The sequence below is a fragment of the Candidatus Poriferisodalis sp. genome, from assembly GCF_965215815.1.
Lineage (GTDB): Bacteria > Actinomycetota > Acidimicrobiia > Acidimicrobiales > Poriferisodalaceae > Poriferisodalis.
The window spans coordinates 1,665,741-1,722,951 of sequence record NZ_CBDCEO010000012.1 but is presented as its reverse complement, the minus strand read 5'-3'; the positions used below and the strand labels follow the sequence as shown (position 1 = coordinate 1,722,951).

Annotated in this window: 54 protein-coding genes (2 of these 54 only partly in view); 37 read left to right on the top strand and 17 right to left on the bottom strand. The window is 64.9% G+C overall.

Annotated elements, in window-relative coordinates; genetic code table 11:
- The 4 genes from ACOOHB_RS09580 to ACOOHB_RS09565 all read left to right on the top strand — a co-directional run.
- On the top strand, window positions 1–152 hold the 3' end of the coding sequence (locus ACOOHB_RS09580) for a magnesium transporter (RefSeq protein ID WP_420444557.1). It extends 1,078 nt beyond the left edge of the window; the window shows 152 of its 1,230 coding nt (coding positions 1,079–1,230); its start codon lies off the left edge, out of view; its stop codon occupies window positions 150–152.
- A 180-nt stretch (window positions 153–332) separates the two neighbouring features.
- Window positions 333–1,556, top strand: a complete 1,224-nt coding sequence (locus tag ACOOHB_RS09575) for a potassium channel family protein (protein WP_420444556.1) — start codon at window positions 333–335, stop codon at window positions 1,554–1,556.
- Between the two features lie 74 nt (window positions 1,557–1,630).
- Window positions 1,631–2,485: a PIG-L family deacetylase gene (locus tag ACOOHB_RS09570; protein ID WP_420444555.1), complete on the top strand. Its 855-nt coding sequence runs from the start codon at window positions 1,631–1,633 to the stop codon at window positions 2,483–2,485.
- Window positions 2,485–2,838 carry an SCP2 sterol-binding domain-containing protein gene (locus tag ACOOHB_RS09565; RefSeq protein WP_420444554.1) on the top strand — a complete coding sequence of 118 codons (354 nt, stop codon included), beginning with the start codon at window positions 2,485–2,487 and terminating at the stop codon, window positions 2,836–2,838. Before ACOOHB_RS09570 ends, ACOOHB_RS09565 begins: the two co-directional genes overlap by 1 nt.
- 46 nt (window positions 2,839–2,884) lie before the next feature.
- On the opposite strand, the gene ACOOHB_RS09560 is transcribed toward ACOOHB_RS09565, so the two are convergent.
- From ACOOHB_RS09560 to ACOOHB_RS09545, 4 genes are all read right to left on the bottom strand, one after another.
- Window positions 2,885–3,730 (bottom strand): ChbG/HpnK family deacetylase, encoded by an 846-nt coding sequence (locus ACOOHB_RS09560; protein ID WP_420444553.1) that lies wholly within the window; start codon window positions 3,728–3,730, stop codon window positions 2,885–2,887.
- 9 nt (window positions 3,731–3,739) lie between these two features.
- The gene (locus tag ACOOHB_RS09555; protein ID WP_420444552.1) at window positions 3,740–4,156 is read right to left on the bottom strand and encodes a thermonuclease family protein; all 417 of its coding nucleotides are present in this window, start codon (window positions 4,154–4,156) and stop codon (window positions 3,740–3,742) included.
- Window positions 4,157–4,509: 353 nt separating this feature from the next.
- Window positions 4,510–5,703, bottom strand: coding sequence for a steroid 3-ketoacyl-CoA thiolase (locus ACOOHB_RS09550; protein ID WP_420444551.1), 1,194 nt, complete (start codon window positions 5,701–5,703; stop codon window positions 4,510–4,512).
- A gap of 73 nt (window positions 5,704–5,776) precedes the next feature.
- Window positions 5,777–5,947, bottom strand: coding sequence for a hypothetical protein (locus tag ACOOHB_RS09545; protein ID WP_420444550.1), 171 nt, complete (start codon window positions 5,945–5,947; stop codon window positions 5,777–5,779).
- Window positions 5,948–6,154: 207 nt separating this feature from the next.
- On the opposite strand from ACOOHB_RS09545, the gene ACOOHB_RS09540 reads away from it, so the two are divergent.
- A complete protein-coding gene (locus ACOOHB_RS09540) occupies window positions 6,155–6,790 on the top strand; it encodes an HAD family hydrolase (RefSeq protein WP_420444549.1) in 636 nt (211 codons plus the stop codon).
- A gap of 178 nt (window positions 6,791–6,968) precedes the next feature.
- On the opposite strand, the gene ACOOHB_RS09535 is transcribed toward ACOOHB_RS09540, so the two are convergent.
- The gene (locus ACOOHB_RS09535; RefSeq protein WP_420444548.1) at window positions 6,969–7,163 is read right to left on the bottom strand and encodes a hypothetical protein; all 195 of its coding nucleotides are present in this window, start codon (window positions 7,161–7,163) and stop codon (window positions 6,969–6,971) included.
- Between ACOOHB_RS09535 and ACOOHB_RS09530 the strand changes: the two genes are divergently transcribed.
- The 7 genes from ACOOHB_RS09530 (at window position 7,162) to ACOOHB_RS09500 (ending at window position 15,152) form a co-directional block, all read left to right on the top strand.
- Window positions 7,162–9,153: an HNH endonuclease gene (locus ACOOHB_RS09530; RefSeq protein ID WP_420444547.1), complete on the top strand. Its 1,992-nt coding sequence runs from the start codon at window positions 7,162–7,164 to the stop codon at window positions 9,151–9,153. The two genes, ACOOHB_RS09535 and ACOOHB_RS09530, sit on opposite strands and share 2 nt — an antisense overlap.
- A gap of 89 nt (window positions 9,154–9,242) precedes the next feature.
- Window positions 9,243–10,229: an LLM class F420-dependent oxidoreductase gene (locus ACOOHB_RS09525; RefSeq protein WP_420444546.1), complete on the top strand. Its 987-nt coding sequence runs from the start codon at window positions 9,243–9,245 to the stop codon at window positions 10,227–10,229.
- Between the two features lie 66 nt (window positions 10,230–10,295).
- A complete protein-coding gene (locus ACOOHB_RS09520; protein WP_420444545.1) occupies window positions 10,296–11,084 on the top strand; it encodes an enoyl-CoA hydratase/isomerase family protein in 789 nt (262 codons plus the stop codon).
- A gap of 162 nt (window positions 11,085–11,246) precedes the next feature.
- Window positions 11,247–12,371 carry a RidA family protein gene (locus ACOOHB_RS09515; protein WP_420444544.1) on the top strand — a complete coding sequence of 375 codons (1,125 nt, stop codon included), beginning with the start codon at window positions 11,247–11,249 and terminating at the stop codon, window positions 12,369–12,371.
- Between the two features lie 20 nt (window positions 12,372–12,391).
- Window positions 12,392–13,345, top strand: a complete 954-nt coding sequence (locus ACOOHB_RS09510) for a hypothetical protein (protein ID WP_420444543.1) — start codon at window positions 12,392–12,394, stop codon at window positions 13,343–13,345.
- Window positions 13,346–13,476: 131 nt separating this feature from the next.
- Window positions 13,477–14,643, top strand: coding sequence for an acyl-CoA dehydrogenase family protein (locus ACOOHB_RS09505; protein WP_420444542.1), 1,167 nt, complete (start codon window positions 13,477–13,479; stop codon window positions 14,641–14,643).
- On the top strand, window positions 14,640–15,152 hold the full coding sequence (locus ACOOHB_RS09500) for a CoA transferase (protein ID WP_420444541.1): 513 nt from the start codon (window positions 14,640–14,642) through the stop codon (window positions 15,150–15,152). The genes ACOOHB_RS09505 and ACOOHB_RS09500 overlap by 4 nt, the downstream gene beginning before the upstream one ends.
- 167 nt (window positions 15,153–15,319) lie before the next feature.
- Here the strand turns inward: ACOOHB_RS09500 and ACOOHB_RS09495 are convergent, their stop codons facing one another.
- The 4 genes from ACOOHB_RS09495 to ACOOHB_RS09480 form a co-directional block, all read right to left on the bottom strand.
- Window positions 15,320–15,655 carry a DUF7508 domain-containing protein gene (locus tag ACOOHB_RS09495; protein WP_420444540.1) on the bottom strand — a complete coding sequence of 112 codons (336 nt, stop codon included), beginning with the start codon at window positions 15,653–15,655 and terminating at the stop codon, window positions 15,320–15,322.
- Between the two features lie 36 nt (window positions 15,656–15,691).
- Window positions 15,692–16,882: an amidohydrolase family protein gene (locus ACOOHB_RS09490; protein ID WP_420444539.1), complete on the bottom strand. Its 1,191-nt coding sequence runs from the start codon at window positions 16,880–16,882 to the stop codon at window positions 15,692–15,694.
- A 175-nt stretch (window positions 16,883–17,057) separates the two neighbouring features.
- A complete protein-coding gene (locus tag ACOOHB_RS09485; protein ID WP_420444538.1) occupies window positions 17,058–18,257 on the bottom strand; it encodes a Fic family protein in 1,200 nt (399 codons plus the stop codon).
- A gap of 141 nt (window positions 18,258–18,398) precedes the next feature.
- Window positions 18,399–19,316: a DapH/DapD/GlmU-related protein gene (locus tag ACOOHB_RS09480; RefSeq protein WP_420444537.1), complete on the bottom strand. Its 918-nt coding sequence runs from the start codon at window positions 19,314–19,316 to the stop codon at window positions 18,399–18,401.
- Between the two features lie 84 nt (window positions 19,317–19,400).
- Between ACOOHB_RS09480 and ACOOHB_RS09475 the strand changes: the two genes are divergently transcribed.
- From ACOOHB_RS09475 to ACOOHB_RS09465, 3 genes are read left to right on the top strand one after another with little or no spacing between them, the layout of a single operon-like run.
- Window positions 19,401–21,209 carry a hypothetical protein gene (locus tag ACOOHB_RS09475; protein ID WP_420444536.1) on the top strand — a complete coding sequence of 603 codons (1,809 nt, stop codon included), beginning with the start codon at window positions 19,401–19,403 and terminating at the stop codon, window positions 21,207–21,209.
- Window positions 21,210–21,269: 60 nt separating this feature from the next.
- Window positions 21,270–21,491: an antitoxin MazE family protein gene (locus ACOOHB_RS09470; protein WP_420444535.1), complete on the top strand. Its 222-nt coding sequence runs from the start codon at window positions 21,270–21,272 to the stop codon at window positions 21,489–21,491.
- The gene (locus ACOOHB_RS09465) at window positions 21,488–21,814 is read left to right on the top strand and encodes a type II toxin-antitoxin system PemK/MazF family toxin (RefSeq protein WP_420444534.1); all 327 of its coding nucleotides are present in this window, start codon (window positions 21,488–21,490) and stop codon (window positions 21,812–21,814) included. The genes ACOOHB_RS09470 and ACOOHB_RS09465 overlap by 4 nt, the downstream gene beginning before the upstream one ends.
- 21 nt (window positions 21,815–21,835) lie before the next feature.
- Here the strand turns inward: ACOOHB_RS09465 and ACOOHB_RS09460 are convergent, their stop codons facing one another.
- Entirely contained in the window at window positions 21,836–24,778 is a 2,943-nt protein-coding gene (locus ACOOHB_RS09460) for a M16 family metallopeptidase (protein ID WP_420444533.1), read from the bottom strand.
- Window positions 24,779–24,886: 108 nt separating this feature from the next.
- Between ACOOHB_RS09460 and ACOOHB_RS09455 the strand changes: the two genes are divergently transcribed.
- On the top strand, window positions 24,887–26,023 hold the full coding sequence (locus ACOOHB_RS09455) for a nitronate monooxygenase (protein WP_420444532.1): 1,137 nt from the start codon (window positions 24,887–24,889) through the stop codon (window positions 26,021–26,023).
- 84 nt (window positions 26,024–26,107) lie between these two features.
- The gene (locus ACOOHB_RS09450) at window positions 26,108–26,992 is read left to right on the top strand and encodes an SDR family NAD(P)-dependent oxidoreductase (RefSeq protein ID WP_420444531.1); all 885 of its coding nucleotides are present in this window, start codon (window positions 26,108–26,110) and stop codon (window positions 26,990–26,992) included.
- A gap of 18 nt (window positions 26,993–27,010) precedes the next feature.
- Here ACOOHB_RS09450 and ACOOHB_RS09445 read toward each other — a convergent pair whose 3' ends face one another.
- Together ACOOHB_RS09445 and ACOOHB_RS09440 are read right to left on the bottom strand one after the other, a co-directional pair.
- Window positions 27,011–27,922, bottom strand: coding sequence for a metal ABC transporter permease (locus tag ACOOHB_RS09445; RefSeq protein WP_420444530.1), 912 nt, complete (start codon window positions 27,920–27,922; stop codon window positions 27,011–27,013).
- 1 nt (window position 27,923) lies between these two features.
- Window positions 27,924–29,063 (bottom strand): metal ABC transporter substrate-binding protein, encoded by a 1,140-nt coding sequence (locus tag ACOOHB_RS09440; protein WP_420444529.1) that lies wholly within the window; start codon window positions 29,061–29,063, stop codon window positions 27,924–27,926.
- Window positions 29,064–29,142: 79 nt separating this feature from the next.
- Between ACOOHB_RS09440 and ACOOHB_RS09435 the strand changes: the two genes are divergently transcribed.
- The 3 genes from ACOOHB_RS09435 to ACOOHB_RS09425 all read left to right on the top strand — a co-directional run bounded on the left by ACOOHB_RS09435 (window position 29,143) and on the right by ACOOHB_RS09425 (window position 31,595).
- On the top strand, window positions 29,143–29,991 hold the full coding sequence (locus tag ACOOHB_RS09435) for a metal ABC transporter ATP-binding protein (protein ID WP_420444528.1): 849 nt from the start codon (window positions 29,143–29,145) through the stop codon (window positions 29,989–29,991).
- A 77-nt stretch (window positions 29,992–30,068) separates the two neighbouring features.
- Window positions 30,069–30,578, top strand: coding sequence for a Fur family transcriptional regulator (locus ACOOHB_RS09430; protein WP_420444527.1), 510 nt, complete (start codon window positions 30,069–30,071; stop codon window positions 30,576–30,578).
- 108 nt (window positions 30,579–30,686) lie between these two features.
- Window positions 30,687–31,595, top strand: coding sequence for a cation diffusion facilitator family transporter (locus ACOOHB_RS09425; RefSeq protein WP_420444695.1), 909 nt, complete (start codon window positions 30,687–30,689; stop codon window positions 31,593–31,595).
- A gap of 33 nt (window positions 31,596–31,628) precedes the next feature.
- Here ACOOHB_RS09425 and ACOOHB_RS09420 read toward each other — a convergent pair whose 3' ends face one another.
- From ACOOHB_RS09420 to ACOOHB_RS09410, 3 genes are all read right to left on the bottom strand, one after another.
- Complete coding sequence (locus ACOOHB_RS09420; protein WP_420444526.1) at window positions 31,629–32,795, bottom strand: MFS transporter; 1,167 nt, start codon at window positions 32,793–32,795, stop codon at window positions 31,629–31,631.
- Window positions 32,796–32,878: 83 nt separating this feature from the next.
- Window positions 32,879–33,349, bottom strand: a complete 471-nt coding sequence (locus ACOOHB_RS09415; protein WP_420444694.1) for a phosphoribosyltransferase — start codon at window positions 33,347–33,349, stop codon at window positions 32,879–32,881.
- A gap of 321 nt (window positions 33,350–33,670) precedes the next feature.
- Window positions 33,671–35,065 carry an RNA-binding domain-containing protein gene (locus tag ACOOHB_RS09410; protein ID WP_420444525.1) on the bottom strand — a complete coding sequence of 465 codons (1,395 nt, stop codon included), beginning with the start codon at window positions 35,063–35,065 and terminating at the stop codon, window positions 33,671–33,673.
- Window positions 35,066–35,401: 336 nt separating this feature from the next.
- Here ACOOHB_RS09410 and ACOOHB_RS09405 point away from each other — a divergent pair, with 336 nt between their 5' ends.
- From ACOOHB_RS09405 to ACOOHB_RS09325, 17 genes are all read left to right on the top strand, one after another.
- The gene (locus ACOOHB_RS09405) at window positions 35,402–35,839 is read left to right on the top strand and encodes a nucleotidyltransferase family protein (RefSeq protein WP_420444524.1); all 438 of its coding nucleotides are present in this window, start codon (window positions 35,402–35,404) and stop codon (window positions 35,837–35,839) included.
- A gap of 100 nt (window positions 35,840–35,939) precedes the next feature.
- On the top strand, window positions 35,940–37,301 hold the full coding sequence (locus ACOOHB_RS09400; RefSeq protein WP_420444523.1) for a hypothetical protein: 1,362 nt from the start codon (window positions 35,940–35,942) through the stop codon (window positions 37,299–37,301).
- 152 nt (window positions 37,302–37,453) lie between these two features.
- On the top strand, window positions 37,454–38,632 hold the full coding sequence (locus ACOOHB_RS09395; RefSeq protein ID WP_420444522.1) for a cysteine desulfurase family protein: 1,179 nt from the start codon (window positions 37,454–37,456) through the stop codon (window positions 38,630–38,632).
- Between the two features lies 1 nt (window position 38,633).
- The gene (locus tag ACOOHB_RS09390; RefSeq protein ID WP_420444521.1) at window positions 38,634–39,710 is read left to right on the top strand and encodes a DUF4007 family protein; all 1,077 of its coding nucleotides are present in this window, start codon (window positions 38,634–38,636) and stop codon (window positions 39,708–39,710) included.
- On the top strand, window positions 39,707–43,291 hold the full coding sequence (locus ACOOHB_RS09385; protein ID WP_420444520.1) for a hypothetical protein: 3,585 nt from the start codon (window positions 39,707–39,709) through the stop codon (window positions 43,289–43,291). The genes ACOOHB_RS09390 and ACOOHB_RS09385 overlap by 4 nt, the downstream gene beginning before the upstream one ends.
- Window positions 43,284–44,132 (top strand): phosphoadenosine phosphosulfate reductase family protein, encoded by an 849-nt coding sequence (locus tag ACOOHB_RS09380; protein WP_420444519.1) that lies wholly within the window; start codon window positions 43,284–43,286, stop codon window positions 44,130–44,132. Before ACOOHB_RS09385 ends, ACOOHB_RS09380 begins: the two co-directional genes overlap by 8 nt.
- A gap of 42 nt (window positions 44,133–44,174) precedes the next feature.
- Entirely contained in the window at window positions 44,175–46,427 is a 2,253-nt protein-coding gene (locus ACOOHB_RS09375; protein ID WP_420444518.1) for a sigma factor-like helix-turn-helix DNA-binding protein, read from the top strand.
- Window positions 46,424–48,598: a DEAD/DEAH box helicase family protein gene (locus ACOOHB_RS09370; protein WP_420444517.1), complete on the top strand. Its 2,175-nt coding sequence runs from the start codon at window positions 46,424–46,426 to the stop codon at window positions 48,596–48,598. The genes ACOOHB_RS09375 and ACOOHB_RS09370 overlap by 4 nt, the downstream gene beginning before the upstream one ends.
- Window positions 48,591–48,812: a hypothetical protein gene (locus ACOOHB_RS09365; RefSeq protein WP_420444516.1), complete on the top strand. Its 222-nt coding sequence runs from the start codon at window positions 48,591–48,593 to the stop codon at window positions 48,810–48,812. Before ACOOHB_RS09370 ends, ACOOHB_RS09365 begins: the two co-directional genes overlap by 8 nt.
- Complete coding sequence (locus tag ACOOHB_RS09360; RefSeq protein WP_420444515.1) at window positions 48,809–50,956, top strand: AAA family ATPase; 2,148 nt, start codon at window positions 48,809–48,811, stop codon at window positions 50,954–50,956. Before ACOOHB_RS09365 ends, ACOOHB_RS09360 begins: the two co-directional genes overlap by 4 nt.
- Window positions 50,953–51,381 (top strand): hypothetical protein, encoded by a 429-nt coding sequence (locus ACOOHB_RS09355; protein WP_420444514.1) that lies wholly within the window; start codon window positions 50,953–50,955, stop codon window positions 51,379–51,381. Before ACOOHB_RS09360 ends, ACOOHB_RS09355 begins: the two co-directional genes overlap by 4 nt.
- 677 nt (window positions 51,382–52,058) lie before the next feature.
- Complete coding sequence (locus tag ACOOHB_RS09350) at window positions 52,059–52,700, top strand: nitroreductase family protein (RefSeq protein ID WP_420444513.1); 642 nt, start codon at window positions 52,059–52,061, stop codon at window positions 52,698–52,700.
- Window positions 52,701–52,744: 44 nt separating this feature from the next.
- A complete protein-coding gene (locus ACOOHB_RS09345; protein ID WP_420444512.1) occupies window positions 52,745–52,966 on the top strand; it encodes a CopG family transcriptional regulator in 222 nt (73 codons plus the stop codon).
- Window positions 52,963–53,394, top strand: coding sequence for a TA system VapC family ribonuclease toxin (locus ACOOHB_RS09340; RefSeq protein WP_420444511.1), 432 nt, complete (start codon window positions 52,963–52,965; stop codon window positions 53,392–53,394). Before ACOOHB_RS09345 ends, ACOOHB_RS09340 begins: the two co-directional genes overlap by 4 nt.
- Window positions 53,395–53,487: 93 nt before the next feature.
- Window positions 53,488–53,751, top strand: a complete 264-nt coding sequence (locus tag ACOOHB_RS09335) for an AbrB/MazE/SpoVT family DNA-binding domain-containing protein (protein ID WP_420444510.1) — start codon at window positions 53,488–53,490, stop codon at window positions 53,749–53,751.
- Window positions 53,748–54,140: a PIN domain-containing protein gene (locus ACOOHB_RS09330; protein ID WP_420444509.1), complete on the top strand. Its 393-nt coding sequence runs from the start codon at window positions 53,748–53,750 to the stop codon at window positions 54,138–54,140. The genes ACOOHB_RS09335 and ACOOHB_RS09330 overlap by 4 nt, the downstream gene beginning before the upstream one ends.
- Window positions 54,141–54,270: 130 nt before the next feature.
- Window positions 54,271–55,077 (top strand): 2-keto-4-pentenoate hydratase, encoded by an 807-nt coding sequence (locus ACOOHB_RS09325; protein WP_420444508.1) that lies wholly within the window; start codon window positions 54,271–54,273, stop codon window positions 55,075–55,077.
- A 76-nt stretch (window positions 55,078–55,153) separates the two neighbouring features.
- On the opposite strand, the gene ACOOHB_RS09320 is transcribed toward ACOOHB_RS09325, so the two are convergent.
- Together ACOOHB_RS09320 and ACOOHB_RS09315 are read right to left on the bottom strand one after the other, a co-directional pair.
- Window positions 55,154–56,608 (bottom strand): AAA family ATPase, encoded by a 1,455-nt coding sequence (locus ACOOHB_RS09320; RefSeq protein WP_420444507.1) that lies wholly within the window; start codon window positions 56,606–56,608, stop codon window positions 55,154–55,156.
- A gap of 240 nt (window positions 56,609–56,848) precedes the next feature.
- A protein-coding gene (locus ACOOHB_RS09315; protein ID WP_420444506.1) for a RidA family protein crosses the window boundary here: on the bottom strand, window positions 56,849–57,211 show its 3' portion. 24 nt of this gene lie beyond the right edge of the window; 363 of the gene's 387 nt are visible here — the last part of the coding sequence; the start codon falls outside the window, past its right edge; its stop codon occupies window positions 56,849–56,851.

Below are 57,211 nucleotides of genomic sequence, written 5' to 3'. Positions count from 1 at the left end.
TGGCGGGTGCAATCGCCTACTACGGCACGGTCCTTGCCACGCGCATCGGCGTGGACCCAGACACCTACGGCATCCCGCTCGTGAACAGCACGGTCGACCTGGCCGGTGCCGCAGCACTTGTGCTGGCCGTCAGTTGGGTCGGCCTGTCGTGACAGGCGAGATGCGAGCGGCTGTCGGCTGTCGTGACCGCCTTCCGCGCCCCCATGCCGCTGTGCCTACGCTGTGGGCAGCGGCGCAATCGTGTCCCCAAGTTGAACGGAGCTCGTCGCGCTGCCTGCTGACGATCTGAAATGCGATCAGACCCTGAAGAAAAACCTCGAAATCTGAAGTCCATGCTCTCGGAGGCCAAGGACGCCTCCGAACTCATGGTCGATCTGGCATACGCCGCGCTCTACTTCGACGACGAAGGCATGGCCGATGCCGTGCTGGGCCTCGAAGAAAATATGTCCAACCTCGTACACGAGATGCGGTCGCTGGCGATGTTGGCCGTCCGGCATCCGCGCGAAGTGGACGGCATGAGCTCGGTGCTGCAGGTGGTGTCGTCCATGGAGCAGATCGCGAACGCTGCCGTCGACATCTCCAAGATCGTGCTGCACCACTTGGGCATTCCCCGGGGGCTCATCGTGGACTTGGCGCAGGCCGCCGAGGTCTCGCACCGGCTCGTGGTGGCCGAGGGCAGCCACCTGGCGAACCGGCCGCTGCGCGACATGGAGCTGCCCGTGGCGGTCGGCATGCGCGTGGTTGCCATCCAGCGCGGGCGCCGCTGGCTGACCGATGTGGGCGGCGACAGCATCATCGAACCGGGGGATGTGCTGTTCATGCGCGGCGATCCGGCGGGCATCGTGCGTTTGCGCGAGCTGGCGGCCATGGAGCGTTGGAACCCGCCCGAGCCTGACGCGGCGCCGGTGCTCAGCGATCTCGACCGGGCCGTGGACACGCTCGTCGAGATGAAGAACCTGTCCGAAGCGGCCATCGGGCTGGCCTATTCCGCGCTCGTGCTGGATGACCTGTCTCTCGCCCGCGAGGTGCGATCCATGCAAGAGCGACTCGATGGCATGAAGGTCTCCATGCAGACCTGGGTGCTGCGCGCAGCTGCGGACATAGCCCACCCCGCAGAGACCGATCCTGCGGGACTGCGCGGCCTGCTGCACGTCGCCGAGGCTGCCGAGGACATCGGCGATCAGGCCCGCAACATCGTGTCGCTCGTGCTCGAAGACGAGGACATACACCCGGTGCTGGCGCTCGCGCTCGGCGACACCGACGATGTCGTGGTCCAGGTGCCGGTGGCACCCGGTTCAGAGGCAGACGACTCGACGCTTGGGTCGCTCGGGCTGGCGGTGGACCCCGGCTATCACGTCTTGGCCATCCGCCGCGCCGCCAGCTATATCTACAACCCGCCCCGCACGGTGCGGCTGTGGGTCGGTGACGAGCTGATCGCGTCAGGTCCCGAGGAGGGGCGAGACCGTCTTGCTGCGATCTTCGGCTACTCCATAGCCATCGATGAGGAAACCGGCCACGTGGAGCTGACCCTGGTAGGTCTTCCGCCGAGATCTTGACGGGCGGCATCCGACGGAGGGTCGGAACGGAGCTGACCCCGATAAGTTGACCGACCCCGATAAGTTGACCGCCGATGTCGCAGGACACTGGACTGTCAATTCTCGCGGTGCACGCCCACCCTGACGACGAAGCGTCGAAGGGGGCGGGCACCGTCCGCCGCTACGCCGATGAGGGCATCCGCACGACGCTCGTCTGCTGCACTGGCGGCGAGGAGGGCGAAATCCTCAACTCGGCCATGGACCGGCCCGAAGTCACAGAGAATCTGGCCGAGATCCGGCGTGCCGAGCTGGATGCCTCTGCGATGGAGATCGGTTACGACGAGGTGGTCATGCTCGGCTACCGCGACTCAGGTATGCCCGACACAGAACCCAACGCTCACCCTGACGCATTCGCCAATGCCGACCTCGACGAGGCGGTCGCCAGGCTGGTGACGGTGATCCGGCGGGTTCGCCCGCAGGTCATCCTGACCTACCCGCTGGTGCAGTCCCGCTACCCGCACCCCGATCACCTGCAGGTCACGGCCATCTGTATTCCGGCGTTCGCGCACGCCGGCGAGCCTGCCTGGCGCCCCGAGTGCGGCCCGGCCTTCACGCCAATGAAGATGTATGCGCCGGTGTGGTCCCACAAGCGCATGCGCCTCATCCACCAGGCCTTCTTGGACTTGAACCTTGAGTCGCCCTTCGACAAGAAGTGGCTGGGGCGGCCAAGCCGCGACGACCGCATCAACGCAGTCGTCGAGGTCAACAACGCCGTGCGGCGCAAGGCGCTGCTGGCCCATGCCACCCAGGTCGATCCCAACTCGCCGTTCTGGTTCGGCCTGCCCGACGACGTGGCCGACTCCATCCATCCATATGAGGAATACATGCTGCTCGAGTCGCGCATCTCGACCGAGCCCATGGAGAACGACCTGTTCGCCGGGCTGCGCTAGTGAGCTTCCTCGACGAAGAGTTCCTGACGAACTGGGCCACAGCCGGCCACAAGCCGCTCGGCGGCGTGTCGGGCACCGTGGTGATGAAGACCGCCGGCGGTCCCGACGGCAAGGTGAGCGCCAGCTTGACCTTCGAATCCGGCGTCCTGAAAGCTGCAGCTCCCGGTACTACCCGGGGCGCCGATCTGACACTCGAGGCGCCCTGGCAGCTCGCCGCCGACGTCGTCTGCGGAGAGGCCGACCCCGCGCAGCACTACATGGCGGGCGATCTCAAGGTCTCCGGCGACATGGCGCTCTGGCTGGAGCTGCTGCCGGCCTGGCGTGCGGCCGGCTCGCTCGGAGCACCCCGCTGACTCAGGCTGGGCTGATTCAGGCTGGGCTGATTCAGGCTGGGCTGATTCAGGCTGGGCCGGATCGCTGTAGCCGTCGAAGCGCCCGGTAACCCACCAGCCGGATCCCGCTGCGCTCGATGTGGGTGCGCAGCTCGGCGTTGTCTCGCAGGTGCAGCAGGTCCTCCACTCGAGATCCCCAGTCGGCGGTCAGCGACCGCAGCTCCGGCAAGTCCGCCGCGGGCTGAACCTGCAGTTCGGTCAAACCAGGTTCGAGCGAGTCCAGCAGCGCCTCGATGCGCCGGTACCGCCCCATTGTCCCGGGCGCGATGCGCATGACCCGATCCGGGGTCACAACCCCCTCAGACGCGATCAGGTCCTCCACGGGAAAGCCCAGTTGCCGCCGAGCCTCCGAAGAGATCAGCCGCACAGGCAGCCCGAAATCGACCGCCAGCTCCAGGTACACGTCGAAGAACTCGGGGCGCACGCTCAATACATCGAGGTGGCTGTCGAGGTGCGTGACGTCGAAGCCCCACAGGATCGCCCGTTCGATCTGTGCCCGGCATTCCCGCCGGACCTCGTCCAGGTCGGCGTGGTCCCACACATCGCCCACCGTGCTCGGCATCCCGCCGTTGCCGTCGAGCAGCGACGGGGCGTAAGTGATCGGCCCCCACCGGTACAACTCGAACTCCGAGTTCAGCGTGAGCGCAACGCCGATGTCCTCGCCCCGGAACCTCGCTGCCGCCTCGCGAGACCACGGGCACGGCACCAGCAGAGTCCCCGTGGTTGCCAGGCCGTCCCGCAGGGCCGCGTACACGCCTTCGTTCATCGCATGGCAGCCGCCGAGTCCGGCCGCGCTGATGATCAGCAGTCTGTCGTCGGGGCCGTATCCGAGCCGCTGGGACAGCGGTGCCACGCCGACACGCTAACTGGCGCCCTCGAGTCGCTGGTTCGGACCGCCGCAGTCGGCCCAGATTCCTCGACCGGCGGCGCGGGCTTCGGCCTCGGCGGTGTCGAGCACGGCCCGGTGTTGTGTGTTGGGCTCGAAGTGCATGGTGCCGGCGTATCCGTCGAGCACGAGGTAACGATTCACGAACAGCCCGTCAGAGGCCCGGTAGATGTAGGCCAGCAGCCGGTCGTACCGGTCGTAGAGCTCCTGGTCGCGCTGCAGGTGCACTTCGGTGCCAGGCGGAAGCAGCTCGGACGTTCGCAGGGTGGCGGCATCGCCGCCGCATTCGGCCGGCAGGTAGCCGCCGGTCTTCTCAGGCGTGTCGATGCCGATGAACCGCACCGCCACTCGGCGCCCGCCGAGATCGACGTCCATCGTGTCGCCATCGATCACTGCCAACACAACCGCATTCGGCTCGAGAGCAGGCCCCCCTGCATCCGCCGCAGCGTCGGAGGCCGCCGACCCTGCAGCAGTGGGCGGCGCAGCGTCCGCGACTGCCGACAGGGCCGCAGTGGTAGCCGCAGCATCCGTCGCAGGCTCAGCTTGATCGAAGTACTGCCAGCCGGCCCACGCAGCGGCGGCTGCGGCCGCCAGCGCCGCGACACGAACCGAAGCCCGGTCGCGAAACCTCTGACCCGGGCCTCCGCGGCGGGCCCGCCGGCCGACCCGGCGATCGAACCGGTGATCGATCCGACGACCGACTCCGTGATCGGCCTCGCCGGGCGGAGGGTTTGCTGGTGCGTCGCTCAGAGTCGTTCGATGATGGTGCCGGTGCCCAGCCCGCCGCCACAGCACATCGTCACGAGCGCCGTGCTGCGGTCGGCCCGGTGCAGCTCGTGCACCGCCTTGGTCAGCAGGATTGCGCCAGTGCCACCCAGCGGATGACCCAGCGCGATCGCGCCGCCGTTGGGATTGACGCCGTCCATGTCCGGATTCACTTCGCGCTGCCAGGCCAGGACCACCGATGCGAATGCCTCGTTGATCTCGACGACGTCGATGTCGGACATCGCCATGCCGTTGCGTTCGAGCAGGTAGTTCGTGGCCTCGATCGGCCCGGTCAGCATCAGCACTGGGTCGCTGCCGACCAGGCAGGTATCGACAATCCGGGCCAACGGACGCAGACCCAGGTCGGCGGCTCGACCGGCACGCATCAGCAGCACCGCCCCAGAGCCGTCGCTGATCTGTGAGGAGCTGCCGGCGGTATGCACGCCGCCCTCCATCACCGGCTTGATTCCGGCGAGCCCCGCGGCCGTCGTGGGCCGGATGCCGCCGTCGCGCACGACGTGTCGGATCTCGTCGGTGGGCTTGCCCTCGTCGTCGAGCACGGGTGCATCGATCTCGACGATCTGGGTCCCGAACCGATCCTCCTCCCAGGCACGGGCGGCATTGTTCTGGCTGCGCAGACCGAAGGCGTCGCACTCTTCGCGGCTGATGCCCCACTTCTTGGCCATCAGCTCGGCGCCCTGGAACTGTGTCGTGTACTCGTAGTTCTCCTTGTAGCGGGAGGTCGCTGTGCGCTGGCCCTTCTTGTAGCTGGACCCCATCGGATTGCGGGTCATCGACTCGACCCCGCATCCGATGGCTGCATCGACCACGCCGCTGCGCACCAGGCCGTACGCCAGCGTGGTGGCCTGCTGGCTCGAACCGCACTGCGCGTCGACGGTGGTGGCGGCCACTGACAGGGGGTAGCCGGCGCCGAGCCACGCGGTGCGCGCAATGTTGGCCGTCTGCTCGCCGGCTTGGCTGACGCAGCCGCCCACGATCTGGCCGATGCTGGCAGGGTCGACCCCGGTGCGCTCCATCAGCGAGGTCAGCACGTCGCTGAGCAAGTCGGACGGGTGGATGCCGCGCAGGTCGCCGCCACGTCGGCCGACGGGAGAACGGACGGCGTCGACAATGACGATGTCGTCTGGGTGCTGTGTCGCAGGTGCGGTGCTCATGGCCGGCACTGTACTTGTGCCTACGCCAGCCCTGCCCAGCGAATTGCCGATCCTCTGGCGGCCGGAACCCGCATCACGCGGCGTCGAGGGCGATTTCGGGCGGGCGTACCGTGGCAGCCAGAGCGGTACGTGCCCGAGCCACGCCTCGCAAGCCTTCCTGGCGGGTAGCCCGACTCAGCCGGTGCGGCATCCGGCTGGTTGACACCAACCGAAGCTGGGGTGCGAGATCAACCTGTTCTGTCATGTACCCAGTGTGAACAGGGGGTGTTACAACAGACCATCCGAGTCACCCATCCGGCACTCGAACCCAGCGATGACGCGGTGACGGCGACAGAGGTCGGATACTCCTCGGCGATGAGCCTTCCGTGCCGTTCGACGGTTCGCCAATAGCGATCGAATTCGTAGGTCCCGACAGGAAGTACGGCACGCTCCTCGAACGACACCACTGCTCATGAGCACCATCGGCTGGCTCGTGCTCGACGCGATGGGTGTCATCTATCGCGCCCGCGACGACGTTGCCGAATTGCTGGTTCCGTATCTTCGTGACAACGGCTGTCGGCTCGCGGACGCGGAGATCGAGGACCTCTATCGCGACGCAAGCCTCGGTCGGATGACCAGTTCGGAGTTCTGGCAGCGGTGCGGCGTTGACGGCAACGACATCGAATACATCACACGTCACACGCTTTCACCGGGCCTCAAAGGCGTGCTTGAAGACGTGACATCCCGTGGAATACGCGTCGCTTGCCTTTCGAACGACGTGAGTGAATGGGCCGCTCTTCAACGTGATCACTTCGGACTGGCAGAATTCATCGATCCTTGGTGCATCTCTGGCGATATCGGCATTCGAAAGCCCGACGCCGAGGCCTATCGGTCGCTACTCAGCGCAATCGGAGCTGACCCTCGCGAGTGCCTGTTCGTTGACGACCGTCGAGAGAACGTCGATGCAGCGCGTTCCGTCGGTCTTGAGGCAGTGCTGTTCGGGACGAGGCACTTCGCGTCTCTCGACTGGCTCCGGATCGCACTCGTTGGCCCTTCAGGCATTCGTGGCGGATGGACAGACACATCCGGACCGCAATCCCCAGGCTGAGAGCTCCGAGGACCACAACAGCGAAACTCAGCGATGGTGTCCGTACAAGATCGCCTACGTCTCTGTGCCGTGGGATGCGAGCAGACCGAGTTCAGCCTTTTCCTTCGCGGCCAGAAGAGACCTCGCGCAGTCAGTCGAGCTCACAGCGCGCGTTCAGTCTTGACATGTCTTCGTTGTCTCAGGTGAGAACGAACCTGCCCCGGCTCGTTGCGACTGCGGCGAGGTGGGCGCCGACGATGTCGGAGGTTTCGGAATCGGCAAGTCTGCGTCCGACGGTGGCCGGCTCGTCGAGGGGATGGATGTCGAAGTGGGTCAGCGCCCGGGCCAGCGTCGAAGCTTTCGTGTAACACCGTCTGTTTACAGTATGTTTCATGAAGCACTCGGACATTCTCGGCGAACTGGCAGGAGGAATGCCAGACGGTTCGACGCCACTGGGCGACGTCGCTGGGGCTGTGTCGCCGGTGTCATCGTCTCGGGTCGGGCCGGTGTCTCCGGGTGAGTCGGTGTTGTCGGTGGTGTGCGGGGCTCGTGATGTGGTCGCTGGGGCGTCGAGGGTGCCGCTGGGCGATGCGAGCAGCGACACGCTCGAGCGGGTCATCGCCGCTGCTGGGCGGTTGTGTTCGGCGGCCGAGGCGCTGCTGCTGAACGCCACCGCTGCGCTGGAAGCCTTCCGTGCGGGTGCTGGCCGCACGGCGCTGCGCGACCAGGCTCGGCTGAGCAGCCGCAACGCGAAGCGCACTGTCGAGGCCAGCGAGCAGGTCGCGCAGATGCCCAACGTGGCACGGGGCCTCGCTTTGGGAGAGCTCACCAAGGAGCACGCCGAAGTGCTCGCCGACACCGCCCGCAGAACCAGCCCCGAAGCCGTCGACAACGCCGTCGAGCTGCTCGAGGCTGCTGGGGAAGTTTCGCCCGAGGTGTTGCGCCGCGACGCACGCGAGTTCGCGGCCCGCCACGATCCCGATGGGGCGCGCACGGTGCTGGATCGCCAGCGCCGCGACCGCAGCGCTGCAATGTTCATCGACGAGTCCACCGGCATGGGGGTGCTCAACGCCCGGTTCGACCCGGTCAGCTACGCACTGGTGCTCCAAGCAGTCGAGAACTACAACGACGCCCTGTGGCGCCAAGACGGCGGACGCGACGGCACACCCGACCAGATCCGAGACAACCGTCAGCGCCGCGCCGACAGCGTGTTCGAGATGCTCACCAACCGAAACGCCCTGGCGACCATCGGCCACCCCGCCGCTAGCGCTGGCAAACCCGCCCGCCCATCACCGAGCGAAGACAGCCACGGCCGCAACAACGAGCCCGCACCAGGCCACAGCGGCGATGCCAGCCACCCTGGCCAAGGCAACGCCAACCACGGCCCTCCAGACGATGCCAGCCACCCTGGCCAAGGCAACGCCAAGCACAACCAGCCCAGCGATGCCAGCCACCCTGGCCAAGGCAACGTCGAACACGGCCGACACAGTGACGTCGAACGCGACCTGGTCGGCGGTGCAGGACCTCGCGGGGACAGCGATGTCGTGCCCTGGGACGCAGCGGGCCGCTCGGTCGAACGGTGGCGGCCCTCACAAGCACCCAACCAGCTCATCATCATCGCCGACATCGGCGTCATCGACGGCACCAAACCCGACGGACTCTGCGAAATGCTCGGCGGCGGACCCATCCCGCCGGAGACCCTCGACAACCTGTCGCCGGACACGCGCATCAGCGGCGCTGTGTTCGCCGGACCCGGACAAGTGCTGTGGCTCGGACGCAGCTGCCGCCACGCCAGCATCGCCCAACAACTCGCTGTTGCGATACGCGACCGCGGCTGTGTCTTGTGCCGTGCACCGATGCACCGCTGCGAGTTCCACCACATCGCCGAGTGGGCCGCCGACAACGGCACCACCGACACTCCCAACCTCGCCGCCCTCTGCGACGACTGCCACAACACCCTCCACAACAACAAACAACGCCTCGTGCACCACCCCGCCACCGGGCGATGGACCACCAAGCCCCACACCGCCGACACCACGGCTACGACCGACGGCGGCACCGACGCCTCCGGCCGATGTGCCACCAAGCCCCTCACCGCCGACACCACGGCTACGACCGGCGGCGGCACCGACGCCTCCGGCCGATGTGCCACCAAGCCCCTCACCGCCGACACCACGGCTACGACCGGCGGCGGCACCGACGCCTCCGGCCGATGTGCCACCAAGCCCCTCACCGCCGACACCACGGCTACGACCGGCGGCGGCGGCAGCTCCAACACTGCTGCTGGCGGCACCCGCGCCGGCACCACGGACGCCACCACCCGCGACGCTGACAACACCGACCTCATTGACACCAGCGACGCAACGACCGCAGCGCCTCATTGACTGGGCCTGGCGCGGCAGGGCGAGGCTCGGCGTGATCGGGGGCGTCGCCGGCGAGATGCAGTACACGTGCGGCCTCTAGCCTGCGCGCCGTGATCGATCATCAACACGACTGGCGCTACGGCATCACGGTTCCCTTCGGCGAGCCGCTGCACACTCAGGCCGACCTCTACCGCGAGTTCGCCGACCTCGGCTACACCGAGTTCTGGAGCTCTGAAGCCGACGGCACCGACGGCTTCACGCCCCTGGTGCTGGCATCGCAATGGGTGCCCGACGTGCGCCTCGGCATCGCCATCATCCCGGCCTTCACCCGCGGCCCGGCGCTGCTGGCCCAGCAGACGGCTGCCATTTGCGAAGCCGCCCCGGGTCGCTTCGCCATGGGCATCGGCGCCTCCTCCAACGTCATCGTCGAGCGGTGGAACGGCATCCCTTTCGACGAACCCTTCAAGCGCACCCGTGACACCGCCCGCTTCCTGCGCCAGGCCCTCACCGGCGAGAAGGTGACCGAGACCTACGACACGTTCGAGATCCAAGGCTTCCGCTTGGGCCGCCCGCCCGAAATTCAGCCGCCGATCTTGCTCGCCGCCCTGCGCCCGGGCATGCTCCGGCTGGCGGGCGCCGAATGCGACGGCGCAATCATCAACTGGCTGTCTGCAGATGACGTCGCCACCGTGCGGCCCTACGTCGACGAGGGCGGCGAAGGCAAGGAAGTCGTCGCACGCATCTTCGTGTGTCCGAATCCTGATGCCGACGTCGTCCGATCCGGCTTCAAGCGGGCGATGGCCGCGTACCTCAACGTGCCGGTCTACGCGGAGTTCCACCGCTGGCTCGGCCGGGGAGAGCTCCTAGCCGCAATGTGGGAACGCTGGTCCGAGGGTGACCGCAAGGGCGCACTCGAAGTCATCGACGATGACCTCGTCGACGAACTGCTTGTTCACGGCCCCCCGGAGGCGTGCCGGGAGCACATCGACCGCTATCACGCCAACGGCGTTGATGTCTCGGCCATCTCGATCATGCCCTTCGGCGGCATCGACCCCGTCCAGGCTGCCCGCGACCTCTCACCAGCAGCTCGGCGCTAGGCCGGTTGGCCCACTTCGAAGCCGCGTAGTCTCCCCAGAACCCGCGGAAACACCAGAGGAGCATCCATGGACCTGTCAACGATTACCTACGAGGTGCGCGACGGAGTCGCACACCTGCGTTTCAACCGTCCCGAGGGTGCTAACGCGGTGAACCCCCAGTTCTCACGCGAACTGCGGTCGGTGATGCTCGAGATCGAGTGGGACGACGCCGTGAAGGCCGTGTCAGTCACCGCTGAAGGCCGGGTGTTCTGCGCCGGTGGCGATCTCAAGGAGTTTTACGCAGCGGGAGACGGCCTGCCCAAGCTTGCCTCCGACATGCTCGTCGACTTCCACGGTGCCATCTACAAGATGAACCGAGTGCCCAAGCCGTTCGTTGCCGGCGTGGGCGGTGCGGCAGGCGGCGCCGGCATGTCCATCGTGAGTGCGTTCGACCTCGTGGTGGCCGGCGAGTCGTCCCGTTTCACCATGGCCTACACACGGGCCGGGGTCACCCCCGACGGCACCTCCACCTATTTCCTCGCCCGCCACATCGGCGTTCGCCGCATGCTCGATCTGACGCTCACGAACCGCACGCTCAGCGCCTCCGAGGCCGAGCAGTGGGGCCTCGTGAACCGTGTTGTGCCCGACGACGAGGTCGATTCGGCCACCGCCGAGCTGGCCCAGTCGCTCGCAGACGGCCCGGCATGGGCGCTCGGGCACGCCAAACGCATCGTGTACGAAGGCTTCGACACTCCGCTGGAACAGGCCGGCGAGGTGGAGGGCACCACGATCACCGCCGCAATGCGTACCCACGACGGGCGTGAGGGCATCGCAGCGTTCGTAGAGCGGCGCGCGCCCAACTTCACCGGCAACTGATTCACGCTGCAGCCAGCAGGGCTGTTAGCCAATCCCGGCGCAGGCTTGCATCATCTCCCATGAGTGCGGGGTCGACCGTCCTAGCGCGGAACGCTTGCGCGCACTAGACAAGGTGCGAGCGGCAGCGGCCGCGCGGTCGCACGTGCACGAGGAGCGCACACCATGTCCCGGAGGGAGATCGCCCCGGAGCCATTCCCTTGGCTGGACACCAGTCGCTATTCGTTCTCACAGGGCATCGAGGCCGCAGGTGCCGCGTGGCTGGCGGGCCAGACTGCGGGTGCGTACGACGCCGAGACGGGCCGGGTCACGGTGCGCGGCGATGGGGCCGAACAGGCCAGTGTGTGCTGGGCCAAGGTGGAAGCCGTGCTCGACGCGGCCGGTCGAGATATCAGTGCGTGCACCGAGGTCACCGAGTACATCACGGTGGCCGGCGCACCTGAGCGTGATGCGATCGCAGGCGAACGTCCTTACAGCCTGGGCTCGGCGGTCGGCGGCGTGCGGCCCTCGACGTTCATCGTGGAAGCGTTGGTGCGGCCCGAGGCACTGGTCGAGGTAGAGGTCGTGGCCGGCCAAGTTGACGGCCTTGTCCACATTCCGCAGGTCATCCCGGTCGACGACGACGGCAATGTGGTGCTGCCCGGCGACTTCGTCGGCCAGTGCGAATGGGCGCTCGAAGAGGCCGGACGGCGGCTCGAGCGTCACGGGATGGATCTGTCCCATGTGGTGCGTGTGGTCCAGCAGACCACACCGGCTACCCGCCGCCAGTACAACGACACTGGCGAGGCGCGTCGGCGGCTTCTTGGACCGCAATTCCCGTCGTCGACCGGGTTGCTGATGCCCGAACTGCCCCATCCCGATGCGCTTGTCGCGCTTGACGTCTGGGCATCCGCCCACCCCAAGACGGTCGTGCCCTACCAGGCCGAGGTGTACTCGTCACTGACGTTCAGTCCCGCAATAGAGGCCGGTGGATTGCTGTTCATCTCCGGTACCACGGCCTTCAACATGTCGGCGGGTGAGACCATGGCCGAGGGCGACATCGGCGGCCAGGCCGAGTTCGTGTACAGCGAGATCGCCAACATATGCGAGATGGCGGGCACCTCTATTGACAATCTCGTCAAGACCGTCGAGTACGTGACGCCCGACGGTGTCGACGGCTACCGGGCTGTCGGTGAGGTACGTCAGAGTGTGCTCGGGCGGCCGTTCCCTGCTTCGACCGGTGTGGTGGTGTCGGGGCTGCTCAGTCGCAGGTGGCTGATCGAGGTAGAAGCCATCGCGTCGATGCCCTGAGCCGGGGCATGACCGGGGGCATGACACAGCTGCTGACCGAAGAGGTGCGAGCGATGCTCGGCACCTCCGTGACCTACGTCGCACCGGAACAGCTCAGCCGGGCTTCGATCCGGTACTTCGCGCTGGCCATCGGAGCTGATCCCGAGCGGTGGCGTGACGAGGCGCCGCCGACGCTCATCTGCGAATCGGCGCAGCTGACAGGCCGCTCGGCGCCAGACGGGGACTCGTATCTCGGCCACACCTGGGAACTGCCGCTGCCGCAGCCGTGTGCGATGTTCCGGGGCGGCAACGACTATCAGTTCTTCCGGCCCGCCCGGTTCGACGACGTGATCCGCACCTCGTGGACGCTCGTCGATGCGACGCAGCGGCGTGACCGGGCAGGTGAACCGCTGTTGTTCGTCACCGCCGAGGCCGCCTACACGGCCAATGACGATCTCCTGGCGACGAACGCCGAGACGATGATCTTCCGGCCGCTCGGATCCGCTCAGCCCGAAGGCGCAGCCCCCGATGCCGAGACGACGGCGTCTGCGAGCGAACCCGAGGCAAGCTCCCCCCACGCCCGACAGCTGGCACCGGGGGAGTGGCCGAACGTCGGCACCGAGATTCCGCCGCTGCACCGCTGCATCGAGCTGCCCGACATGGTCGCCTACGGCGCAGCGACCTGGGACTGGCACCGGCTGCACTACGACCTCGCGTTCGCGCAACGCTTGGGCGCACCGGCCCCGCTGGTGGACGGCCAGATGCTCGGTGCCCTGCTGGCCGAATGTGTGCTGCGCTACGCCGGAGCGGGTGCCCGCCTCACCCGTCTGGCCTACCGAAACCGGACCCCCGTCCTCGCCGGCAACACGGTGTCGTGTACCGGCACGATCGCAACCGTCGACGACGCCGGTTTCAGCGTCGACCTGTCGGTGACCGTGGGAGACCGAATCGCTGTCGCTCCCGCATTCGCCCAACTGGCCTGGTCGTCCAGCTGACGCCAGGAATGCAGCTGCCTGCGGGGTGCGTTCTCGCCAGCAGCAGGTGATCGGGGCGGACCAAGCTCGATTGCGGTCAGAGATCTAGCATCGGGCGCCGACACGAAACGATCGAGATGCGGGGGCGTGGCGTGGATTTCTCCTTGAGTGACGAGCAGGCGCTGATCGTCGAGACCGTTCAGCGCTTTGTGGAGAGCGAGATCATTCCCCTCGAAGCCGAGCTTGATCCCGACGCTGGCGAACTGGCTCCCGATGATGCCGCCCGGCTGACGCAGATGACCCGCGACATGGGCTTCTACGGGCTCGACATTCCCGCCGAATACGGCGGACCGGGCCTCGACACCACCACCCGGGCCCTCATGGCCATCGAGATGTCCAAGCACCGGGCAGGGCTCTACAACCCGTGCTACGGCGTGTTCGGCGGCGCAGGACTGGCGCAGCTCTACGAGGCCACCGATGAGCAGAAGGAACGGTGGCTGTACCCGAACTTGCGTGGTGAAAAGACGGCCTGTTTTGCCCTCACCGAACCGTCAGGTGGCTCTGATCCGGGTCGAGCCATCCGCACCCGGGGCTTCAAGGACGGCGACGAATGGGTGCTGAACGGCTCGAAGCTGTTCATTTCCGGAGCCGACAAGGCTGACTTCGCGCTGCTGTTCGCCCGGACGTCAGATGACCCAGGGCGCAACGGCGTGACAGCCTTCATCGTCGACACCGACACGCCCGGGTTCAACGTACGCCGTGTGGTTCACACGCTGCGGGCCACTCGCTATGCCACTGAGCTGGAGTTCGTCGACATGCGGGTACCCGAAAACCAGGTGCTCGGGGAGGTGAACGGCGGTTTCGGCATCGCCAACGACCGGCTGAGCCGCCAGCGCATCCCGTATGCGGCCGGCTGCCTGGGTCCGGCAATCGTGGCGCAGGAAATGGCGATCGACTGGGCACGCAGCCGAGAGACGTTCGGCTCGGTGCTGGCCGAGAAGCAGGCGATCCAGTGGATGATCGTGGACAACGAGATCGACATCCGCCACGGGCGCTGGTGCGTGCTCGAAGCGGCCCAAAAGGCCGATCGGGGCGAGCGCTTCCGCACTGAAGCGGCCATGGCGAAGCTCGTCGCCTCCGAGGCTGCGGGCCGGGTGGTGGATCGCTGCATCCAGATCCACGGCGGCATCGGCGTCACCAAGGACCTGCCGCTTGAGCGCTGGTACAGGGAGCTGCGCATCCGCCGGATCGGCGAAGGCCCCAGCGAGGTGCAGCGGCTGATCATGGCCCGCGACATCCTCGGCGGCAGCTTCAAGTGACAGAGGCAGACGCGGTATCCCGCCCGCTGCCCCTCGACGGCATCACGGTGTTGGACCTCGGGCAGATCTACCAAGGGCCGTACGCCGGGTTCCTGCTGGCGATGTCCGGCGCTCGGGTCATCAAGGTGGAGCCCGTGCGCGGGGAGGCGCTGCGGTCGCGTCTCCATTCGCTGCCCTACGCCATGCTCAATTCCGCCAAGGAGGCCGTTTCGCTCAATCTCAAGTCGCCTCGTGGCCGCGAGTTGTTCCTGCAGCTCGCAACGGCCGCCGACGCGGTCCTGTGCAACTTCGCTCCGGGTGTGCCCGAACGGCTAGGCATCGACGCATCCACCCTGTGGGAAACCAACCCGCGTCTCGTGTTCGCGCAGGCCAGCGGCTATGGCCTCGACGGACCGGATTCGCAGCGAACAGCCATGGACCTGACGGTTCAGGCACACATGGGCTCGATGAGCATCACCGGCTTTCCCGATCAGCCTCCGACCGCCACTGGCGCTCGGTGCTCGAAGTGATCGGACGAGCGGATCTGGTTGGCGATGAGCGCTATCGCCGCAATGGGGATCGAGCAGATCGGATGGACGAAGTGGATGAGCTGGCCGCCGACGGCGTGATCTGACCAGCGCCTCTCTGACCAGCGCCTGCCTAACCAGCGCCTGCCCGACCAGTCCTGGGGCGCACCTCAGGCAGGGCTGAGACGGCCGACCCGGCTGGCCTGGTCGCGCTGGGGCTCGGGCAGCTCGCCGTAGTCGGCGAGGTGCAGCATCAGCAGCTCATCCCATCGACTGCGGTAGTTCGACGTGAACTCGCACCGGAACTGTGTGGCAGCAGAGTCAAGCTCGTTGAGTTCGCGACGGAGCGCAGACTGAATTCCGAACGGCTCACGGGCACCGGCAAAGCCGACTGACAGCACCGTGCCACCTGCGTCGGCCACGTGGTACACGCCCAGCTGCGCGGGCAGCGCTTCGATTGCCTCGTCGTCGAGTCGCCGCCAAGGCTTGTCGAGCCGGATTCCCATCGCTGATCCCTGCGTGTCCTGCCGGCTGCCCGACCGCTAGGCCGCAGCGGCCGGCACGTAAGCAGCCGTGCCCATGAGATCCTCGAAGTTCAGCCGGAAGAAGCGCTCCTGGACATCGGCGGGCAGGTGCGCCACTTCGCGGTCGAAACGGCGCAGTGGATTGCGGCCGCCCTCCACGTGGGGGAAGTCGGAGCTGAACATGCAGATCTCGGGATCTGAGTTCTCGATGATCCAGCCAGTGGGTTCGGTGGGATATGGAGTGACCCGCACTTGGCGCCGCACGTAGTCCGAAGGGCGAATGCTGAGCTTGCCCAAGCGCTGCTCGTGTCGTTCGAAGGCGTCAAACGCGGCCTCGAGCTGACGCAGGAAACCGGGCAGCCATACTGCGCCCAGTTCGATCACGCCGATCTTCAACGCAGGAAATCGCTCCAGCACCCCGTCGAAGATCAGCATCGAGAGCGCTTGGAGCGGGGCGGCGCAGATCGCCATGTACGACACGGAGCGGAAGTTCTCGCCGCCGCCATGGAAGTCGGGCTCGGGTGGCAGTCCGTTGTTGCGATGCTGCGGCGGCATCACCAGGTCGGGGATGCCGACATGCATCACGACCGGGATGCCGGCTTCCTGGGCCGCAGCCCAGACCGGGTCGAAACCCACGTGGCTGTGGGCGTGGTGCTTGGGCATCCGGTTCGGGATGAGCAGCGCCGCGGCGCCGTCGTTGATGGCCTGGCGTGCGTGCGGGCCCGCATGCTCGATCGACTGCAGCGGCACGAAGCACACCGGGAGCAGGCGCGGATCGCCCGAGCAGAACGCGATCTGGGCACGGTTTGCCGCCGTTGCCGTGGCGTAGGTGAGATCGGGTTCGGCTTGGTGCTCCATCTCTTCGATGAGCGTGTTTGGCATGGAGGGGAAGATGAGTTGGCTGGAGAACCCCAGATCGTCGAGCGCTTGGGAGCGATCGGCGGGATCCCAGGCACCGGGCGCCAGGTAGTTCTTGCGCAGCATCACCTCGGCGGCGGCCCCGGCACGGAACTCGGGGTCGGCCTGGCGAGCTCGGGCTTTCTCGATGTCGGCGAGAGCCTTCTCGTTGTCGCCCTCGTTGTCGCCGATGGAGAAATGGTCGAGCGCGTAGCGGATCACCTCGGCCGAGGCGAACGGCTCCAGCCACTCCGGCGGCTCCATGGTGTGTGCATCCGCGTCGTGGATGATCCGGTCCTCGACGTAAGCCATGGCAGTTCTCCCTGATTCCCCTGCGGCGCGCCCGACAATACCGGCCCGGCCAATGCCGCTCCCGGGCTCGCCAAACGGCGCGGTTCCGACACCCAGATTCTCAGTGTTGGTGAGGTCCGTCAGCCGATGCGGACCTCCCGAGCACGCCATACGGAGCGGTTCCGACCCTTGTCACTCAGTTCGATGTCGGTAGCAGGAACGCTGACATGAGATCGATTCGAGGACGCACTCCGCCACCGTCGATCTCGATCAGGCCAGCGCCTTTGAGACGATTCAAGTCGCGGGCGAGGGTGCGCGGCCCCGTGCGTGCGTACATCTGAGCCAGTTGCGGTGTCAGCCCGGCCACGTCGGCCCGAGGTACCGAGGTAGCTGGCTGCAACGCCATCACGAGAGCGTGCTGGCGCTCCGAAGCGGGGCTCGTCGGGAACGTCGACATCGTCTCTGCGACGTAGCTCTGCCATGTAAGGCGGAGATGCTGTGCCCGCACTGCCGTCGAGTGGTCGACAAGGCCGTCGACGAGCCCTTCGATGCCGTAGGCCAGGAAACCGAGGACATCTCGTTCGCGGCTGGCCGCAGTGAGCCGCACGTAGTACCTGTCCCGGGTGAGGTTGAAGTGGTTGGCCATCAGGTTGGCCGCAGCGAGAGGGACCATTCCCGAACGAGCGAGGATCAGGTACTCAAGCAGCCTGGCTGTGCGCCCGTTGCCGTCAGCGAAGGGGTGGATCCATGCGATGTACAGGTGTGCGAGCAAGGCGCTCATGACGGTAAGTGCGAAGGCATCCCGCTGTTCATCGACGTGTCCGGGCTCGGGTCGAAAGTCCTCGCCGCCGAGCCACTCGGCCAACCGCTCGAGCAGGTACCAGCAGTCCCGTGCGGGCGGGCCGACGTAGGGGCCCACGACAACTGAATGGGTGCGGATGGCGCCCGGCGATGACGCGGCGTCGGGATCGACGCCTTCGAGCACCCAGCGGTTCATCTCGCAGATCAATTCGGCACTGAGCCGGAGCCCGCTGTCTTCCAAAACCAAGTCGTCAAGTCGACCGAACGCTTCGAGGACGTTGCGCACTTCGCGTTCTTGGTACGCGCGTGACTCGGGCGCCGAGAAGGTGCCGGCGTGGATGCCCTCGACTTGCTCAACGGTCAGTGTGCTGCCTTCGATGGCGACGGTCGCTTGGGCTCCGCGAACGCGTGCGTGTTGGTGAAGGGCTTCAGCGACGGCTGGCGTGAGCGGCGTTCCCGACAATTCCGCACACCGCGCGTAGGCCTCGCCGATCTTCATCCACGAGCGAGCACCGAGGCGGCTCGCGACACTCGCATCGAAGTCGATCCACGGATGCATACCGATGTATTCGCGGTCGCTGTCGCTACTTTTCACTGAATCGATGACTTAGGGGCCGTGCTCATCGATGCAGTGTAGCTAGGAAGAATTCACTAACTACTACTAGAATTGTCCATGTAGTTGACCCACATGTTGTCAGCAGTGATGACCGACTGACATCCCAATGGCCGCAGCCGGTCAGTTCTTGTGGAGTTCGGGATTGATGCCTTCCCAGCGGGAGGGGTCGGCGACGCGCATCTCGATTGCGCCGCTGGTGCTGTTGCGGATGAGCAGCATGCCTGAGCGGCCTGAGATGTCTCGGCCCTTCACGACTGAGCCGTCGGGAAGCGTGATGCGGCTGCCCGCGGTGACGTACAGGCCGGCTTCAACGGTGCAGTAGTCGCCGAGGGCGATGCCAATGCCGGAGTTGGCGCCCAGCAGGCAGTATTCGCCGATCGACACGATCTCCTTGCCGCCGCCCGACAGGGTTCCCATGGTGGACGCGCTGCCGCCGAGGTCCGAATGCGCCCCCACGACCACGCCCGCGGAGATACGCCCCTCGACCATGGCGGGACCCAGCGTGCCGGCGTTGAAGTTGACGAACCCCTCGTGCATGACCGTGGTGCCGTCCGCCAGGTAGGCACCCAGCCGCACCCGGTCGGCGTCGGCAATGCGGACGCCTGACGGGATCACGTAGTCGACCATGCGAGGAATCTTGTCGACAGCCGTGACCGTGACCGGTTGGCCGACACCTGCGGCAGCCGTGCGAAGTGCGTCGACTCGCTCGGGCAGTACGGGCCCCGCGCTGGTCCACGCGCAGTTGGTGAGCAGGCCGAACACTCCGTCGAGGTTTGCCTCGTGCGGCCCGATCTCGCGGCGGCTCAGCAGGTGCAGTCGAAGGTAAGCGTCAGCGAGGTCGGCGGGCGGAGCGGCAAGGTCAGCGATGGTGACGGTCACGGTCTCGCCGACATTGACGCCGAGTTCAACCGCCAGGCATGACCGGGCCGGCGGCGCATCGGCGCTGGCTCCTGCAGGGAACCAGGCGTCAAGCCGCGTGCCCGATGCGACGTCCAGATAGCTATGCCCAACGGCGCTGATGCTGCCCGAGATGCTCATGGCCGCATCCTGCCATCGCAAGCCGCAAACCCGTCGCCGTATTCCGCCGCAGCGCCAGCCAGGCAAGTACCTACCATCGGCTTGGTGAGTCGCCGCAACACTGCGCATCGATGCCTGCGGGTCCTCGTTCTTGCGGTGGGAGCAATTGTGGCCGCCAGCCTGGGCGCATGTGGCAGCGGCGGCACAGACATCGTCGAGCCGGCAGATCTGTCCACTGGGCCAGCACTGCAATGGTCCGAAATGGACCTCGGATTCGACTTCGCCATGTCGCTGCAGTCCACGAGCGACGGGCGCGTCGTGGCCGTCGGCGGCATGTCTGACGGGGGGTTCGCTGCCCGCGTCACCGACGATGGCGAGGTGTGGTCGGCGCTGCCGCTGCCCGACGGCATCGCGCCGTTGGCGATCGATGCGCACGGTGTTCGCTGGGTGCTGACCGGCGCGCCGCCGGGCCGGCACGACGGCGCGGGTGTCTTCGGGCAGGTCTTCTTCACCGACGATCGTGGGGCGTCCTGGATCGAGGCATCGCTCGACTCGTTGCCTGATGAACCGCTGCCGCAGTACGCGATCCGTTCGATGCGGGTGGTCGAGGCGCTCACGTCAGGAGATCAGACGGTCGTAGCCGTCCTGACCTATTCCGGCTTCGACCTCGAATCGCTCCTCGGCGACCAGGGCCGGATACCCGACGGCACGCACATGACGTATTGGCAACCGGACGACGAATCGCTCACGGTCTCGTTCAGGGACATTGAGCCTGTTGACGGAGCCGCCGATGAGGCCGAGGTCACACTCTCCTACGTCGATCTCGGACTGACGCCCTCGCAGGTGGAGGTCGTCCTGAACGTTGAGAGCGATGCGCACATCCATCTGTTTGCCGGCTACGACGCGACGCTCGACTGGGTGGGGGCTTTCGGCGGGTCGGATGCCGCAGGCAAATGGACCGACGAGGGTTTCGTGCTGCTGCTCGATGACTGGTCGCATGTTTCGCCGCAGCCGCGAGCGCCGAGGGGACCAGATTGGGACGGCGTCATCCTCATCGTCACCCTCGATGACCCCAGCCGGCTCTCGTCCGCGGATGGTCACACCTGGCGTGCCGACCCGCTCAGCCAGTACACCGACAGCTCCCGTCGCGAGTCCTCAATGGTCGACGCATCAGGCGTGGTCTGGTCGGCATGGAGCGCATCAGACGGTCGGTGGGTGAGCCTCAATGCCGACAGCGGCAGCGGATTGTCGCAGGAGACGTCTCGGTTCGCGGGCATTGGCCGGATCGAGCCGCTGGCCGTCGGGGATGCGGGCCTTGCGGCTGTGGCGTGGCCGCGGATGCCGGACCGCTGGTCGTACGCACGCTCGGGTCGGATCGCCAAGGACGGGTACGAGTTGCGCTACGACGAACCTGATGGGGGACTGACGCTGTGGGATCTCGGCAGAGACGCCGCCGTCTACGAGTTCGCCGGCAGGAGGACCGAGGCACCCGAGGGCGCCCGGCAGGTCGGAACCGGCAAGTCGTACCAGCTTGTCTTCGAGGATCACAACGCCGACGAACTCGTGAGGTTCACCGCCACCGATCTCGAGCAGCTGTTCGGCCGATGTTGGTGGACGTCTGGAAGACCCAACGTGTTCTCGACGCAGGCACGCTGGTGGGCGGGCCCGTTTCCCGAGTTCAGGGAGTGGATTGGATGGTCTGCCGACGGTGTCGACTGGGGCTGGGAATCGATCGCCAGTGCTTTCAATCAGTGCGAGGCGGGAACGGACATCAGCCTCGCCGTCGGCGACGACTACGTGGTCGCATTGACACGTCGGTTCGTCCCGCCGCAGCGCCCTCCCAACGACGACAGCGCAGAGGCAGGAGCATTCGCACAAGCGGAGCACCACTGGTTCATCGCCCGAGTTCCCTGAGATCGGCGTCCTCTCGAAATTTACCTGTTACATGTAACGCCGAGCGAATAGGCTGGGGTCATGGAGGAGCAGCCGGACACATCCCCGATCGCCGCTCGCGTCAGCAAGCACCGCAAGCGCATGCGCAGGCAGGGTCTGCGCCCTGTCCAAGTGTGGGTGGCGGACACGCGTCGCCCCGGGTTTGCCGCAGAGGCACGAAGGCAGTCCGCGGCAGTCGCGCGGAGCCCTCACGAGGCAGAGGATCAGGCGTTCATCGACGCCGTGTCCGATCTCGACGTATGAATCGCGGCGACATCTGGACTGCGGCGGGCGGGAGCGGATACGCGGGTAAGCCCAGGCCCGTAGTCATCATTCAAGACAATCACTTCGACTCAACCGCCTCGGTGGCGGTCTGTGCCTTCACGACCGACCCGACCGAGGCGCCGCTCATCCGGCTGCCCGTCGAGCCCGACGACTCGAATGGCCTCAACCAGCCGTCGAGCCTGATGGTGGACAAGATCACGACGGTGCCGAGAACTCGGCTCGGCCAACACGTCGGCCGCCTCGCCGATCAGGACATGACCAAGCTCGGGCGTGCCCTTGTGGTCTTCATAGGGCTGGCCTGAGCTACTGCCGGAGCCGCAGCGTCAATTCGCCGCTGGTGGGACCCGGACGATCTCGATTCGCTGGCCGCTGCCGAACAGCGAGCGCGCCAAGTCCCGCACATCCGAGGCGGTGACGTTTGTGGCAGCCCGTTCGATGCGCGACGCGGTGGGCAAGTTCTCATCGCCGACGACCCGTCGCATCTGCAGCAGGTACGGGCGCCACAAACGGCCGCCGAAGTGTGCGTCGTTCGTCACGATGCTGATCGCTTGATCGAGGTCCGACGCACTCGGGCCAGCCGTCGAGACATGCTCGATGGTCTCGTGGATCCGCCGTTCAATCTCGGGGAGCGCGTCACCAGGGCCGGACGCAGATATGTATGACCACAGTCTCGGTTCCGGCTCGTACAGAGGAACGATGAATACCTGAACTGAGTAGGTCTGTCCGAGGTCTTCGCGAACGCGCTGAACGAGATGTTCGTTCAGCGTTGCGGCGAGGACATCGGCCGTCGCGACAAGCTCTGGGCTCACGGACCGAGGCAGTTCGAAGTAGTAGTCGAGTCCCGATTCGGCAGCAGTATCGGCGTGAACTTCGATCCGTCGCACGCCCTGCGGATGCGGCGGTCTTCGGTCGACCCCGGCATCGGCGGGGCGGGTGGGCAGCGAGCCGATGTAACGAGCGGCAAGATCTGCGACGTCGTCGGAAGGAACGTCTCCCACGATCGCAAGTGTCAGGTCGTCGACACCCACGAAGCGCTCGGTGTAGAGCCCCAGCAGCCTGTCCGCCGTCATCATGTCGATCTGGTCCGCTGCCGGAAGCGGCCAGAAGTACTCGCTGTCGCCGAAGCGCGCCGTGGCATAGGCCGCCTGCGCTACACGCACCGCTGACGATTCTGCTTCCGCTGCTGCGTTGCGAGCGTTCTGTTGGGCGGCGCGAGCCGGCCCTTCGCTGACCCGCGGTTCGGTGAGCAGCAGATGCACGTATGCGAAGAGCGCCTCGAGCCCGGAGTTTTCGACTTGGCCGAGAAAGCCCTCGGTGGTGTGCTCGACAAACGGTGTCAGCATGATGCCGGACTGCTCGACCAAGTCGGCCACCTGAAACGCCGACAAGTCGCCAAGTCCGCTGGCGGCGACTGCCTGGAGCGCAAACGCTGCGAGGGCTGCATCAGCCGGGTCCAGCAGCGACGTGCCGCCGTGCGATTCGATCATGACGTGGACGGAATCTCCGCCGTAGCCAACATCGTCGAACACGACGCGGGCGCCGTTGGCGAACCTCCATTGACGCACGGTGGTTCCGCCGTATGCGTCAATGTCGATGGTCTGAGAGCCGGTCGGAGGAACGGGATTCGGCGCATCCATGAACGCGGTCGCCGTCTCGTCCACTGGCAGCGGCGCCGCGGGAGCGACAGCTCCAATCGCGGACTCGAGTTCACCGATCGGCGGCAGATTCGCCTCATCGGAACCTGCAGCGACGACGATCGGGGCCACTCGGCTCATGACCCACCGGTGGTAGTCGTTGAGTTCTGCTGCGGAGATCGAGTCGAGGACCTCAGTCGCGCTGGACAAGCGGTCAGCCGCAGCGCGTAAGTCGGCACCCCGCACGAAGTGGTCGGTGAAGTCTGCCTCGTAGCTGGAATCGTGCCGCCACGTGACCCCTTCGGTTTCGCGTTCGATTCCTGCACGAACGCTGGCTTCGGCTCGCTCTAGCTCGGCGCGGGTGAACGGGTGCATCTCGGTACCGCGCACGACCGACCAGAAATCGGCAGTCGACCGAGCCAGGTCTGAACCCTGAACGTCGGCCGTGTGGTACTGCACTCGGGCCGCAGGGTTCATCAGGTCGACACCGGGCGCGTTCGCCTGGGAGAGCGTTCCGGTTTCGTGTGCTCGAGACAGGCGCGCATCGAGCATGCGGTGAATGATCTGATCGAAGATCCGGAATCTCTCCCCGCATGCGGTGCCCCGGCGCCACGCCGGCGTCTGCCAGTTGATCGAGACGTAGGGGACGCCCACGTCGGCATGCACAGCGTGGGTGAACTGAGGAACCTGGGCAATCGACGCTGGCCAACGCTGCGACGCTGGGACCGGTCGGCCCGACGGCAAGCGCTCGAAGTGGCGCTCGACGAGGTCTTGCAGCTCCGACTCGTCAAGATCCCCGACGGCGATGACCGCCATGTTCTGCGGTACGTACGACGTGGCGTAGAAATCGAGAAGGTGACCCGGAGTGATTGCGCTGAGTGATGCGTGCGTGCCGCCGATACGTCCAGCCTCGAAGGGCGTCCCGATGAACATGAGGTCCTCGATCGCCTGACGCACATGGCCTTCGGCGCTGCCGGCGCGCAGATCGAGCTCGTTGCGCACGATCCCCCGTTCGGCGTTCACGTCGTCGGGAAGGATGGTCGCCGAGGTGGCCCACTCGCTCAAGATCTCGAATGGGACGTCCAGCTTGTCGATGAGATGCTCAGTGCCACTTGTCGTGATCGACATGAAATAGACGGTTGAGTCGTAGGTGGTGTACGCGTTCTCGTCGGGACCCAGCTCCAGCCCAATGTCGCGGAGCGCCTCGTTCAATTCGTTTCGAGGGAATGACTCGGTGCCGTTGAAGAGCATGTGCTCGACAAAGTGCGCGGTGCCCTCGGCGCCGACGGGATCATGCGCCCCGCCGGCTCGTACAACGAGGCGCAGGTCCAGGTGCCCCGCCGGTGCGTCGTTCGGCCTGACGTAGTAGGTCAGGCCGTTCTCCAGCGTGCGCAGGATCGTGTCATCGTCGGGCGGCAGTAGCTCGTGCGTCGCTCCGTTCTCGAGGCAGTCGTGGGCCGCCGCCACGATGGGGCTGGCATCGGCGGGCAGCGCGAGCGGTGTTTCGAGCGGAGTTCCGATGTCCGCCGGCTCGTCGACAGCCGTTGAGCATGAGGCAAGCACGATGGCCGTGGCAACGGCGGCGCCGAGCGTTCGCGTGAGATGGCGGGGTTCTCGCCGCAGCAGCTTCACGCTTCCCCTGTCCCTCCGCACGCCGATCGGCCATTCTGGCCTGCCTTCGCGTGAGGCGGCGCGCGTCCTGGCTCGGTGCGTTCTGGCTCAGGCCGGTAGTTTCGGGGCATGAAGACACCTTTGTGCGAGACGCTGGGCTGCGACGTTCCGATCGTCGCATTCACCCATTGCCGGGACGTGGTGGCGGCAGTGACCAAGGCGGGCGGCTTCGGCGTGCTCGGTGCAGCGGGCCACACGCCTGAGCAGCTCGACATCGACATGGGATGGATCGTCGACGAGGTGGGCGGCCGGCCCTTCGGCGTGGACATCATCGTCCCGGCCAAGTACGAAGGCAAGACCGAGGGCGAGCTGTCGGTGAAGGACCTCAAGGCGATGATCCCGCCGCAGCACCGCCAGTTCCTCGACGACATGATGGAGCGCTACGACGTTCCGCCGTTGCCCGCAGACGACCGGCCCGGCGCAATCGCTGGCGACTCCGAGCCGCCGATGACCTATGCGCAGGCCGTCCCGCTCATGGACGTGGCCTTCTCGTACCCGATCCGGCTGGCAGTGAACGCGCTCGGCCCGCCGCCTCCCGACATGATCCAGCGGGCGCACGACAACGACGTGCTGGTGGGAGCGCTAGCCGGCAAGAAGGTCCACGCTGAGCGGCACGTTGCCGTAGGCGTCGACATCGTCATCGCGCAAGGCCATGAGGCCGGCGGCCACACGGGCGACATCGCCACGATGGTGCTGGTGCCCGAGGTGGTCGACGCCATTGCCCCGGTGCCCGTTCTGGCCGCAGGCGGCATCGGCAACGGTCGCCAGGTCGCGGCAGCGCTGGCGCTCGGCGCGCAAGGCGTGTGGTGCGGTTCGGTGTGGCTCACCACTCAGGAAGCCGAGACGCACCCGGTCGTGAAGGAGAAGTTCCTGGCCGCCGGCTCGTCGGACACGCTGCGGTCACGTTCGCGCACTGGCAAGCCGGCTCGCCAGCTTCGCTCAGCGTGGACCGACGAATGGGAAAGCGAGAACTCACCGGGGACGCTGCCCATGCCGCTGCAGCCGATGCTCATCGGCGCAGCCAGCCGCCGTATCGACCGGGCTGCGATGAACCCGTCCAACAAGGGCGCAGTCGAGCTGGCCAACTACTTCGTCGGCCAGGTAGTCGGGCAGCTGAACGAGTCGATCTCGGCCACGAGGGTCGTGGAAGAGATGATCAGCGAGTATCTCGACGTGATGGACCGCTTCGACCAGCTCAACTCCTAGCTCGTACTTCGTCTCGGCGCTGCGGACATCGCAGCCCGTACTGTTCGGGCTGGCCATACACGGCTCGCAGAGGGGGGCACAGCCATGGAGACCATGCAGGGACGCGTCGCGGTGGTGACGGGCGCGGCGTCGGGAATCGGCAAGGCGCTGGCGCTGGGCTTTGCCGGCGAGGGCGCCAACGTGGTGCTGGCCGATATCGAAGAGGGCCCGCTGCGGGCAGCCGAAGCCGAGGTCGCGGCCCACGGTGTGGAGGCGCTCGGTGTCATCACCGACGTGACCGATGCCGACTCGGTGGGGGCACTTGCGCAGGCGACCATCGACCGCTTCGGCGCCGTGCACATGGTGTGCAACAACGCTGGTGTCGGCGGGGGAGGGCTGATCCGCAATCAGCAGCTCGTCGACTGGAAGTGGGTGGTGGACGTGTGCCTGTGGGGCGTGATCCACGGGGTCCATCACTTCCTGCCGCATCTCATCGAGGCTCCCGAGTCGCACATCGTGAGCACCGCCTCGGTGGCGGGACTCATGTCGGTGCCGGGGCTCGGCCCCTACAACGCAGCCAAGTACGGCGTGGTGGCGATCATGGAGACGCTGCACCTCGAAATGCAGCGTGACCGCAACGCGGACGTGGGGGTGTCGGTGCTGTGCCCTGGCGTGGTGCGCACCAACATCGCGACCGCGCAGCGGAACCGCCCTGAAGAGCTGCGCCGGCAGCGGCGGGAGCGTCCCGCGGGCGAGGCTCGCACCGAGACCGCCGACGCCCGCCGGCGCAACGCCAACATCGCGGCGGCGCTGGAACGGGGAATGGACCCCTCCGAGGTTGCTGCCAAGGTGATCGAGGCGATGTACGAGCGACGCTTCTGGGTGCTGTCCCATCCTGAGCTGCTCGCCGACGTCAATCACCGCAATCAGCAGCTCGCCAACCTCGAGAACCCGACCGTGCGGGCGAGCTTCACCGACGCAGAGCAATAGCGCCGATCTCAGCGCTGCTCAAGCCGAGTGGTTGTGTGCAGGCTCGTCCTGCGCGTCTTGGGATTCGTCGCTGCTCGGGGGGCGGCGCAGCGACCTGATGACGCCCGTCACAAGCAGAGTCGCCAGCAGCATCACGACAGTTGCGAGCGCCATCGTGGCTCCCGCAGCCGTGTCGTGGTGGTAGCTGACCAGCAAGCCGACCAAGGCCGCAACAGCGCCGAGCCCGACGGCGGTCATCATGATGCGTGGCACACGTCGCACCAGCAGGCTCGCTGTCGCCGCCGGGGCCACCAGGAAGGCGAAGACGAGCAAACTGCCGACGGCCTCGAATGACGACACGATGGCCACCGCCAGCAGCGTCAACAGCGCTGCATGCGCCAGCTTCGGCCGCATCCCTGCGAGTTGCGCCTGCGCCTCGTCAAAGGTCGCCACAAACAGCGCCCGATGCAGGAGCACAGCGGTGCCGACGGAGATTGCCGCAGCAATGGCCTGACGGCGAAGATCGTCGTTGTCGATTCCGGTAATCGAGCCGAAGAGAAATCGTGTGAGATCGCCCGAGTAGGCGCCGGCGCCGGAGGACATGATCACCACCGCGAGTGCCAGGAAGCCCACGAACAGCACCCCGATCGAGGTTTCCTCCGACAGTGGCGAGAAACTGCGGATCAGGTGAATGCCGCCCACGATCAGCAGCGCGGCACCCAGCGCCCCGATGGTGGTGCTGAAACCGATGATGTACGCGAGCGCGATGCCGGGCAGCACCCCATGTGCGAAGGCATCGCCCAGGAATGTCATGCCGCGCAGCACGACCCAGGTGCCGACGACCGAGGTCGTGAGCACCGCGAGCAACGCCGCCCACAGCGCGTTGCGCATGAAGATGTTGTCGACAAATGGGTCGATCCACCAGGCGATCGGGTCGGTCAGGAATTCCACATCACTGCTCTTTGCCGCCCGACTGCAGTGCAGCGACGATGACTTCGGCGTTGGTCGTCAGCAATCCGATGTAGGTGCTGTGCGCGCTGCGGGCGGGTCCGAGGCTGTCGGTGTTCAAGCTCACCACCGCGACGCCGGCCTGTGAAGCCAATTCCTCAAGCGTGGCCGACGCATGAGTTGTATCGCCGAAGATGGCCACGACGCCTTCGTGATCGATGACGTGCGCCAGCTCTTCAAGACGAGCGATGCTGGCTTGCGCTGCTGTGGTCGCGGCCGGAATCACGGTGCCCACTACCCGGAAGCCGTACCTGTCGGCGAAATAGCGGAGCGAGTCGTGGTTGGTGACCAGCACGCGCTGTTCGGGCGCCAGACTCTCGACGAGATCGACGATGTCGGTGTGGGCGTCGTGCAATGCGTCCTTGTAATCCTGCGTGCAGGCCGCAAGTTCGGCTTCAGGCAGCCCAGTTGCCTCAGCGATGGTGTCGGCGAGCTCATCGAGGGTGCCCGAGATCCGCACGGGATCGAACCAGATGTGCGGGTCGGCACCGCCTTCGTGGTCGTGGCCGTGAGCGTCCGCCGCATCGGCGTGCTCGTCTGATTCGTCGTCGGGGCGATCGTCGGCCTGGTCATCTTCGCTGTCGGCGGCAGTGAGAAGATCGATGTGGTCGCCGATGACGAACACGGGCGTTCCGTCTGCGGCTACGACATCAAGGGTGTCCTCGAGCGTGGCTTCGAGCCCCTGACCGTTGACCACGATGATGCTCGCATCATCCATCTTGGCGCGATCTCGCAGCGACGGTTCGTATGTGTGTGTATCGACGCCGGGCGGCGCGAGAGATTCGACCTGAACGAGGCCGTTGCAGGTGACGTTCTCCACGACATCGGCCCAGATGCTCATGGACGTCACCACCGTGGGGACGCCGGAATCAGCGCCGGAATCAACGCCGGAGCCAGTGCCCGAATCAGTGCCAGCATCGGCGCCGGAACCAGTCGCATCGTCGCCCGCGCACGCAGCGACAAGCAGGGCTCCAGAACAGATCAGCACCGCGAAACGGGTGGCCTGGCGCCGTCGACGGCGGCCAGAGCCACTGGAGCGAAGCGGAGGCGACACCTGCTCGCGGGGACGCATGGAAGCACTCATGGACCGCTGCACCGCCGTGACTATAGTGAGACTCATTCTCATCTTCAATCCGGTGACCGGATGGGCGAGCAGATGATGAGTGAGGTACGACGCTGCGATGTTCACGCTCAATGACGTCAAGGTGTCCTTCGGCAACCGGCAGGTCCTCGGCATCGACTCGATGAGGTTCGATTCGGGCGCTGCGGTGGCCCTGATGGGCTCGAACGGCTCGGGCAAGACGACGCTGCTGCGGCTGCTCGGTGGCCTGCTTGCACCGACCTCAGGCGCCATTCGCAAGGACTATGAGATCACGGTCGGCTACGTCAGCCAGCACCACAGCCCACACGCGTTCATGCCCATGACGGTGAATGAGGTGCTGATGATCGGGCGATTCCGCGAACGGGGTCTGCTCGGCCGTATGCGCAAGGTCGATTGTGATGCGATGGACGTGGCAGCCGAGCGATTGAAGGTGGCAGATCTGCGGAGGAGGTCGTTCGGTCAGCTCTCGGGTGGGCAGCGCCAGCGCGTCCTGATTGCGTCTGCCCTGGCATCTCAATCGGACTGCTTGCTGCTTGACGAACCCATCACGGGCCTCGACATCCCGAGCCAGGACATTGTCCTTGAAGTCGTCGATGCCGAGCGGATGCGCAACAAGCTGGTGGTGCTCTCGACGCATCACCTCAGCGAGGCCCGTTTGTGCGAACGGATCGTGCTGCTCAAGGGCGCTGTGCTCGCAGACGGCACGCCCGAACAGGTGCTCAACGAAGAGAACATGGCCGCCGCGTTCGGTGCCAACGCAGTGACCCGGCTGGAATTCGGCGAGGGCGATGACATGTCGTCGCTGCTCGTTCTGGAGGAGCCCGGGCACGCCCGCGACGCCGACTTCGGCCGCGCGAGCCAGATCGCTGGAGAAGCGGTGTGGTCGCTCGGGCCGCGGACGCGGCCGTAGTGAAGCAGTCCGCGGACGCGGCCGTAGTGAAGCAGTCCGCGGACGCGGCCGTAGTGAAGCAGTCCGCGGACGCGGCCGTGACAGAGCAGTCCGCGAAAGCGGCCGTGACCAAGCAGCCCAATGAAGCCGACACGTGGTCGAGGGATCTCGGCGAGTTGCACGACAGTGTGGCGTCGCGACTGCGAGAAGCCGATCAGCGCTACACCGACGGCCGGCGGCGACTGGTGGAAGCACTGGCGCGTGCGGCCAGGCCGGTTCGGCTCCCCGACATCGAGTCGATGGCACCCGATCTGGCCCGCAGCACGGCGTATCGAAATCTGGAGGCTCTCGAGCGATGCGGGGTGGTGCAGCGCCTCGAGACCGGAGGCGAGCGTGCCTACTTCGAGCTGGCCGAATCACTGCTGGGCCATCACCATCACCTGATCTGCGTGAGCTGTGGAGCGATCTCCGACATCGAACTGGACAGTGAGACCGAGGCCCGCATCGACGATGCGCTCGCTGCCGCCGCGCACGAATCAGGCTTTACGCCAGTGCGTCACAACCTGGACCTCTATGGACGGTGTGGCGACTGCGAATCTGACCGCTGAGGCTGAACCCACCGCACTGCGTCACAACCAGGCCCGTGCCCGGCAATTCAGCACTCCTGTCATAGGCTGAAACGCATCTCTCAGCAGCATCAACACGACTTGCGCGAAGTGTCCCGTCGCCGACTGACGGTGGCGTTTGCGCTGACGCTCGCCATTGCGGGGTTCGAGATTGTCGGCGCCGCACTGTCGGGGAGCTTGGCGCTGCTTGCCGACGCCGGACACGCCTTTACCGACAGCGCTGCCATCGGACTGGCCCTGCTGGCCTCCTGGGCGGCACGCCAGCCGGCCTCGGTCAAGCGCACCTTCGGCTTGGAGCGTGCCGAAGTGCTGGCGGCGGCGGTTAACGCAGTTGCGCTGTGGGCGGTGGCTGTGTGGATCGGCTGGAAGGCGGCACTGCGTTTCCTGGACGGTCTTCGGGGCAACCCTGTTGAGATCGCAGCGGGCTGGGTGCTGGTGATCGGCGGCATCGCGCTCGTCATCAATGCCGTAGCGGCCCTGCTGTTGCGCTCCGGATCGACCCGCAGCCTCAACATGGAGGCGGCGTTCCGCCACGTGCTCGCCGACCTCTTGGTTTCAGTCGCTGTGATCGTGTCGGCAGCGATCATCCTGCTGACCGGCTGGTGGTGGGTCGACCCCGCGCTGAGCATTGTGATCGTGGTGCTCGTGGTGATCAGCTCGTGGAAGCTCGCTACGTCGGTGTTCGAGGTGCTGATCGACGGCGTGCCCTCTGGTCTCGACATGGATGCGCTCTGCTCGGACATGGAGGAAGTGGCGGGTGTGACGGTGATGCATGACATCCACGTGCGCATGGTGACGTCGGGCTACGTGCAGATGAGCGCCCATGTGGTCACCGATCCCGAACTCGGCGCCGATGCCGACAGGTTGCTCAGCGATCTCAGGGCGATTGCGAAGGATCGGCACGGCATCTCGCATCTCACGTTGCAGCTCGAGCGCTCCGAGGCCGACTGCACCGAAGACCACCACCTGGATCGTGACAGCTCCCGCCAAGGCACCTAGTTGGCCGCTGGCTCCAGCGGGCTGCACCCGAGGTCAGAGGCGGCCGAGCCCCGTTGCGCGCCGTGCCCACAGCTGGCAGGCAAGGGCGAGCACGCCGTAGACGAAGTAGCTCACGCCGATCGGCATCACGTCGCCAGCGATCGCTCGATCGGTGATCGCGGCGAGCAAAGCGCCCACCCCGGTCGAGCAGAAGCCCACGACCGCAGCAGCCGTGCCCGCCATCGCGCCCATCGGTTCGAGCGCCAGGCTGATGGCGATGGGGGCGAACCCGATCATCGAAGCGTTCACCAGGCTGAACAGCAGCATCCAGACCCAGATCGAAGGTAGCCCGCCGGCTGCCGCAGTCACCGCCAGTAATGCACCCGATGTCACCACGAAGGCGACGCCGGCAATGAGCGCAAGCGGTCGCGCTTCGACGCGGCGCAGCATCTGGTTGTTGGCGATCGACACGCCCGCGGCAATGGCGCTCATCGTGGAGAAGTAGGGAACGAACCAGCTCGGCCGGTCATAGACGTCGACGAAGATCAGTTCTGAGCTGGCCAGGAACGAGAAGAGCGCACCGAATCCGAATGTGACCGCCAGCGTGTACCCGAGGGTCGTTCGGTTTGCGATCACGCTGCCGAATCCGGCGAGCGTGGTGGCGAAGCTCAGCGGCCTGCGGTTCTCGTCGGTGAGCGTTTCGGGCAGCCGCAGCGACCACAGCGCGAGCACACCTGCGCTCACTGCGCCGAAGAGCAAGGTGTAGCGCCACGACCCCAGCGCCACGAGGCCCTTGCCGAGAATCGGGGCAAGGATCGGCCCCAGGAAGAACACGGTCTGGATGAGCGTCATCGCCCGGGCCATAGCGGTGCCGCTGAAGCGATCTCGCACGATGGCCTGGGTGAGCGTGCGCGGGCCGGCGGCGGCAAAGCCCCACACGAAGCGGCTGGCCAGCAGCACCTCCAGCGATGGCGCCAGTGCTCCCACCACGGCGGCCGCGGCATAGAGGCCCAAGCTGAAGAACAGCAGCGGCTTGCGACCGATGGCGTCGGCCAGCGGGCCATAGAAGAGAGTGCCCACCGCCATGCCCGCGAAGAACAGCGTGAGCGTGAGCGACAAGCGGGTGGAATCAGCGTCGAGCCCGAAGGCGGGCCGCATCTGCTCGAATGCGGGCAGCAGCGTGTCGATCGCGATCGCCGCCATGGCGCTCGCCAGCGCCATGAGGAGAATGAATTCGCGTTCGCCGATACTTCTTGGCGGGCGGTCGGCGCCAGCCGACGCGCCAGGTGACGGTTGCGTCGAGCTCAGGCTCGAGCCTGCTCGTCAGAGACGATCGGAGGCTCGGTCGACCAGGGGAAATTGATCCACTGGTCGGTGTGGCGCCACACCCAGTCGCAGTTGACCGTGGACCAGGGCTTTTCGTACAGCACGGCGGTGCGGACGCTGCGCACCCGCGGCAGGCAGAAGTCGTACACCATCTTGAGCGTGTGGCCGGTGTCGGCGACATCGTCGGCGATGAGGATGTCCGAGTCGCGATGGTCGACGAGGTCGGGCGTGGGCGGCAGCATGATCGGCAAATCGAGACGCTCGTCGACGCCGGTGTAGTACTCGCAGTTCATGACGTAGATGTTCTTGACCGACAGGACGTAGCCCAGCGACCCCGCGCAGAAGAGCCCGCCCCGCGCAATAGCCAGGATCATCTCGGGCCGGTAGCCGTCGTCAGCGATCATCTGCGCCAGCTCGCGCACGGCCACGCCGTAGCGCCGCCAGTCCATGACTTCCCGTTCTTCAGCGTCCGTCGCCTCGCTCACGCGCCCTCCCAGTCCGCTGCTGCCAACGCCGCCCGCAACCTAGCGCCCCCTACTATTCCCGTTCTATTCCGGTTCTTTTCGAGGGGGTGTCGGGTAGCCGCTACAACCCGCTGACCTGCGGTTTCGCACCCTTCCTGGCCGATCCCATCACTATTCCGCTTCTATTCCGGTTCTTTTAGGGGTACCAACGGGTGTTCGCTTCAATGCGCTGACCTGCGGTTTGACACTGCCGTTCGCCGGTGCTTCCACTATTCCGATTCTTTTGGAGGGGGTGTCGGGCAGTCGCTAGGAGTTGTCGAGCACCCAATACGCGCCTCGACCATGCCCCAGAACACGAACAAGGCCAAGATCTCGCAGCTGGACGAGCACTTCACGCACGTCGGTCACGCTGATGCCCAGACTCTCGGCAAGTTTCCCCCGCGCAGCGGGCTCCTCGGCCAAAGCCGTCAACACGGCTGCTTCCCGCCTGGAAACCGAAAAGCTTGTCCCGTCAGGTGCCAGCCAGTGCCCTCGCCGAGGCACGCTGCAGGTCACCGACGCGCTGGTTGCAGTGAAGACAGGACGACCGAGCCCTGCTGCTGCGCACAACCTCGCCATTCGCAGCGTCCCAGAGCCAAGCTGCTCGACGATGCCTCGCCTGTAGAGGCAAGCGAGCATGTTCGGATTCCAGGGATGCGAACTGTGGGGCATGTACAGGTCGGCTGGGGTGAGCCCGAAGTGCAACTGGCCCGGTGACACCACTTCGAGTCGGTCGACGAAGACGCGCACTTGGACCAATCCAGAGATTGCGTAGTCACGATGACCGAATGCGTTCGCGAGTGCTTCGCGCACGGCCGCGCCGGGAATCTCCGATTCACTCTCTGCTTGCTGCTTGCTGCCGATGCGAACCCGTCGCTGGAGATGCTCGTCGCAAAAGGCTCGTGCGCGGCGCAGTGAGGCGTACAGGTTGGCGTCTACGAGCGCATCGTCTCGGAATTCCTCGGCGAGCTCAGTGCCGTCGACTGCCACGAGCCTGCACCCGAGCGTCGGGAATCTGCCGCCAAGTGCATCGACACGCCCAAAAAGGGCGATGGCACCCCGGTTTGGCAGGTCGTCTTTGTCGAGGAGGCTCAGCGCTCGCAGTACATCCGCGGCAGAGGCGTCCGAGTCGAACCTTGCCCGTCCAGCTTCGATGGCGTCGTCCCGAAACTGGTGCACCTCACGCTCGTCGATGAGGTCGAAGCCGCACTCGGAGGCTTCGAGCTCCCACCGGGCTAGACCATGAGCGCGTTCGAGCACCAGTGACAGTTGGGTCTCTTCTGGCATGGCCACTGTCGCAGCCCCAGACCGCATGTAGTGACTGCCGCGATAGGTGTAGGGCTTGCTCGCGCCGGAAGGGACGGTCGCGATGATCATCTGACGTGCGTCACAGTCGGGAAGGGGGATGCGATCAATCGATGGGGGGTGCTGCGGATGAATGTCGTTGCAGGCGTTGGTGATGTCGGTGAGGGTGTCCTCGCCCACTTGCTGCCCAGTGATCTTGTGCTTGGGGCTGATGCCGAAAACCACTCGGCCGCCTTGACCGTTGAGCATCGCCGAGAGCGTCTTGGCCGCTTCGCGCTTTTGTCCCGTGGTCGCCTTGAATTCGACTGTCTCAGATTCGCCTTGCTGTACGAGGCGCGCGATCTCTTCAGGCGTCATCGTCTGCCAGTATCGCCGAGGCTCTGATCGGTCCGCGGCACATGGTCGCGTACTCTGAGTATCCGCCTGCGCTCGTCGGTCGCACAAATGTCCACGGATGATCCCCGTCGGCGCGTGTGCGAGCCGACGCTCCCGCTCATCCCGTTCTATTCCGTTTCTAATTGGGGGGACCTACAAGTGTTCGCTACAACGCGCTGACCTGCGGTTTCGCGCTAACACCGGTCAGGTCGCACACTATTCCCGTTCTTTTGTCCTCTTTTCGAAGGGGCGCTGAATAGTGAGCATCAATTGCATCAAGTGATGATCTACGCCTGCATGCGTCGATAGCCTGATGTCATGCGGCGCGTAACTGTGACGATTCCAGACGAATTGGAGACTGCCTTGGACCGATTCATCGCAGCACAGTCCGCAGCACCGTCGGTGACCGCGGTTCTTCAAGCGAGCCTGGAGCGGTTCTTGGCAGAGAGTCTTGCTGAGGCGCCGGTGACGATGCTTGACCGCGTCCTGCGAAACCGCGATCGAATCGTAAATCTGCTGCACCGCTGGGGTGTCTCGAATGTGCGCCTCTTCGGCTCGGTCGCGCGCGGCGATGCCGGTCCGCAGAGCGACATCGACCTTCTCGTTTCGGTGCCGCCAGGCATTGGCTTCTTCGACATTGCCGACATGCAAGCCGAACTCGAAGAACTGCTGCACGCTCCGGTTCACCTGGTCACCGATGGTGCGATGACTGATGAGCAGCGTGCGGCGGTCGCGGCAGAGGCGCTGCAGCTGTGAACCGACGTTGAGTCCGACAGCCCCTCAGCGCTGGAAGCACGTCCTCGCTGTCGAGGTTTGTCGCTCGGTCGACCCGTAGCGGTGCCTTACGATGCCCAACGTGCCTGAGCGGGGACGCGAGCAGACCGCGTCGGGACATCTCGAGATTCCCGAACTTGAAGGCGTCCGATCGCAACTGGAAGAGATGACCGTCCGGATGCGCGCTACGGGGCTCAGCGAGGATGAGGCGTTCCTGATCGCGGTGAAACGCTTGGCGGCGAACGATCCGGCGGTGCTGGCGTTCGGACGGGAGCATTTTGCGGGGCTTTGGGACATGCCCAGCGGCGATCTCGCTGAACCGGTGCCTGAAGCGCCGGGCGCTGCGGTCGCGCTCGTCGAGGGCCGTCGCGGCTTCGTCGTGATGGCGGTGTTCGCGTGCGTTGCGGCGATTGCGATCCGGCTGCCGGAGGCATTCGGTTTCGGACTGACCGACCCTTCCGACACAGGCAGCTTCTACGGCCGCAACATCGGCTTCCTGGTGTTGCCGGCGTTAGCGGGTTGGTTCTTGTGGCTGCGGCGACCGTCGGTACAGGTGGTTATCGCTCTCGCTGCGGTCTTTGGAGCGCTGGCGGCAGTCGTCAACTCATATCCGTTCGACGAGGGTGGCTCCACCGACATCCTCGCGATGATGCACCTGCTTGCGCTGCTGTGGCTTGTTGTCGGTGTTGCGTACACCGGCGGCGAATGGCGATCGTCACGGCGGCGGATGGGCTACGTGCGATTCACCGGCGAGTGGTTTGTCTGGTACGTGCTGATCGCCTTTGGCGGAGGCGTCTTTGTCACTGCCACGGTCTGGGCGTTTTGGGCCATAGGTGTCGACGTCACGGACTTCGCGAGCTTGTGGCTCTTGCCGTGCGGTGCGGCTGGCGCAGTCGTCGTCGCGGCCTGGCTCGCCGAGGAACGCGGTGGCGTGGTGTCGGGCGTGGCGCCGGTGCTGTCCCGTCTGTTCACGCCATTGTTCGCAGCCATGCTGCTGGTGTTCCTCGTGGTCACCCAGTTTCGTGGACAGATCATCCATGGAGATCGCGAGGTGCTCTTCTTCTTCAACGTGCTGGTGGCTCTGGTCCTGGCGCTCATCCTGTATTCGGCCTCGGCACGGCGCCCCGATGCCCCGCCCGGGGGATTCGACATCTTGCAGACGGTGCTGGCCGGCGCTGCACTCATCACCGACCTGCTGGTCCTGGTAGTGATCATCGGTCGAATCGCCCAATACGGCTGGAGCCCCAACCGGGCTGCAGTTCTGGGTATGAACCTCATCCTGTTGGTCAACTTGGCTGGCACGACCTGGCTCTATGCCCGGTTGTTGCGCCGACGCCAAGCATTCGCGGACATCGTGCGCTGGCAGACCGTCCACTTCGGCGTCTACGCCGCATGGGCTGCGGTGATAGTCGTGGCCTTCCCGCCGATCTTCGATTTTGCTTGATTCCGCCGGCGAATCGCCGAAGCGGTTGAGTGAGGGCGGGCCGAGGGACTCGAACACTCGGCCTCCGTGAAATTCGTGGGGTCCCCGGCCTTCGAGGGTGCTTGGCTTACGCTCGCCACAAGGCAGATGCCGCCAGCTCCCCGGGGTCTTGAGTGAACGAGATCTATCTCGATTACAACGCCTCCGCGCCTTGCGACCCGCGAGTGGCGGACGCCGTGGCGAAGGCCATGACCGATGGACTCGGCAATGCATCGTCAGCTCACCGATTCGGCCGCCGCCAAGCTGCGGCGGTCAGTGAGGCTCGTGAGCACGTGGCGAGGCTGGTGGGCGGACCACCCAGCGGGGTGGTCTTTACGGCAGGGGCAACGGAGGCCAACAACCTCGCACTCAGTGGGTTTGCGACGCCGAGCCCGACCCCTCAGCGCGATGCCGCGCCGACGCTTGTGGTCTCGGCGGTGGAGCATGCATCCGTCAGCCGGACAGCAGAGGCGCTCGCCGATACTGGCCGCTGCAATAGCCGTACCGCTCCGGTGACGCTAGGCGGCTTCGTCGACGTTGACGCGCTGGCTGGTCTGCTGGAAGCGACAGGGCACCACGTGCTGGTGTCGATCATGGCCGCGAACAGCGAGACGGGGGTGCTCAACCCGGTCGAGGAAATTGCCCAAATTGTTCATCGAGCTGGCGGGATGTTCCACTGTGATGCCACCCAGATGGTGGGTCGGCGGCCGTTCGACATGGCAGCGCTTGGATGCGATTTGGTGTCACTCAGCGGCCACAAGATCTGCGGTCCGACGGGCGTGGGTGCGCTTGTGGGTACACGCGAGGCATTGGCGGCCCTGCGTCCGACGCTGTGGGGTGGTGGCCACGAGCGTGGGCTGCGGTCAGGTTCGCTGAATGTCGCGGGCATTGTCGGCCTGGGTGTCGCCGCAGAGATCGCAACCCTCGAGCAGTCGAGGGAGGCTGAGCGAGTCGGTGCTCTGCGAGATCAGTTCGTGCGGGCATTGATCGACGATCTGCCCGCGGTCGATCAGAACGGCGACACGGAGCGCCGGCTTCCCAATACCGCAAACCTCCGCTTCGTTGGAACAGATGCGGATGCCGTGCTGGTGAACATGGACCCCGTCGCAGCCTCCGCGGGCAGCGCCTGCAGCACCGGCGCAATTGAACCTTCGCCCGTGCTGACAGCGATGGGCCTGTCGCGTGAAGCGGCGTTCGAGTCGGTGAGGTTCAGCCTCGGGCGGTTCACGACAGCCGGAGAGATTGCCGATGCTGTCAGGACCGTTGTCACAGCCGTTCGTTACGTTCGTCTCATGACCACAGAGGCAGCGTGACGTGCAGTTGAGCGAGGCCGCAGAGCCGATATTCGCACGCCATGAGACGTTCCATCCTCGCTATGGCTGGTTCCGAAAGGCTTTCGTGGCGGCCACCCGCGACCCGCGCGTCTTTGCGAGCGAAGACGCTCCGGTGCGCTTGGGCGTGGGCAAGAATATGGTTCGCTCGATCCGCTTCTGGGGCCTCGCAGCGAAGGTTGTCACCGAGGTGCCCGATCCCGACGCCCGGTCCGGTCGCAAGCCAACAATCGTAAAGCCGACTCGGTTCGGCGAAGCGCTGTTCGGCGAAGACGGCTGGGATCCGTGGATGGAGGACCCGGCATCGCTTTGGCTGCTGCACTGGCGCCTGCTCGCTCAGCCGTGCCGATTGCCCGTGTGGTGGTTGGCGCTTTGCGATTTCAATGCGGTGGAGTTTGAGGTGGAAGACCTCGGCAGATCGGTCATGACGCAGCTGCGTTCAGTGCCGGATTGGAAGGCGCCGAGCGAGTCCGCGGTCGAGAAGGACCTCAGTGCCTTCATGCGCACGTATGGACCGACGTCTCGCGCTGGCCGAGAATCTGTGGACGATGCCGCAGACTGCCCGTTGCGCGAATTGCGCCTGGTCGGTCGGTCCGAAGCGACCGGGGCACACCGGTACAAGCTGGGCTCGAAACCGACACTGGCACCTGCAGTCGCGGCACATGCCGTGCTGGATTGGATCGCACGCACCCGCCTGGCTGGCCAGACAGTGACTCTCGAACGAATCGTGGCGGAACGCGGCTCGCCAGCGAGTGTGTTCAAGCTGAGTGCCTCCGACCTGTTCACCGCGCTTACCCCCGCAGTTGAGGCCGCGGATTCGTTGGACTTCACGACACCGACAGGGGTTCCCCAGCTCTCGTGGAAGGGCGACGCTGCATTGGTTGCGGCCGAGTTGTTGTCGCAGCACTACGGCGTCGCACCCCCTGCACCAATTGCTGGGCCGCTGGGCGACGAATCGGTGGGAGGCGGAGACGAATCCGAGGAAAATGACGCACCGGAGGATGTCCTGACTCGGTTGCATGCGCTGCAGGTACAACTCGATGGGGGGCTTGGACGGTGACGACGCTGGCTGACGTGCTGTCGGTGCGAAGTCAATTCGCCCGGTCTGCGAACTTCGAACGCGACGCTGACAGTGCCGAGCCGCTCGACGGGTACGTCGTGACTGCCCGGGCACTCGATGTGGTTGAACGCGTATCGGCTTCCGCCATGGGGCCCGCTGGCGGTGCATGGTCGATCACGGGTCCGTACGGCTCCGGTAAGTCGTCGCTGGGCTTGCTCCTCGATGCAGCATTCGGACCTGGCGGTACAGCGCGTGAATGTGCGCTCCGCAAGGTTTCAGACGCATCGCCCTCGGCCGCCGACGAACTCCTTCGAGCGCTCTCGCGGCACCAGAGTCGAAACCACGGCTTCTATAGAGCGTTAGTCACCGCCGACCGAGAACCTGTAGCACGAACCGTGCTGCGCGGCCTGCATCGTGCAGTTGTTCGGCGCCATGGCAAGGTTCCCGGCTCGGCAGAGTTCGCCGCTTCGTCCTTGCTCAAGTTGGCACAGCGGCGTGTCAATCGCGCTCAGGATCCAGTGGACCCGTCGGTAAGCGAGCTCGTGGAAATCGCACGCTGTATGGCGTCTCGGGCGCCGTTGCTCATCGTCATCGATGAATTCGGCAAGAACCTCGAGGCTGCCAGTCACGACGAGTCCAGCGATACCTATCTCTTGCAACGGCTGGCTGAAGCCGGTCAAGGCGCTGGATTGCCGATCTTCGTGGTCACGCTGCAACACATGGCGTTCGAGGAGTACCTCGCCGATGTCGATGACCGTCTCCGTCGCGATTGGGCCAAGGTGCAGGGCCGATTTGTCGATATCGCATTCACGGAATCCGCGGCCCAGACACGAGCACTGATTGCCCAGGCATTCGGAGTAGGTGACGACCAGCTGCGAAAGCGCATTGACGAGTGGGCCCTGCGGCATGCGAAGTCGCTCGCGTCGGCAGGCATCACCGACCTCAGCAACCCAGACACGATTGCGGCTTGTTGGCCGCTGCATCCCGTCTCGACACTCGTGCTTCCCGAATTGTGCAACCGATTCGGCCAGCACGAGCGGACGCTGTTCTCCTTCTTGGCTGGCAGCGAGGCGGGCACAGTCGCTTCGCTCGCAGCGGACATCGAGTTTGATCGCGCCAATGAAGTGCCTTCGGTCGGTCCCGAAGCTGTCTACGACTACTTCATGGCTACGGGTGGCGCCGGCGTCAGCGCCGTTGGCCGCTCAGGCAGATGGACCGAGATCGCAAGTCGGCTGCGGGATGCCAATGGGCTCTCGCCCGCGGAGCAGCGTGTGGCCAAGACGGTGGCACTGCTGAACCTTGTCTCTGCGTCCGGTGCAGTGAGGGCCAGTGCACCTGTCCTAGAGCTCGTCGAGTCTGAGTCGAATTCGGTTCTCGCTGGCCTCGAACAACGCGGCCTAGTGACGCACCGTGCGTTCGCGGACGAGTACCGCATCTGGCACGGAACCGACGTCAACATCTCCGAGCTAGCGGAGGCGGCACACGATCGGATCGCTGATCGGCCGTTGTACAAAGTGCTGGACGCTGTCTCTGAACTCGATCCGATTATCGCTGCCCGGCACAGCGCGCAGAACGATGTCGTGCGATTGTTCAGGCGTCGATTTGTACACGGTGACGAGAATGTCGTACCGCCCAGTGCGCTCGATCCAATAGACGGTGAGCTACTGCTCGTCGCGAATCCGGACGGGAGGGTTCCGACGCTCTCCGAGGAAGCGCTTCGTGCGTCTGACCATGTACGGCATACGTCAGACCGGGCGTGGCGGTTGCGATCGAAACCAGTGGTCGTGGCAGTGCCGAAGGAAATTGCAGAGCTAGATCGCGCCGCGCGCGAGGTAGCTGCGTTGAACGACGTGCTCTCGGCACCGCAGGTTGAAGCTGATTGGGTCGCTCGACGCGAAGTCGGTGAACGGCTCGCCGTGGCGCGGATGCATCTTGAAGCGGCGGTGTCGTCAGCCTTCAACACCGGCACCTGTCGATGGATGCTTCTTGATGACAAGGCTGGCGTCGTGCTACGGACAGGACGGGGGAGTGCGCCGCTCTCGGAGGCAGCGGATCTCGCGTATCCAGATGCGCCGCGGGTACCCAACGAGATGCTGAGCCGCTCCGATCTGACCTCGCAAGGCGCCAAGGCCCGCAAGATTTTGCTGGAGGCCATGATCGAGAACAACACTCAGTACCGGCTCGGTCTCAAGGGCTACGGACCCGAGGTCGCCATGTACGAAGCGGCGCTGAAGCACGCCGGACTACATCGCCCCGAGAAGGCCGGCGGCGATCCGATCTTCGGCAAACCACGTATACGCCGCAGCAGCAGGGCATCCGATAGCAGCCAACAGATCGAGCGATTGCGGCTTATCCCGGCTTGGGAGGCGATCGAAGCCGCATTTGAGTTAGCGAAGACCACGCGACTCAATGTTCGGGACTTGTACATGACGCTGGCTTCGCCCTCTTACGGCGTCAAGGCCGGCGTCATCCCGGTGATTGTCACGGCGGCGTTGCTAGCAAGAGCGGACCGGATGGCGATCTACGAGCACGGCACGTTCCAACTCGGCTTGTCGCCTGCCCTTTCGGAGCGCATGGTGCGCAACCCGGAGCACTTTGAGGTCAAGCACTTCGCAAATGTCGCTGGCCGTCGTCACGATGGGCTGAACGCACTCGCCGAGCGCTTCGGAGTCGACGCGAGTCTCGACGGCCGTCGAGTTGGCAATGTGCTCGCCGTCACGCTGTACTTGGCCAGCCGGATGCGCCGCTTGGAGCAATGGACGCGCCGTACGTCACACCTGTCGGCTGAAGCACTTGCGATTCGCGATGCCTTGAACGAGGCGACGGAACCCGATGTGTTGCTCTTTGAGCTCTTGCCGGACGCTCTTGGCTACAAACCAATCGCGCCTGGGGCTTCTGCGGCGGCCGCGCTCTCCGACCAATCCGCCAGGATCTACTCGTCATTCGCCGACGACCTTGCCCGTCGCATCGACGAGCTGACGTCTCGTTGTCGCATCATGATCGGCGAATTGCACGATGAACTGTTGGCCGCTGCTGGTGAGCGAACGCGCTTGGCCGTCAGCGGCCCGGCCGCAGGTCTCGTGGACGAGGTGCTCGACCGCGACATGCGAGCGTTCGTCTTGGCGTTGTCCAACGACGTGTACGACGACGATCACGACTGGATGGCGTCAGTCGCGACGGTGCTTGCAAAGAAGGCACCGACTGAGTGGAACGACGACGACCTCGCCAAGGTCCGAGGGGAGCTGCCGCATCGCCTTGCTGCGTTCAACCGTTTGCGGGCGCTGCACGCTGATCAGCGAGCTGTCAGCGGCGCAGCATTCGACGCGCTGCGCATGACGGTCACGCATGTGTCTGGCAGCGAGGCTGTGCGGCTCGTCGACATCGCGCACGACGAGCACGAGTTCGTCAAGGACGCGGTCAATCGGCTGCTCGACTCGCTCTCATCGAGAGTTGGTTCCCGTCAACGGGCGCACCACGTAGTACTCGCGGAGTTGGGCATGCAGCTTCTTGATCAGACGAAACTAAGCGACATCAGCCTTGCTCATGGATCTATGCTCCCGAAGGCGGTTGGTCATGGGTGAGCAAGCACGGCACATCTGCGGCATCTCGGGCGGCAAGGATTCGAGCGCTCTAGCGCTCTACCTGCGAGACCGAGTGCCGGAGATGGAGTACTTCTTCTGCGATACGGGCGCCGAGCTGCCCGAGACGTACGAGTTCCTCACGCGTCTCGAGGTCATCCTCGGCAAGCCGATCGCTCGCCTGAACTCCGAGCGTGGTTTCGACCACTGGTTCGAGGTGTTCCGCGGAGCACTGCCATCACCGCAGATGCGCTGGTGCACAAAGGTGATGAAGATCAAGCCGATCGAAGCGTGGATCGGCGACGAACCCGCTATCTCGTACGTGGCGATCCGGGCCGACGAGGCGAACCGCAAGGGCTACATCTCGACGAAGCCGAACATCGAGAGCCGCTTGCCGTTTGTCGAGGACGGCATCGATCACGACGGTGTCATGAAGATCCTCGACGACGCAGGGATCGGATTACCGGACTACTACGAATGGCGTACGCGTTCCGGCTGCTACTTCTGCTTCTACCAGCGCAAGGCGGAATGGGTAGGCCTCGCAGAACGTCATCCCGAGCTCTACGAGAGGGCGATCGCGATCGAGCAGAAGGTGCTGCTCGATGCCGGCGTCGACGGCGACGCCGACTTCAGCGAACGCGCGATGACCGGTCGTCAGTACACCTGGAGCGGCGGCGAGACGCTCGTCCAACTACGGTCCCGCAGCCAGGAAATCCTCGACAAACACGAGGCCGCAATGCACCGCATTCGCCAAGCACGCACTGCGATACCCGTCCTCGAAGCTCTCTCCGAGGTCCTCGACACAGACGACGACGCTTTGGCCTGCACCGTTTGTGCGTTGTAGCAGCCATAGCTGAGCGAGATCCATGGGTTGAGTGAACCGACGATGGCAGAACTGCACATAACCCGAATCGTGGCTGCCAACGGTGTGTCGTATGGATCGCCGCGACGCGCCGCGGCTTGGGGGACCGCCAATTGCCCGCTCATACCACGCCCCTACCGCGATGCATACGGCGCTCTTGAGCCGCCATTAGTGGTGCTGGATCATGACCACGCCGAGACGCTTACTGTGGCCGATCTCGGATCCGAGATCTGGGAGCGACTCGGTCTGCACGAACTCCCGCAGGCCATCGGCCGGGAGCTCCGCGGTTGGGTTGGAGAGCTCTCATGTCCGGTTGTCCCCGATGCCATTCCAGCGCAGCTACCCCTCTCATGGGTAGCTGCGTTACCGCTTAGGAAACGCACTCGCAACGCCGTGCGGCGCCTGATCGAGGACAACGGCCACGACGGACCGCTGGAGGCACCGAGGTCATCTGGCCAGATTCTTGCTCTACCTGGGATTGGTGCATTAGCGCTCGTTGACCTTCTCTCTGTCATGGAGAGCGCCGAGTTGCCAGGGATCCAGGAGGCCTCCGCCAGTGCTTCAGGCGTCGACAACGAGCAGTCGGCGGTCTCGGCACTGGCCCAGCATCTCCGAGACTTCGCAGCCTGGGCGATCGCCGAGTCCGACGCCAAAACGTTTGGACAGGCTCTCGCCGCCGCCGGGTTGGAGGAGATCGACGAGTGGAGATCACTCTCGACATTCCCACTCTCTGATATCGGCGCAACTTCCCCGCACCCGTACGTCGTCCTGAGCAAGTGGGCCGAGGGGCTTGACGACCGCGAGCGTTCGATCTTTGCCGATCGAATCGCTCAGCCGCGGAGGCCACGCACACTGCAGCACCTTGCAGATGAACTCACAATCAGCCGAGAGCGAGTGCGGCAAATCGAGACCCGAGTTGTCGCACGGCTCGGCCTGTTCGTCGACAGTACCGCTGGCAGCCCGATTCGCTGGCGCGCCACCACATTGCGCGACCGGCTCTCCGTTACAGCTCCTCGGGGGCATGTCAACCCGATGCTCGACCCTCCCGCCGATTGCTACGACGACTACCAGTCGTTGCTCCTCGAATTGGCCGGACCGTACGACGAGTCCGATGGCTGGCTCGTGCTTCGCTCGGCGCGGAGCAACGACCCAACCGACGCAATCCGGAACATGACCGACGAGTTCGGTCGCATCGACGTAGCCAAGGCCAGCGCAGCACTGGCCGGCTGGGGCCTCGACAGCGGCCTCCACGACGATTGGATCGCGAGGGATCGGAAGCTCCGCCTCGTCAACGGCCAAGTCGTGCGATGGGACGGGCCGATTGCTGACAAACTCGCCTTCGGTCTGGCCGATCTTGCGGAACCAGCAACAGCCGAGAAGCTGCTCGCACACATCGGAGAGAGCCGCGCGATCACTTCGGCCAAGAACGCGATGGCCGAGGACGAACGGTTTGTGCGTGCAAACCGAACCGAGTGGGCGTTGGCTTCTTGGGGCCTCCCCGAGTACAGCGGGATCGCATCGACTATTGGACAGATACTCGAGCGCTCAGACTCGCCGATGCTGGTCGACGAACTCATCGACCGGCTGAGCAGAGACTTCGGTATCGCCGAGGGCTCAGCCCGCTCGTACTGTGACGCGGCGATGTTCGTCCTTGAAGACGGGTGGATCCGGCTGCGGCGTGAGCACGAGAAGTACCACTACCAGAACTCGGAAGTTCGGGATGCACCTGGCGTGTTTACCCTCGGCGACGGCGTGGTCGGGTTGTTGTACGAGGTGGACCGCGACGTGACGCGGGGCAGTGGGCGTCAGCTCAGCCCAGCCGCCGGAGCGCTACTCGACCTCTCCGTCAATGAACGATTGCGGTTCGACGGCCCGCACGGCACTTCAGTCACAGTGACCTTCCCCGGCACATCGTTCAGTGGGCCTTCGCTGGGATCTACCCGTGGTCTTGCAGAAGCAGTGAACGCCAAGATGGGAGACATGCTCACGGTGATCCTTCGCCGTGGCGAGATGACCGTGTCGGCGCGAGCGACCGACCTCAACGAACACGGCACGGGCTGGGCGCATTTGGCGCGTCTGACGGGCATCAGCGAGTACGCCGGCATGGACGGACTTGCGGCTGCGCTCCATTGCAGTCGGGGCGAGGTGAGGGCTACGCTGCGAGCGCGAAGGGACACGGCCGTGCTTGAGGCTCTCCCAGAGCGACGCTCGACGCCCGAACTAGAGGAGGCGCTCGCCGCACTCGATGCCGAAATGCAGCGAGAGGAGCCATATTGACGTTCGGATCGCTGTTCGATTCAGTGCGCCCAGCCTACGAAATTCCTGACGATGACCTCGTCGGCGAGATCCTCACCCCGGCACTCTGCTCAGCGGACGACGCAAGAATCGCCGCAGGGTTCTTCACGTCGCGCTGCCTCGCTCAGATCGCGGGTGGGCTCGCCGCTTTCATCAACGACTCCGATGCGATCCTCGATCTCATGGTTTCGCCCGAGATCAGCGCGGAGGATCGTGAGGCCATCCGGAGAGGGATACGCGAGCCCGAGGTAGTCCTCGAGGAAGCACTAGAGCGGCTCTTCACCGAGGCCCGCCTATCAGATTCTGCCGTGCAGCGGTACACGGTCGAAACGCTTGCCTATCTGGTGGCCAGTGGCCGACTGCGTTTGCGCGTCGTGCTTATGGAACGCGGCATTTACCACAAGAAGATCTGGCTCTTTAGAGCCGGTGACGAGTGGCTCGCCGTCCACGGCTCCGGCAACGCCACCGAACGCGGTCTACTTGTCAACGGCGAGCAGATGTCGATCGACCGGGCATGGCAAGACGGCCCCCGATCCGAAGCACGCGTCCAAATCTTCCTGGAGCAGTGGGACCGTCAATGGGAGAACCGCCACCCGACAGCGCTCACTGTTGAGGTGTCGCAAGCGCTGGACATTCTCCGTGGCTACGCAGCCGACTCGCCGCCAACGAAGAGCGAATTCTGGAAGGCGTGGCAGCTAGACCATGAAGCTGGACTCGAACCCGAGCTTCCACCGGCCATGCGCCATGCCCCTCCTGACCATCAGCTGCAGATTCCGAACGACCTCATATGGCGCGAAGGCCGCTTCGGCCATCAAGGCAGGGCCGTTGACGCGCTCAACAAGGGGGCCGGCGGCATCGTCGCGATCGCGACCGGCGGCGGCAAGACCCTCACAGCGCTAATTGCCGTAACCGAGATGCAGCACAGTGAGCCGCGACACATCTGCGTTGTCGTGCTCGTCCCTTCAAGGCCGCTCGTCCGCCAATGGACCGAGGACATCCGCGCCTTCGGGATCGATCCAGTCGTGCTTAAGGGGACTGGAACCCAGGACCGCCGAGCAGAGCTCGAACGCGTGGCTCACGGTTTCGCCACCGAGCAGCCCAGAACCGAAGTAGTCGTCATGAGTAACGCCCTCTTCATCAAGACCGACTCCTCGGAGCGACGCTGGTTGACCTCTCTACCAAAGACCGTCGAGCTCGTGCTGATCGCCGACGAGGTTCACAATCTTGGCACTCCGTCCTTCATCAACGATCCGCCAGACTTCTTCACACGCAGAATCGGTCTCTCAGCTACGCCGATCCGGCAATACGACCCCGACGGCACCGATCAGCTATTCGACTTTTTCGGCGGCCCGCCCGTATTCGAGTTCTCGCTCGGAGATGCCATCGAAGCCGGATGCCTAGTGCCGTATAACTACTACCTACATGTCATCGAGCTCAATGCTGTCGAGATGGAGCACTACGAATTCCTCACCGAGGAGCTCGTCCGGGCTGGATTCAGGATCGACGACGACGGCGTCACAGTCGCGCTCAACCCAAAGGTCGAGCGGCTGCTCCGTGAGCGTCGAGGGCTGATCGAGCAAGCAGACGCGAAACTCCCCGCGCTAGCGGCCGAACTCCGCCGCATGGGCACCGACGCCGTGACCAAGACGCTCATCTACACATCAGCGAAGCCAACAGTTCTCGAGAAGCCCAAGCAGATCACGGCTGTGAACTCAATCCTCGAAAATCTCCATGTCATATCCCACCAGTACACAAGCCGCGAGACTCGTAGTTCCCGCTCTGAGAGAATTCTCGAGCGATTCGGAGCAGGTGACTATCAGGTGCTGACAGCAATGAAGGTCCTCGACGAAGGCGTGGACATCCCCCAGACGGACACAGCGTTTCTGCTCGCCTCGAGCGCGGTTCGTAGAGAATGGGTCCAACGCCGAGGCCGAATACTCCGACAAGCTCCAAACAAGAATGTCGCTCATCTACACGACTTCCTCGTTATGCCGCCGGACATCGACACCTCCATCGGCCAGTCCCTGCTGAAGTCAGAGCTGCGTCGAGCGGCCGAGTTCGCGAGCATCGCCGAGAACGAATTCGACTCAGACGGACCCAACGAAGTAATACGCGACCTCGAAGCAAAGGTCTGGAAGGACGCCAATGCCTGACGCAACAAAGCTGGTCGCCAATGCTGCCGGCGAGGCCGTACAAGATATCGCCGAGCGCTACGACGAGTACCACGCGCACCTAGTCGGCCGATTCGTAGAAGCGCTCCGCATACAGCACTCCGAGCCCGGCGACAGAGCGCGGCGCCGAGCCATCAACGAGCTTGTCACATCCTTCGCCGGCGAAGTCTCAGCTCGTCTAGAGGACGCCGCATGAGGTTCGAGAGCGCACACATCAAGAACTTCAAACTGCTGGAGAACGTCGACCTGACGTTCTCAACCGACAGTCAGCAGCCGCTCACGGTCATCCGAGCTGAGAACGGTTCCGGCAAGACGTCGATCTTGTATGCGCTGCGCTGGGCCATGTATGGCGCGCCGGGAATACCAACAGGCATGCGCCTGACCGCCGCAGTGAAGCCCCCAGGCAGGCCCGTCACGGTTCAGGTGCGTGCCGAGTTCACCACAACAGATCCCTATTCGGGCGACGAGGTGCGATACCGACTCATCCGGAGCTGTGAGGAGACACCTGGTGAGGACGACAGATTCCAGCGCAACCCTGATCAGCTCCGACTGCTCCGCCGTACATCGGCCGGGGAAGAAGACATCGAAGACGGCAAAGAGGGTCTGATCCGCAAGCTCCTCCCTCTCAACCTGGCCGATGTTTTCTTTACGAACGGTGACGATGTGCAGCGATTCATCTCAAGCGGACAGCAAGCCGACCGAGAACGCCAGAAAGCAGTCCACAGCGCCATACGACAGCTGCTGGGCCTGGACGACGTCGAAGCCACCGAGAAGCACCTCTCAAATGTTGCGAAGAGCCTCAAACAGGAACTAGCGGACGACGGCGGGGAGGAGCTCCAAGCCGCCAATGCCGCTCTCGAGGAGATACAAGAGCGCGTCGCTGAAGACGAGAGTGAACTGGACAAAATCCGCGAGCGGATCTCTCGCGTGGACGAGCAGATCCGCGCCGATGAGCGAGAACTCGATGGAATTCGAGGTATCGGCGACCTCGACACTATTCAGGCTCGAATCCGAGAGCTGGAAGGGGACCTTTTGCAGCTGAGGACCCAAGAGGATGGGATTCGCGGCCAGATGAAAGAGTTGCTCCAGTCTGAGGGGCTGTCCTGGCGACTGATTGGCCCGCAGCTCCAGCAAGGTCTCGGCATCTTGGACGACCTCGCTGACCGAAAGGTGATCCCTGGCGCCGCCATTGAAGTACTCACCGACCGTCTTGAGCTCGGCATCTGCATCTGCGGCGAGGACCTAGGGGAGGGAAGTGAGCGCCACCAGCACATCGAGGACCTCATCGAGCGGCAACGCGTGGTGGCGCCGGAACTGCAACGTCTATCCACCGTATGGCATCTGGCTCGGAACAGTTCCAGCGTCCAACTGGCGGCGATCGCAGCGGGCCGATCATTTGACGACATCGCTGCAGAACTGCGACAGCAGTACACAGGGTGCCGCGATGCTCAGCGACGCAAACAAGCTGATCTCGACAGTGAGCGGGAAAAGCGCAAGCAGATTGACGCCGAACGCGTGCGAACGCTGACCGAGCGAATCAATCAGAACACAGGGAAGCGATCCAGCTTCGATCGCAAGTACGGAGAAGTCGAAGGTCGACTTCAGGGTCTCGAAGAGGAGGCGCGCCTCGCCGACGAACGAGTGCGGAGAGCTGAGGCAGAAAGCACCCTGAACGAGACGATCCGGCTGCGGTCGGTTGTCGCTGACGACCTGCTCAAGCTCGCTCGGGGAACCCTGGGCTCACTCAAGTCCGACTACGTACAACGCGTGTCGGCCCGGATGAACGAGCTCTTTCTTGACATCGTCGGATCCGATCCGGACGCCGAATCGGCAGTCTTCACGCGCGTCACGATCAACGACCGATTCGACATCGTGATCCACACTCAGGGCGGCAAGACCCTCGACGCTGACTACGAACTCAACGGCGCCTCGCAGCGCGCACTTACCCTCTCGTTCATCTGGGCGCTTATGGAAGTGGCGGGCCGCGAAGCACCTCGCATCATCGATACACCCCTCGGGATGACCTCCGGAGCGGTCAAGCATCGGATGGTCGAGCTCCTCACCAGTCCAGCCGACGCCGCCGGGCTCCCGTACCAGGTGGTGCTCCTCATGACCCGGTCTGAGATTCGAGACATCGAGGATCTCCTCGACGAGCGGGCGGGATCAGTCTCCACTCTCTCGTGCTCCAAGGACTACCCAGTCGACCTCGTAAACGAGTGGGGGGACGGGGTTCCAGCGGTTCGGTCATGCGCATGCGACCACCGCCAGATCTGCTTCGTGTGCACCCGCCGCAAAGACGACAGCACACGGTTCACCGTTCGAGAGGAGGTGACGCCATGAGCAACGAACGACGATACGGCAATCAGGACCTCTGGCTACCCAAGAGCTTCCACGCCGAATTCCGGGATCGCCTTGTCGATCGATCAGACGTCCGCACCGCCTTCCCACGCCAAGTAGACCTTTGGTGGTACGCCCTCGGGATTGGTGCCGTCGAGGGGCGCCGCACCCCACTCCCGGAGCGCGACCAGCTTGTCAAGTTCAACGATGGCGGAATCCTTGAATCCGACCCGTGGCGGGTCACCCACCTCGAACTGCTTGCTCTCGCCGAAGAAGGCCAGTCCGCGGCCACCAAGGCTTCCACCGTGGTGCAGATCGCCAACGAATACGCCATCACGGGCTGCAGTGTCCTCACCGACAGTCTCCGAGGAGTCATTGACACACAAACGCACCTCATCGGCCTGATCAGCGACTCCGGCGGCTCTTGACTGATGCCGATCATGAACCGCCCGCTATCAGTACAGGCAGAGGCTGTGTGGAGACGAATTGTCAGCCGTCCTGACGGGGCCTTCCGCCCGGTCCGAGGTAGGCCGTTCACTTACGAGGGCCGAAGCCGCGCGATCCGCCTCCACACAACAAATTGGATGAATGGCCGGGGCGCGGTCGAGCAGGTAGTGACCCGCATGCCACTCGATCCGGCGGTTCTTTGGACCACGTGGTGCCATGGTCGCGAGCACGTCTCTCGCAAATCGAGAACTTCGTCATGACCACGCGGAGCGTCAACAGCAGTAGGTCTGACTCGCTACCCGCACCTGCCGCGATAGCGCGGTGGCACCGGCACATCGAAACAAACCCCGTGGAACTTCAAGAATGCGCGGACGAGCACGGCTGGTCGACCGATTTCGACATTGTTCGTCGAGTGGCGCTCCACATGTATGAGGCACTCGATGCGACAACGGGTGTTTGGGATTCTGATCGCGGAATCCAACCGCTTGGAGTCGATGGCAAGCGTGAGATAGTCGCAATGCTGAAGTAGTTGACGTGTCATCGACCCTTCGCTGCTCGAGGAGCCGATGGCGCGACGAGTGGTGGGTACTGTTGCGCCGTCAGCGTCCGGGCCGGGCGCCGACAGGCTCCGAACGGACCTGAGCAAGCGAGGAAACCCATGGAACTAGGCGAAGCAGCACTCACGTCGATGACGACTAGGTATTTCACGAAGGACCCGGTGTCGGACGAGACGCTGGAGCGTGCGTTTGACTACGCACGCCATGCACCCCAGGGCGGCAACCGCCAGCCGGTGCGGTTCATCGTCGTACGCGATGACGAGAAGAAGCGGCAGCTGCAGGAGTGGTACCTGGAGCCGTGGAAGGCGTACCTGGGGCTGGCCCGCAGCGGCGACATCGAGATTGTCGGGGACAAGGCGAAGCGCCTGCTCGACAGCGCCGACTACTTCGCCGAGCACTTCGCAGAGGTGCCGGCCATCGTGGTGGCCTGCGGCTACATCGACGGGGTGCATCCCACCGACACCGAGCTCGGCCGCCTCAGCATCGTGGGCGGCGGCTCGATCTACCCCGCAGTGCAGAACTTCCTGCTCGGCTGCCGCGAGTCCGGCCTTGGCACGGCACTCACGACGCTGCTGTGCATGTACGAGCCGCAGGTCGCCGAGATGCTGAACATCCCCGAGGGCGTGGCCACCGCGGCTCACATCGCTGTTGGCTACCGCTCCACGCCGTTCCCCCGCAAGCTCGACCGCCTGCCGCTCTCAGAGATCGTCTTCAACGAGACCTGGGGCGACTCGACTTACTAGCCAGCGTGCCGTCGGCTGTGATGTTGTGATGTTATGATGTCTCGATGCGGACGACGCTGGAACTGGACGATGACGTGCTTGCCGTCGCGCGCTCACTGGCACAGGAACGGGGCATCTCGATTGGAGCAGCCATGTCGGAACTGGCACGTCGCGGCTGTCGGCAACGCCCGCCCGCTGCCTCTCGGGGAGTGCCCGGGTTCGAGGTCGACACTGACAGCGGCCCGATCACGCCGGAGATGGTTCGTGCGGCGAGCGAGGATTGGTGACGGCACTTCTTGACGTCAACGTGCTTGTCGCCCTGGCCTGGCCGACACATGTCCATCATGGGGCTGCTGTCGACTGGTTCACCTCTCGTCAGGGAGCGCCATGGGCTACGACACCGGTGGTGCAGCTCGGGTTCATTCGTGTCTCGTCGAACCGGCGGATCTTGCCCGATGCGCGCTCGCCGCATGAGGCAGCCTCGGTCATGAGAGCGCTCGCTTCAGTGGAAGGCCACGTGTTTTGGATCGACGACGTCGATCCTTCCCAGGCTCTATCAAGCGGCCCAGAGCGGCTGACGGGCTATCGACAGGTGACCGGCGCACACCTCATTGCCCTAGCGGAACGCCACGACGGCTGCGTCGCGACCTTCGACAAGGCCATGGCCTCGCTGGCGGATGACGCGCAGCGGGTTCTCGTCCTCGACCCAGATTGATCGACACCGGCCCACATCGCCGTCGGCTACCCGTCCAATGCACTCGCCGCAAGTAGTATTTCCTTACTTCCTAAAGGCGGTAAGGAATCCGACATGCAAATCATGGCGCGGGTCACCTCCAAGGGGCAAGTGACCATTCCCAAGAGCGTGCGCGAAGCGCTGGGCATCAGCCCAGGCGATGCCGTGCTGTTCAGGGTCGAGTCTGAGCGGGCAGTCATGAAACGCATTCCCGATCTCATCGAACTCGCAGGAAGCGTGGAAGTGCCTGTGTCGAAGCGCAACATGCCGTGGGAAGAAGTGATTGCGGAGGCGCGAGAAGCGTGGGCGCGTGAGGCAATGGATATCGACGAGTCGTGACGGCGTTTGTCGACACCAACGTCCTTGTCCGTCAACTCACCGGCAGTCCAGCCGATACCGCAGCTGCCGCTGCGCGGCTGCTGGCCTCCGGAGAGACGCTATTGCTGCCGGACTTGATTCTGGCTGAGACGATCTATGTGCTCCAGTCGGTCTATGGCATGGAGCGCACACGCGTTGCGCAGCTGGCTCAGGGTGTCTTGGCCACCGGAAGTGTTCGCGTGACGGACCCGGCTCTCTTGGCTCGCTCTATCGAGGTCTACGAGGCTCATCGTCTGAGCTTCGCGGATGCGTATCTCGTGGCAAGTGCAGAAGCAACTGGTATCGGCAGAATTGCCTCGTTCGATCGTGGAATCGACCGGGTGCGAACCGTCGAGCGAATCGAGCCGTAAGCCACGAACCCGATCGATACAACGCGCAGCGGCCGCCGTCGGCGATTGGGCACGACGGTCGAAGCTCTAACGTTCTCGGAGGCTGGCCGAGCGCTAGACGAGCTGGGCCGTCGGAGATGGGGAGGGCGACATGGCGATGACTGACGAGCAGCGGCATGAGGCCGCCGCGGCGCTGCTGCATGCCGAGAACACCCGCGAGTGGATCGATCCGATCACCGACAGCTACCCGGGTGCCGACATCGAAGACGCCTATGCCATCGGGCAGATGGTGACCGACGCCAAGGTTGCCGCCGGCAGAGTCGTCAAGGGCCACAAGGTGGGGCTGACGTCGAAGGCCATGCGCTCGACCTCGGGCGCCACCGAACCCGACTACGGAACGCTGTTTGACAACTGGTTCCTCGATGAGGGCTGCATCGTGCCCGCCTCGATCCTGAACGTGCCGCTGGTGGAGATCGAGATCGTCTTCGTGCTGAAGTCCGACCTCGGCGGCCCGGACACCAACGCCATCGACGTGATGCGGGCGACCGACTTCATCCTGCCCGCCATCGAAGTGGTGGACCGGCGCTACAACCGCCGCAGCACCCAGGCCGGCGTGGTCGACAGCATCGCCGACGCTGCCTCGTGCGGCTTCATCATCGTGGGCGGCCGCCCCACCGAGCTCACCGATATCGACATCCGGCACATCGGCGGTGCGCTGTACCTGAACGGCGACTTGGAGGAGTCCGGCACCGCAGCGGCCGTGATGGGCAATCCGCTCAACTCGGTGGCCTGGCTGGCCCGCAAGCTCAGCGAGTTCGGCGTCACCATGTCAGCCGGCAACGCAATCCTGTCCGGCTCGTTCATCCGAGCCCGAACGATCCGCCCCGGCGACGCCGTCGTCGCCGACTTCGGCCCCCTCGGGCAGATCAGCTTCGGCGTCGGATTGCCCGAAGATTGACACAGCGGCGTCGGAGACGCCGAAGGTTGATGCAGCGGCGTCGGACTGCCCGAGGATTGAGCCCCAGCGACTCGGGTCAGCCTTCATCGGGGTAGAGGTCGTCGAGCGTCCAGCAGATGAGTTCATGACCTGGTTCGACGGCCTCGAAGAACGAGTCGCTGAAGCCTCCTGCTGATACGAAGTAGAACCCTGCGCCCTCGTCCAGCGCCTCGTTTGCCCACCCATGGCCGCTATCGGCGAGCCGTCGCAAGGCTTCAATGTGCTCGAGATAGGTGCGTGCGTCGGCCTGACGACTGCGGAACTTCACCGATCCGCTGATCACAGCGCCGTCGAGAGTGCGGCCCACTAGGTCAATGTCCACCTGCCGACGTGTGCGATCCCTGCCGGTCCACCGCCGCCACTCCGGCACCACCGGCAGTCCGCGCCCTGGTCCCCAGCGCCGGTATGCCTGCGCCGCGACGTCCTCAAAGACGTGCTGACCGATGTACGTGGGCCACTTCTGTGGTGCCACGAGCTCACGCCACACTTGGTCGGCTCCCGTTGCGGCGATTGCCGATTCCAACGGCAACGTGATGCCGTAGAAGAAGCGCTCTGCCGGGTCGGCAAGCCTGTAGCGAATGCCGCGTTCCGACCCGAAGTTGGACGACGCCGTCAACATCGAGATATCGACGAGGTGCTGAAGTTGCTGGCGGATGGTTTCTCGCGTCAGGCCGATCGACGCGGCGATCTCGCCTGCCGTCGGTCGGCCGATGCCCACGCTCGCAAGAATGGCGCGGTATCGGGCCACATTGCGCAGTCCCTCTTGCTGCTCAATCGCGGAGCGCACGAGATGTCTGACCGACCCAGTGTCGGCGAGCATCTGGCTGACGATGTTCTGATCGAGTTCTCGCGTGTCGTCGATGCGCGCCAAGTATGCAGGCATCCCGCCGAAGGACGCGTAGGCCCGCACTCTGTCGACGGCCGAGTATTGCGGAACCATCAAGCCCGCATCGAAGTAGTCGAACGGATTCAGAGTGAGCGATACGTCGAGGCGTCCATAGAGCGGCGAACCGCCACGCTCGAGTTCTTTGAGCATGGTGAGAGAGGATCCCGACAACACCAGCAGCACCGGCGCGGAGCGAACTGGCGGTTGCCGTTCCCAGACAGCATTGAGTTCCGAGGCTGCCTCCCGGAGACCCTTCGAGCCCTCGGCGAGGTACTGGAATTCGTCGATGACGATGATGATCGGTGCATCTGGCCTCAAGCGGAGCAGTGCACCGAACAGCGCGCGCCAAGTGGGGTAGTCCTCGGCACGAAGCTCGGTCCCTGACCAGCGGGCGGCCTCGTTGACGAGGACACGGCGGTTGATTTCTGCCCCGGTGTCGGAGGCGGTGTAGTACAGCACGCGATCGGCTGGCCAGAGATTGTTGAGCAGGTAGGTCTTGCCGACTCGCCGCCGGCCTCGCACGAGCGCTAGTGCGGATCGGCCTGACTCGGCAAGCTCCCGTAAGTGCTGCGCTTCGGAGTCTCGGTCGATGAGCGTCTCGGCCATGTAGCGCCTCGCGAGGTTTGGATGCACACCGAGTCGGAGTGCTCTCTTGAAGCTTCAAGAATACAGAATTAAGGGTACATAGAGTTACGTGTATCTGTACACACGCGTAAATGCATATACGTATTCCTGATGGCAATCGAGACGAAGTGGAGAGGGGCACGAGAGAACTACAAAGCAGGTACAGATCGACGAGCCTCGTAGAGGCGTCGGACTACCGGACGAAGCCGGAGCCTCGGTTGCTCAGTCTTCGACGTAGGCCACGAATGTGCAGGAGATCTGCACCGGCCCGCTGCCTTCCACCTTCATGTTGTGGCGAGACGGCCGAGACTCCGGGTCGGGGAAGCGCTCCAGCCACGGTCCGTTCAGCGCCGGGCGTGACGCGGCCGGGTCGGTGACGTAGAACGTCATCTTCGCCATGTCGTCCCAGGTGGCGCCGGCGCCCTCGAGCATCTGGCCGACATGGGTGAACAGGTTGTCGATCTGCTCTTCGAGGGAGTCAGGAACGTCGCGCGAGCCCGGATTGGTCGGCGGCGTGATGCTGGACACCACCAGCGGACCGATCCGCGTCGCCGCCGGAATCGGGTTGGCGTGCTGGAAGCTCTC

Excerpts from the sequence above, each read along its gene's own strand:
- ACOOHB_RS09575 (WP_420444556.1), top strand. The coding sequence starts at position 333 with ATGCTCTCGGAGGCCAAGGACGCCTCCGAACTCATGGTCGATCTGGCA.
- ACOOHB_RS09570 (WP_420444555.1), top strand. The coding sequence starts at position 1,631 with ATGTCGCAGGACACTGGACTGTCAATTCTCGCGGTGCACGCCCACCCT.
- ACOOHB_RS09550 (WP_420444551.1), bottom strand. The coding sequence starts at position 5,703 with ATGAGCACCGCACCTGCGACACAGCACCCAGACGACATCGTCATTGTC.
- ACOOHB_RS09545 (WP_420444550.1), bottom strand. The coding sequence starts at position 5,947 with ATGACAGAACAGGTTGATCTCGCACCCCAGCTTCGGTTGGTGTCAACC.
- ACOOHB_RS09540 (WP_420444549.1), top strand. The coding sequence starts at position 6,155 with ATGAGCACCATCGGCTGGCTCGTGCTCGACGCGATGGGTGTCATCTAT.
- ACOOHB_RS09530 (WP_420444547.1), top strand. The coding sequence starts at position 7,162 with ATGAAGCACTCGGACATTCTCGGCGAACTGGCAGGAGGAATGCCAGAC.
- ACOOHB_RS09535 (WP_420444548.1), bottom strand. The coding sequence starts at position 7,163 with ATGAAACATACTGTAAACAGACGGTGTTACACGAAAGCTTCGACGCTG.
- ACOOHB_RS09520 (WP_420444545.1), top strand. The coding sequence starts at position 10,296 with ATGGACCTGTCAACGATTACCTACGAGGTGCGCGACGGAGTCGCACAC.
- ACOOHB_RS09515 (WP_420444544.1), top strand. The coding sequence starts at position 11,247 with ATGTCCCGGAGGGAGATCGCCCCGGAGCCATTCCCTTGGCTGGACACC.
- ACOOHB_RS09510 (WP_420444543.1), top strand. The coding sequence starts at position 12,392 with ATGACACAGCTGCTGACCGAAGAGGTGCGAGCGATGCTCGGCACCTCC.
- ACOOHB_RS09495 (WP_420444540.1), bottom strand. The coding sequence starts at position 15,655 with ATGGGAATCCGGCTCGACAAGCCTTGGCGGCGACTCGACGACGAGGCA.
- ACOOHB_RS09490 (WP_420444539.1), bottom strand. The coding sequence starts at position 16,882 with ATGGCTTACGTCGAGGACCGGATCATCCACGACGCGGATGCACACACC.
- ACOOHB_RS09480 (WP_420444537.1), bottom strand. The coding sequence starts at position 19,316 with ATGAGCATCTCGGGCAGCATCAGCGCCGTTGGGCATAGCTATCTGGAC.
- ACOOHB_RS09470 (WP_420444535.1), top strand. The coding sequence starts at position 21,270 with ATGGAGGAGCAGCCGGACACATCCCCGATCGCCGCTCGCGTCAGCAAG.
- ACOOHB_RS09465 (WP_420444534.1), top strand. The coding sequence starts at position 21,488 with ATGAATCGCGGCGACATCTGGACTGCGGCGGGCGGGAGCGGATACGCG.
- ACOOHB_RS09455 (WP_420444532.1), top strand. The coding sequence starts at position 24,887 with ATGAAGACACCTTTGTGCGAGACGCTGGGCTGCGACGTTCCGATCGTC.
- ACOOHB_RS09450 (WP_420444531.1), top strand. The coding sequence starts at position 26,108 with ATGGAGACCATGCAGGGACGCGTCGCGGTGGTGACGGGCGCGGCGTCG.
- ACOOHB_RS09440 (WP_420444529.1), bottom strand. The coding sequence starts at position 29,063 with ATGAGTGCTTCCATGCGTCCCCGCGAGCAGGTGTCGCCTCCGCTTCGC.
- ACOOHB_RS09420 (WP_420444526.1), bottom strand. The coding sequence starts at position 32,795 with ATGGCGCTGGCGAGCGCCATGGCGGCGATCGCGATCGACACGCTGCTG.
- ACOOHB_RS09415 (WP_420444694.1), bottom strand. The coding sequence starts at position 33,349 with ATGGACTGGCGGCGCTACGGCGTGGCCGTGCGCGAGCTGGCGCAGATG.
- ACOOHB_RS09410 (WP_420444525.1), bottom strand. The coding sequence starts at position 35,065 with ATGACGCCTGAAGAGATCGCGCGCCTCGTACAGCAAGGCGAATCTGAG.
- ACOOHB_RS09405 (WP_420444524.1), top strand. The coding sequence starts at position 35,402 with ATGCGGCGCGTAACTGTGACGATTCCAGACGAATTGGAGACTGCCTTG.
- ACOOHB_RS09380 (WP_420444519.1), top strand. The coding sequence starts at position 43,284 with ATGGGTGAGCAAGCACGGCACATCTGCGGCATCTCGGGCGGCAAGGAT.
- ACOOHB_RS09375 (WP_420444518.1), top strand. The coding sequence starts at position 44,175 with ATGGCAGAACTGCACATAACCCGAATCGTGGCTGCCAACGGTGTGTCG.
- ACOOHB_RS09365 (WP_420444516.1), top strand. The coding sequence starts at position 48,591 with ATGCCTGACGCAACAAAGCTGGTCGCCAATGCTGCCGGCGAGGCCGTA.
- ACOOHB_RS09360 (WP_420444515.1), top strand. The coding sequence starts at position 48,809 with ATGAGGTTCGAGAGCGCACACATCAAGAACTTCAAACTGCTGGAGAAC.
- ACOOHB_RS09355 (WP_420444514.1), top strand. The coding sequence starts at position 50,953 with ATGAGCAACGAACGACGATACGGCAATCAGGACCTCTGGCTACCCAAG.
- ACOOHB_RS09350 (WP_420444513.1), top strand. The coding sequence starts at position 52,059 with ATGGAACTAGGCGAAGCAGCACTCACGTCGATGACGACTAGGTATTTC.
- ACOOHB_RS09345 (WP_420444512.1), top strand. The coding sequence starts at position 52,745 with ATGCGGACGACGCTGGAACTGGACGATGACGTGCTTGCCGTCGCGCGC.
- ACOOHB_RS09335 (WP_420444510.1), top strand. The coding sequence starts at position 53,488 with ATGCAAATCATGGCGCGGGTCACCTCCAAGGGGCAAGTGACCATTCCC.
- ACOOHB_RS09325 (WP_420444508.1), top strand. The coding sequence starts at position 54,271 with ATGGCGATGACTGACGAGCAGCGGCATGAGGCCGCCGCGGCGCTGCTG.
- ACOOHB_RS09320 (WP_420444507.1), bottom strand. The coding sequence starts at position 56,608 with ATGGCCGAGACGCTCATCGACCGAGACTCCGAAGCGCAGCACTTACGG.